Origin of the sequence: Enterobacter sp. RHBSTW-00975 (genome assembly GCF_013615235.1) — a bacterium.
Classification (GTDB): domain Bacteria; phylum Pseudomonadota; class Gammaproteobacteria; order Enterobacterales; family Enterobacteriaceae; genus Enterobacter; species Enterobacter ludwigii.
This window is the reverse complement of record NZ_CP055883.1, coordinates 804397-862067: the sequence shown is the minus strand read 5'-3', so window position 1 is coordinate 862067 and position 57671 is coordinate 804397. Positions and strand designations below refer to the sequence as shown.

Here is a 57671-nt window from a genome sequence, read left to right as displayed (position 1 = left end):
GACGGCAGATAAAAAGCCAGTCAAAAACGTCGATCTCTGGAAACGTCTTGATGCTGCGCTGGGCCAGCATGAGATTAAATGGGAATGGGTTAAAGGTCACGCAGGCCACCCCGAAAACGAACGTTGTGACGAACTGGCACGGGCAGCGGCATCCAACCCCGCTCATGAAGACACAGGCTATCAGCCCGAATCCTGATCAGGGTTTTCTGTACTGCCGCGTGGCGCCCACGGTCTGGCGAATGGGCGATTTCGATTTACTCTGCTTCATCGGATTAAGCGTAAGGGGGATGGTCCGCTTACGCGCGACAATAAACTGCATGCAGCCTAATGCCGGCAGATGGGTGCTCAGAACAACGCCCCCCTGCCGCGCCCAGGGAAGTACCTGAAAACCGCCCGAGCAGAGCACCTCAAAATTCAGCAGTGAAAGCCAGTCAAGCTGGCGCATCATCGTGAACATCCTGCTGTTATACGGCGGTGTCCGGCGAAGCACCGGAACCAGCTTGCGCAGCCCCATCAGACTCAGCGGATTGAACCCGCTGAGTATCAGCCAGCCATCATCAATCAGGACGCGATCGGCCTCGCGCAGCAGGCGATGAGGATCGCTGCACCAGGGCAACGTGTGTGCCAGCAGGCAGGCATCAACGGACTTTTCCGCAAACGGCAGATGCAAAGGATCCGCTTTCACCTGAACCGGTGATGCGCCAAGAGAGACATTAACCTGATGTGAGATAGCGCAGCTTTCGGTATTGATTTCCGCGCTGAGATTGCCAATCTTAAGCAAGTGAAAACCATACATTTTCGCGAGCCAGGGTTTAAGCTGCTGTTCCAGGTTCTCGCGATAGTATTCACCCCAGGGCAATTCGGCCCAACGTTCAGGTGCCGGGACAATCTGAGGTATCCTTGCCGGTTTCATCAACACACCCACCACGCTATAAGAGGTAATTTATGAATCTTATCAGTATTCCCGCCTTTCAGGACAATTACATCTGGGTTTTAGTCGATGACGAGCGTCGGTGCGTCATTGTCGATCCTGGAGAATCGGCTCCTGTATCAGACGCGATAAAAGAGAACGGCTGGCAACCAGAGGCCATCCTTCTGACCCATCATCATAACGATCACACCGGCGGCGTTGCTGACCTTCGTGCCCAATTCCCGCATCTGGTGGTTTACGGACCGGCAGAGACACAAGATAAGGGAACAACGCAGGTAGTCGAAGAAGGTGAAAATATCCTCATACGCGAGTGGGAGTTTTCTGTATTTGCTACACCAGGTCACACTTTGGGACATCTTTGTTTCTACAACAAACCTTATCTTTTTTGCGGCGACACGCTGTTCTCCGGAGGCTGTGGAAGGCTTTTTGAGGGCACCCCAGCCCAGATGTACCAGTCATTACAGAAGATTAGCGCATTACCTGACGATACCCTTATTTGTTGCGCACATGAGTATACATTAGGAAATATGAAGTTTGCGGCGAGCATCTTGCCAGAGGATCGGGCGATTCAAGATTATTATCACAAAGTGAAGGAGTTACGTGCAAAAAACCAAAAAACACTCCCCGTAACTCTGAAAAATGAGCGTAAAACTAATTTATTTTTACGAACAGATGATATTGATTTAATTTATAAAATTAACAAAGAAACAAATTTGTCACAACCAGAACAACGATTTGCATGGTTAAGGTCAAAGAAAGATAACTTCAGATAATTGCGGGTTGCCTTTTCAAAATTTCGCCGTTATCATCGCTCGTCTTTTAAGCAACTATTGACACACACATGAAGGCAAAAGCGATATTACTCGCCTCTGTCCTGCTTGTAGGTTGCCAGTCGCAGAACGGCAGCAACGTACAACAGCACGCACAGAGCCTTTCTGCAGCTGGTCAAGGGGAAGCAGGGAAGTTTACAAGTTCAGCGCGATGGATGGACGATGGGACGTCTTTCGCACAGGATGAAGACTTGTGGACCTCTATTGGCGACGAGCTAAAGATGGGAATTCCGGAAAACAACCGGATTCGCGAACAGAAGCAAAAGTATTTAAGAAATAAGAGCTATCTCCACGATGTAACTTTACGGGCAGAGCCGTATATGTACTGGATAGCCGGGCAAGTTAAGAAACGTAACATGCCGATGGAGCTGGTACTCCTACCCATAGTGGAGAGCGCTTTTGACCCACACGCGACGTCTGGCGCCAATGCCGCAGGCATTTGGCAGATCATTCCGAGCACCGGGCGAAACTATGGTTTGAAACAGACCCGCAACTATGATGCGCGTCGTGATGTTGTCGCTTCAACGACAGCCGCTCTCGACATGATGGAACGTCTTAATAAGATGTTCGACGGCGACTGGCTGTTAACGGTCGCAGCGTATAACAGTGGCGAAGGTCGTGTACTGAAGGCAATGAAAGCGAATAAAGCACGGGGTAAATCCACCGATTTTTGGTCGCTCTCACTGCCACAGGAAACGAAGATTTACGTACCGAAAATGCTGGCATTGAGCGATATTCTCAAGAACAGCAAGCGTTACGGTGTACAACTGCCAACACCAGACGAAAGTCGTGCACTAGCGCGCGTTCGCCTCAGCAATCCGGTTGATATTCAACAGGTTGCTGATATGACGGGTATGTCGGTAAGTAAACTGAAAACCTTTAATGCTGGCGTTAAAGGCTCAACGCTGGGGGCCAGTGGTCCGCAGTATGTAATGGTTCCGCAGAAACATGCTGAGCAGTTACGTGAGTCTTTAGCATCGGGTGAAATTGCCGCTGTTCAGTCAACACTGATCGCGGATGCATCATCCGTGAACAGCCGCAGCTATAAGGTTCGGTCAGGTGATACGCTTTCGGGCATTGCCTCACGTCTTGGCGTGACGGCAAACGACTTGCAGCAGTGGAATAATCTGCGCAGCTCAGGCCTGAAAGTGGGTCAGACTCTGACGGTGGGTGCAGGTAACAGTGCACAGCGTCTCGCCAGCAACAGCGATAGCATTACCTATCGTGTGCGTAAAGGTGATTCACTGTCCAGTATCGCAAAACGACACGGCGTAAATATCAAGGATGTGATGCGCTGGAACAATGATACTGACAATCTGAAACCAGGCGACCAGCTAACGTTGTTTGTGAAAAACAGCGCCACGCCAGACTCCTGATGACACGACCTAACGATAAAAAGGCACCGATTCCCCTCGGTGCCTTTTTTCTTTACGCTGCTTTTTGCGCTTCAGCCATGATGGTATCGCTGGTAAATGATCCATCATCCTGCAATTCAAAGTACGCCTTCACTTCCGCTGACGCACTATCCTGATACAACCGAATGGCCTGGCTTAACGCTTCCGGCGTGCGCATACGGGCAATCCACGAGCTGAACTCCAGCGGCAAGCGGTCCGTTATCAATGCACGTGTGATCAGCCCCGCTTCAGTAATCAGCGCTAACCACTCCCCGCTGGAGTAGTTTTGCACATGCGAGGTGTCGCGCAGCGCTTCAACCGTCTGCAGCCAGATATTACGCACCGGATGTCCCGGCGACATCACATCCATAATGATAAAGACCCCGCCCGGCTTCAGAACGCGTTTAACTTCACGTAATGCCTGGCCGACATCATGCCAGTGATGGGCAGAATAACGGCTGATAACGACTTCAAATGAGGTATCTTCAAAGGGTAAGGATTCGGCATAGCCCTGACGCGTCGTGATGTTGTTCAGCCCTTTGGCTTTTGCGGCCTCTGCAACCACCTCCAGCATCTGACTGGATAAATCATAGGCCGTGACCTGCGCCACCTGTTGTGCTGCCGTGAAGCTGGCATGCCCGGCACCACAGCCTAAGTCCAGGACGTGCGCGTGCGGCACTGCCGCCAGGCGTTCACCGAGACGGACCAGATCACGGCCAGACGCGTGCACGGCACTGCTCAGATAAGCATTTGCCTGGGAGCCAAACTGTTTTTCTACGTTGTCATGATGGGAGTGTGTTGTTGTCATCGTACTGTCCTTTTGTTGTTAAAAATAAAGGGCAGCACCCGAATGGCCTGCCCCACGGCAGACCTGACATACCATTATTTATCAGGTTTGCCGGGACTGAATTCAACGAGTAGAGGATTGTGATCGGAGGCACGCGTCACCAGAACAGAGGCGTCGTGAACGTTCAGACCACGATAGAAGACAAAATCGAGAGGACGGCCAAACGCTTTCTTGCGCTGGTCATCGCTAAAACGAACTTCACGCAGCGACATTTCGCGTGCAAAGCGATACAGCGCATTCATGCGCGGACGGCTCCAGGCATTAAAATCCCCGGCCATAATGATGGGCCCGCTGTGATGGGCGATCTGGTCACCGATCGGAAGTAACTGCTTACTATACACATCCACGCCCAGGCTGAAGTTGACCGCGTGGATATTCACAACCATCAGCATGCGCGTGTCCGGCAGCGGGTAGACCGTTACCAGCGCCGATTTCGCCAGACGCAGAATCGGCTCGCGCTCGCGCAGCGGGCAGCAATAGACCGGATGAGCCGAAGAGAGGGTCATCACGCCAGAAGGATGTTGCGGCAAGACAAACGCGGGAACCTGGTCAGCAGCAAGGTAGTGAGTCGTAGCAAACCTTACCAGCTCGGGGGTGGTTTGCGCCTCCTGCAACAGCACCAGATGGGCGTCTTTCCCAAAATTCTTGAGTACCGATAACCACTCAGCGCGCTGTTGTTTAAAGATGTTCCACACCAGCACCCGGATTTTTTCATCGCTGCTTAAGGGTGTCCCGGCAGGTAATGCCTGACTTATGCTCGCAAACGACCCCGGAGGCAAGATCCTCTCCGCGGGCATTCCGGCAACATAACGCATGGCATAGGTATTTTTTCGCACTTTTGGAAACGGCCTCTGTAACATGAACCAGCCCGGAAAACGGACTGGTTCTAATGTTATAGGGACTTTAGGTTACACTTTCAACGCAATTTCAGATAAACCGCTTTCCAGTTTTGTAAGCAAGCACTTACTGATGTTATCCCAGCACTACACGAGCGGGTTTATCAAGGCGCCCACTCAGGCTAATCAGCAGGAAAGCGACCAGAACAATCACCGCACCAATCCATGGCGTTTGGGTTAATCCGAAATGTTCAACGGTTTGCCCACCAATGATGGAACCCAGCGCAATCCCAATATTGAACGCGGCAATATTCAGGCCCGATGCGACATCTACCGCGTTGGGTGTATAAAGTTCGGCTTTTTGTACCACGTAAACCTGCAGGCCTGGCACGTTACCAAAGGCGAAGATCCCCATCACCAGTACCGTTATCAGTGCGGCGTATTGCATCGATGCCGTGAACTGGAAAATCATCAGCAGAACAACCAGTGCTGCGAAGATAAACTTCAGGGCCGGCACTGCACCATGTTTGTCCGCAAGCTTCCCTCCCCAGATATTACCGATGGCGACGGAGATACCATACCCCAGCAAAATCCAGCTCACTGCACTGGGTGAGAAGCCTGCCAGGTCCTGCATCATCGGAGCCAGGAAGGTGAAAGCCGTGAATACCCCCCCATAGCCGAGCGCTGTGACGGCGTAGATGATCAACAAACGCGGATGCGTGAGTACCTTCAGCTGATCGCTCAGGCTGGCACTCGCACGTCCTGCAATCGTCGACGGTACCAGCAGCAGGCTGGCAACCAGGGCAATCCCCCCCAGTAAAGAGACGGCAAGGAAGGTTTCGCGCCAGCCAAAGTGCTGTCCGATAAACGTTCCTAACGGTACACCGGTGACAAGGGCGACAGTCAGACCACCGAACATAATCGCGATGGCGGATGCTGCTTTCTCTTTTGGTACCAGGCTGGTTGCAATAGTTGAACCAATGGAGAAGAACACACCGTGAGCGAGACCGGTCAGCAGCCGGGCAATCACCAGCGTGGTGTAGTCCGGCGCCTGCCAGGCCAGAATATTGCCAGCGGTGAATAACACCATCAGCGCAACCAACAGCGGCTTACGCGGGAAACGTCCCGTCAACGCGGTCAGGACGGGGGCGCCGATGGCAACCCCGAGCGCATAGATAGAAACCAACAGGCCGGCAGAGGGCAGCGAGATTGAAAGCTGGTTAGCTATCGTAGGCACCAGTCCTACGATAACAAATTCGGTCGTGCCAATTGCAAAGGCACTGATCGTCAGGGCAAGTAGCGCCAGTGGCATAAATAACTCCATATCATCAGGATTAAGATGACAGGCAGTATGCGCCAGTGCTTAAATAACAAAAATGGTCAAAATATCAATAGAATTTTGCAGGTGGTGCAACAATGAAAGCAACGTCGGAAGAGCTGACAATTTTTGTCGCCGTCGTCGAAAGCGGCAGTTTTAGCCGTGCGGCCGAGCAGCTGGGGCAGGCTAATTCAGCCATCAGCCGCTCGGTGAAAAAAATGGAGATGAAGCTCGGCGTCAGTCTTCTCAACCGAACGACGCGTCAGCTGAGCCTGACGGAGGAAGGCGAGCGTTACTTCCGCCGTGTGCAGTCCGTCCTGCAGGAGATGGCGGCGGCAGAAACAGAGATTATGGAAACCCGTAGTACGCCACGCGGATTGCTGCGCATTGATGCGGCAACACCGGTTGTTCTTCATTTTCTGATGCCGCTGATCAAGCCTTTCCGCGAACGCTATCCGGAGATGACGCTCTCGTTAGTTTCCTCAGAGACGTTTATCAATCTCATCGAGCGGAAAGTGGATGTGGCGATCCGGGCCGGCACGCTGACCGACTCGAGCTTGCGGGCCCGCCCTCTTTTTGCCAGCTACCGCAAGATAGTCGCGTCACCGCAATACATCGCAGAGCATGGCAAACCAGAGACGGTTGAAGAGCTGAAGCAGCACCTGTGCCTGGGCTTCACGGAGCCCGTATCGCTGAACACCTGGCCTGTGGCCTGTCATGATGGTCAACTGCATGAAATCACCAGTGGGTTATCGTCCAACAGTGGAGAAACGCTGAAGCAGCTTTGCCTCGAAGGGAATGGGATCGCCTGTTTGTCGGACTATATGATTGATAAAGAAATTGCACGCGGTGAGCTTGTAGAGCTGATGGCAGATAAACGTCTGCCTGTGGAGATGCCTTTTAGTGCAGTTTATTACAGTGACAGAGCGGTAAGTACGCGCATACGCGCCTTTATCGATTTCCTGAGCGAACATATAAAAACAGCTCCCCGGGGAGCTGTGTGAGGGTTTCAGGCTACAGAGGAAAGGGTCAATATTAATCCCAGTCAGGTGCCAGACCTTCAGGGCTGACCAGACGATCGTTGCATTCCAGGGCAGCGATCGCTTTTTTGTCTTCGGCGTCCAGCTGGAGATCCCTCGCTAACAGGTTACTGGCCAGGTTTTCACGTCGGGTTGAAGAGGGGATCACGGCGTAACCTTCACCCATCGCCCATGCCAGAATCACCTGTGCAGCCGTTGCGCTATGTTTCTCTGCGATACGATTAATCACGTCATCTTTCAGTGCTTTACCGTAGGCCAGGGTCATATATGAGGTGATGTGGATGCCGTGCTGTTTTGCCCAGTCCACGACTTTGCGGTTTTGCAGGTAGGGAGAGAGTTCAATCTGATTGGTTGCAATGTTTTCAGCCCCCACGGCGGCAATGGCTTTTTCCATCAGCGGGATGGTGAAATTAGAAATACCTATTTCACGCGTTAAGCCCTGCTCTTTCGCTTCACGCAATGCCTGCATGAACTCCTCGACTGACACGGCATCGTTCGGTGATGGCCAGTGGATCAACGTCAGATCCACATAGTCGGTACGCAGTTTTTCCAGGCTCTCTTTCAGGCTGGGGATCAATTTGTCTTTGCTGAGGTTTTCAATCCAGATTTTGGTCGTGATGAAAAGCTCGCTGCGCGCTACGCCGCTCTCTTCGATAGCCTGACCAACGGCAGCTTCGTTATCATAAATCTGCGCCGTATCAATTGCGCGATAGCCAAGCTCAAGTGCAGTTTTAACAGATGCGATAACAACGTCGTCTTTCAGGCGGAAAGTGCCCAGACCCAGTGCAGGGATAGTCATGTAATCCTCGTTATTCATAATGATTGTTAACTGAGGAGGATTATCGCTGCTGCCGTTATGCAGAAAAAGAGCGTTTAACGCAGAGGATTTTTGCTGATTTGGCAATAATGATAAGACAGATATGAAAAAAGCCCTGAGCGTTAACTCAGGGCTTTTAATAAGTGGCGGAACGGACGGGACTCGAACCCGCGACCCCCTGCGTGACAGGCAGGTATTCTAACCGACTGAACTACCGCTCCACCGAAGACTGCTGTAACCACCGGATTTATGCACCGGCTTACTACGTAATTTGATGCCTGGCAGTTCCCTACTCTCGCATGGGGAGACCCCACACTACCATCGGCGCTACGGCGTTTCACTTCTGAGTTCGGCATGGGGTCAGGTGGGACCACCGCGCTAAAGCCGCCAGGCAAATTCTGTTATCTGTATCAGCTGAAAATCGTCTCTCACCGCCAAAACATCTTCGGCGTTGTAAGGTTAAGCCTCACGGTTCATTAGTATCGGTTAGCTCAACGCATCGCTGCGCTTACACACCCGACCTATCAACGTCGTAGTCTTCAACGTTCCTTCAGGAGACTTAAAGTCTCAGGGAGAACTCATCTCGGGGCAAGTTTCGTGCTTAGATGCTTTCAGCACTTATCTCTTCCGCATTTAGCTACCGGGCAGTGCCATTGGCATGACAACCCGAACACCAGTGATGCGTCCACTCCGGTCCTCTCGTACTAGGAGCAGCCCCCCTCAATTCTCCAGCGCCCACGGCAGATAGGGACCGAACTGTCTCACGACGTTCTAAACCCAGCTCGCGTACCACTTTAAATGGCGAACAGCCATACCCTTGGGACCTACTTCAGCCCCAGGATGTGATGAGCCGACATCGAGGTGCCAAACACCGCCGTCGATATGAACTCTTGGGCGGTATCAGCCTGTTATCCCCGGAGTACCTTTTATCCGTTGAGCGATGGCCCTTCCATTCAGAACCACCGGATCACTATGACCTGCTTTCGCACCTGCTCGAGCCGTCACTCTCGCAGTCAAGCTAGCTTATGCCATTGCACTAACCTCCTGATGTCCGACCAGGATTAGCTAACCTTCGTGCTCCTCCGTTACTCTTTGGGAGGAGACCGCCCCAGTCAAACTACCCACCAGACACTGTCCGCAACCCGGATTACGGGTCTACGTTAGAACACCAGCCATTAAAGGGTGGTATTTCAAGGTTGGCTCCACGCAGACTGGCGTCCACGCTTCAAAGCCTCCCACCTATCCTACACATCAAGGACCAGTGTTCAGTGTCAAGCTATAGTAAAGGTTCACGGGGTCTTTCCGTCTTGCCGCGGGTACACTGCATCTTCACAGCGAGTTCAATTTCACTGAGTCTCGGGTGGAGACAGCCTGGCCATCATTACGCCATTCGTGCAGGTCGGAACTTACCCGACAAGGAATTTCGCTACCTTAGGACCGTTATAGTTACGGCCGCCGTTTACCGGGGCTTCGATCAAGAGCTTCGCGTTACCGCTAACCCCATCAATTAACCTTCCGGCACCGGGCAGGCGTCACACCGTATACGTCCACTTTCGTGTTTGCACAGTGCTGTGTTTTTAATAAACAGTTGCAGCCAGCTGGTATCTTCGACTGATTTCAGCTCCACCCGCAGGGGCTTCACCTACATATCAGCGTGCCTTCTCCCGAAGTTACGGCACCATTTTGCCTAGTTCCTTCACCCGAGTTCTCTCAAGCGCCTTGGTATTCTCTACCTGACCACCTGTGTCGGTTTGGGGTACGATTTCGTGTTACCTGATGCTTAGAGGCTTTTCCTGGAAGCAGGGCATTTGTTACTTCAGCACCGTAGTGCCTCGTCATCACACCTCAGCGTTAATAAACGACCGGATTTACCTAATCGTTCCGCCTACATGCTTAAACCGGGACAACCGTCGCCCGGCTAACATAGCCTTCTCCGTCCCCCCTTCGCAGTAACACCAAGTACAGGAATATTAACCTGTTTCCCATCGACTACGCCTTTCGGCCTCGCCTTAGGGGTCGACTCACCCTGCCCCGATTAACGTTGGACAGGAACCCTTGGTCTTCCGGCGAGCGGGCTTTTCACCCGCTTTATCGTTACTTATGTCAGCATTCGCACTTCTGATACCTCCAGCACCCCTCACAGGACACCTTCAACGGCTTACAGAACGCTCCCCTACCCAACAACGCATAAGCGTCGCTGCCGCAGCTTCGGTGCATGGTTTAGCCCCGTTACATCTTCCGCGCAGGCCGACTCGACCAGTGAGCTATTACGCTTTCTTTAAATGATGGCTGCTTCTAAGCCAACATCCTGGCTGTCTGTGCCTTCCCACATCGTTTCCCACTTAACCATGACTTTGGGACCTTAGCTGGCGGTCTGGGTTGTTTCCCTCTTCACGACGGACGTTAGCACCCGCCGTGTGTCTCCCGTGATAACATTCTTCGGTATTCGTAGTTTGCATCGGGTTGGTAAGCCGGGATGGCCCCCTAGCCGAAACAGTGCTCTACCCCCGAAGATGAGTTCACGAGGCGCTACCTAAATAGCTTTCGGGGAGAACCAGCTATCTCCCGGTTTGATTGGCCTTTCACCCCCAGCCACAAGTCATCCGCTAATTTTTCAACATTAGTCGGTTCGGTCCTCCAGTTAGTGTTACCCAACCTTCAACCTGCCCATGGCTAGATCACCGGGTTTCGGGTCTATACCCTGCAACTTAACGCCCAGTTAAGACTCGGTTTCCCTTCGGCTCCCCTATACGGTTAACCTTGCTACAGAATATAAGTCGCTGACCCATTATACAAAAGGTACGCAGTCACCCCATAAAAGAGGCTCCCACTGCTTGTACGTACACGGTTTCAGGTTCTTTTTCACTCCCCTCGCCGGGGTTCTTTTCGCCTTTCCCTCACGGTACTGGTTCACTATCGGTCAGTCAGGAGTATTTAGCCTTGGAGGATGGTCCCCCCATATTCAGACAGGATACCACGTGTCCCGCCCTACTCTTCGAGTTCACAACCTGTGTGCTTTCGTGTACGGGACTGTCACCCTGTACCGTGCGACTTTCCAGACGCTTCCACTAACACACAAGCTGATTCAGACTCTGGGCTGCTCCCCGTTCGCTCGCCGCTACTGGGGGAATCTCGGTTGATTTCTTTTCCTCGGGGTACTTAGATGTTTCAGTTCCCCCGGTTCGCCTCGTTAACCTATGTATTCAGTTAACGATAGTGTGTCGGAACACACTGGGTTTCCCCATTCGGACATCGCCGGGTCAAAGGTTCATATCACCTCGCCGGCGCTTTTCGCAGATTAGCACGTCCTTCATCGCCTCTGACTGCCAGGGCATCCACCGTGTACGCTTAGTCGCTTAACCTCACAACCCGAAGATGTTTCTTTCGATTCATCACCGGTTTGCGAAAATTTGAGAGACTCGAACACACATTAACTGTGTGTCGTTTCAATTTTCAGCTTGATCCAGATTTTTAAAGAGCAAAACTTCGCAGTGCACCTTTTCAGGTTCACTCTGAAGTTTTCTTGTTTTCGCAGTAAAAGATGGTGGAGCTATGCGGGATCGAACCGCAGACCTCCTGCGTGCAAAGCAGGCGCTCTCCCAGCTGAGCTATAGCCCCATCGTATGACCAACCTCTTCAAATCTGCATGACAGATTTGGTAGGCCTGAGTGGACTTGAACCACCGACCTCACCCTTATCAGGGGTGCGCTCTAACCACCTGAGCTACAAGCCTGTAGAGGTTTTTTACTGCTGTTTTTCATCAGACAATCTGTGTGAGCACTACAAAGGCAGGTTCTTTAAGGTAAGGAGGTGATCCAACCGCAGGTTCCCCTACGGTTACCTTGTTACGACTTCACCCCAGTCATGAATCACAAAGTGGTAAGCGCCCTCCCGAAGGTTAAGCTACCTACTTCTTTTGCAACCCACTCCCATGGTGTGACGGGCGGTGTGTACAAGGCCCGGGAACGTATTCACCGTAGCATTCTGATCTACGATTACTAGCGATTCCGACTTCATGGAGTCGAGTTGCAGACTCCAATCCGGACTACGACGCACTTTATGAGGTCCGCTTGCTCTCGCGAGTTCGCTTCTCTTTGTATGCGCCATTGTAGCACGTGTGTAGCCCTACTCGTAAGGGCCATGATGACTTGACGTCATCCCCACCTTCCTCCAGTTTATCACTGGCAGTCTCCTTTGAGTTCCCGGCCGGACCGCTGGCAACAAAGGATAAGGGTTGCGCTCGTTGCGGGACTTAACCCAACATTTCACAACACGAGCTGACGACAGCCATGCAGCACCTGTCTCAGAGTTCCCGAAGGCACCAATCCATCTCTGGAAAGTTCTCTGGATGTCAAGAGTAGGTAAGGTTCTTCGCGTTGCATCGAATTAAACCACATGCTCCACCGCTTGTGCGGGCCCCCGTCAATTCATTTGAGTTTTAACCTTGCGGCCGTACTCCCCAGGCGGTCGACTTAACGCGTTAGCTCCGGAAGCCACGCCTCAAGGGCACAACCTCCAAGTCGACATCGTTTACGGCGTGGACTACCAGGGTATCTAATCCTGTTTGCTCCCCACGCTTTCGCACCTGAGCGTCAGTCTTTGTCCAGGGGGCCGCCTTCGCCACCGGTATTCCTCCAGATCTCTACGCATTTCACCGCTACACCTGGAATTCTACCCCCCTCTACAAGACTCTAGCCTGCCAGTTTCGAATGCAGTTCCCAGGTTGAGCCCGGGGATTTCACATCCGACTTGACAGACCGCCTGCGTGCGCTTTACGCCCAGTAATTCCGATTAACGCTTGCACCCTCCGTATTACCGCGGCTGCTGGCACGGAGTTAGCCGGTGCTTCTTCTGCGGGTAACGTCAATTGCTGCGGTTATTAACCGCAACACCTTCCTCCCCGCTGAAAGTACTTTACAACCCGAAGGCCTTCTTCATACACGCGGCATGGCTGCATCAGGCTTGCGCCCATTGTGCAATATTCCCCACTGCTGCCTCCCGTAGGAGTCTGGACCGTGTCTCAGTTCCAGTGTGGCTGGTCATCCTCTCAGACCAGCTAGGGATCGTCGCCTAGGTGAGCCGTTACCCCACCTACTAGCTAATCCCATCTGGGCACATCTGATGGCAAGAGGCCCGAAGGTCCCCCTCTTTGGTCTTGCGACGTTATGCGGTATTAGCTACCGTTTCCAGTAGTTATCCCCCTCCATCAGGCAGTTTCCCAGACATTACTCACCCGTCCGCCACTCGTCACCCGAGAGCAAGCTCTCTGTGCTACCGTTCGACTTGCATGTGTTAGGCCTGCCGCCAGCGTTCAATCTGAGCCATGATCAAACTCTTCAATTTAAGTTTGATGCTCGTGAATTAAACTTCGTAATGAATTACGTATGTTCACTCAGAGACTTGGTATTCATTTTTCGTCCGAGGACGTTAAGAATCCATGTCACTTTGAGTGCCCACACAGATTGTCTGATAAATTGTTAAAGAGCAGTTGCGACGCGGCTTGCAGCTCACCGTCGCGAGGTGGCGTATATTACGCTTTCCTCTTTCAGAGTCAACCCTGAAGTTCAGGATTTTTTCTCTTCAACCGACCGGGTTATCTGTGAAGTGATTCACATCCGCCGTGTCGATGGAGGCGCATTATAGGGTGCCGCCGAGGAATGACAAGCGGAAATATGCATTTTTATTTTGACCGCTCACCTTTTCACCAAAAAGGCTATTTTTGGTGCTTTTTAATCTCTTTTGGCAGATCTGCCAGGCTATTAATCACCCAATCCGCGGCACTCTCTGCTTCAGGCGTCACAGGTTTGCCGGTGCGCACAAGTATTTTAGTCCCCACACCTGCGGCGGTTGCTGCCTGCATATCTTCCAGTTTATCGCCCACCATATAAGAAGCAGCCATATCGATATGCAGGAATTCCTGCGCAGAGATAAACATTCCCGGATGCGGCTTGCGGCAATCACACGTCTGGCGAAACTCTTCTACAGTTCCCTGCGGGTGGTGCGGGCAATAGTAAATGCCATCAAGTTCGACACCGCGGTCAGCCAGCGACCAGTCCATCCATTCCGTCAGCGTCTCGAATTGCGCCTCGGTGAATTTTCCACGTGCGATGCCGGACTGGTTGGTCACGACCACCAGCGCATAGCCCATCTCTTTCAGCTGGCGCATAGCATCGATAACGCCCTCGATAAACTCGAACTCATCAATTTCGTGGACATAACCGTGATCCACATTAATAGTGCCATCACGATCGAGAAAAATTGCGGGTACTGATTTTGCCACCGGTTTGCTCCTGAAAAAGGCATGTACAGCTAGTATCTCATGAATCGCAGCGCAATAAAGTGCTCATCGTACAGAGTTGGATTGATTTAGACGTCTGGATGCCTTAACATCCGTTTTGTTTACGGTCATCACCCGTATCTGGCAGAAGAAAATGCCACGGCTAACTTACATACGATAAAAATAATCTAATGATTAAACTTTCCAATATCACCAAAGTGTTCCAGCAGGGGAACCGAACCATTCAGGCGCTGAACAATGTCAGCCTGCATGTTCCTGCTGGTCAAATTTATGGCGTCATTGGCGCATCGGGTGCAGGTAAAAGTACGCTGATCCGTTGTGTTAACCTGCTTGAGCGCCCAACCCAGGGTCGTGTAGAAGTAGGCGGGCAGGAACTGACCGCCCTTTCAGAGAAAGAACTGACGAAAGCACGCCGCCAGATTGGCATGATCTTCCAGCACTTTAACCTGCTGGCCTCCCGTACGGTGTTTGGCAACGTTGCCTTACCGCTGGAACTGGACAACACGCCAAAAGAAGAAGTTAAGCGTCGCGTAACCGAACTGCTGGATCTCGTCGGTCTGGGTGATAAACACGATAGCTACCCGGCAAACCTGTCCGGCGGACAAAAGCAGCGTGTGGCCATTGCCCGCGCGCTGGCAAGCAACCCGAAAGTGCTGCTGTGCGATGAAGCCACCAGCGCATTAGATCCCGCCACTACGCGTTCCATTCTGGAGCTGCTGAAGGACATCAACCGTCGCCTCGGCCTGACCATTCTCCTTATTACACATGAAATGGACGTGGTGAAACGCATCTGTGATTGCGTCGCGGTAATCAGCAACGGTGAGTTGATTGAGCAAGACACGGTCAGCGAAGTGTTTTCCCATCCGAAAACACCACTGGCACAACAGTTTATTCAGTCCACGCTGCACCTGGATATTCCGGAAGATTATCTGGAGCGTTTAAAAACAGAATCGACCGCTGACAGCGTCCCGATGCTGCGTATGGAGTTCACTGGCCAGTCCGTCGATGCACCGCTGCTGTCCGAAACCGCGCGCCGCTTTAATGTGAATAACAACATCATCAGCGCGCAAATGGATTACGCCGGTGGCGTGAAGTTCGGCATCATGCTGACGGAAATGCACGGCACACAAGCAGAAACCCAGGCGGCAATTGCCTGGCTGCAAGAACATCACGTAAAAGTAGAGGTACTGGGTTATGTCTGAGCCGATGATGTGGCTGCTGGTTCGCGGCGTTTGGGAAACGCTGGCAATGACCTTTGTATCAGGCTTCTTTGGTTTTGTGATTGGTCTGCCGGTCGGCGTGCTGCTGTATGTGACGCGCCCGGGACAAATCATTGAGAACGCGAAGCTGTATCGCACCCTGTCTGCACTGGTGAATATCTTCCGTTCTATCCCGTTCATTATTCTGCTGGTGTGGATGATTCCATTTACCCGTGTGATCGTGGGAACGTCTATCGGTTTGCAGGCAGCTATCGTTCCGCTGACCGTGGGAGCTGCGCCGTTTATCGCCCGTATGGTGGAAAACGCCCTGCTGGAAATCCCGACCGGTTTGATCGAGGCTTCCCGCGCGATGGGGGCAACGCCAATGCAGATCGTTCGTAAAGTCCTGCTGCCTGAAGCGCTGCCAGGGCTGGTTAACGCGGCAACCATTACGTTGATTACTCTGGTGGGTTATTCCGCGATGGGCGGTGCCGTTGGCGCCGGCGGTTTAGGCCAGATTGGCTACCAGTACGGCTATATTGGTTATAACGCTACCGTAATGAATACCGTTCTGGTATTGCTGGTTGTGCTGGTTTACTTAATCCAGTTCTCTGGCGATCGCATCGTCCGGACTGTTACTCACAAATAACGTTACACACAACACAAACTCGACGAGTTAAGGATATAACATGGCGTTTAAATTAAAGACCTTTGCAGCGGTAGGCGCGCTGATCGGCTCTCTGGCACTGGTGGGTTGCGGTCAGGACGAAAAAGATCCAAACCACATCAAAGTGGGCGTTATCGTGGGTGCAGAACAGCAGGTTGCTGAAGTCGCGCAGAAAGTCGCGAAAGAGAAGTATGGTCTGGACGTTGAGCTGGTGACCTTTAACGATTACGTTCTGCCGAACGAAGCGCTGAGCAAAGGCGATATCGACGCCAACGCCTTCCAGCATAAACCTTACCTGGATCAGCAGATCAAGGATCGCGGCTATAAACTGGTGGGTGTGGGTAACACCTTTGTTTACCCTATTGCCGGTTACTCCAAGAAAATTAAATCTCTGGACGAACTGCAGCCAGGCTCTCAGGTTGCCGTGCCTAACGACCCAACCAACCTTGGCCGTTCCCTGCTGCTGCTGCAGAAAGTGGGCCTGATTAAGCTGAAAGACGGTGTTGGCCTGCTGCCAACCGTTCTGGATGTCACCGAGAATCCGAAAAATCTGAAAATTGTTGAGCTGGAAGCCCCACAGCTGCCACGTTCTCTCGACGACGCGCAGATTGCCCTGGCCGTTATCAACACCACGTACGCCAGCCAGATTGGCCTGACGCCAGCGAAAGACGGTATCTTCGTTGAAGACAAAGACTCCCCGTACGTAAACCTGATCGTGACTCGCGAAGACAACAAAGATGCGGAAAACGTGAAGAAGTTCGTACAGGCTTATCAGTCTGACGAAGTTTACCAGGAAGCCAACAAAGTGTTTAACGGCGGCGCTGTTAAGGGCTGGTAATCTCACCTCAGTGTAATATCATCAAGACGGGCTTATGCCCGTCTTGTCATTTGTGCAGTCAACTGATTCAATATCTGACGTTTTGATTATCCATTGAGGAATTATTATGCGTGCTTTACCGATCTGTCTTTTAGCACTCATGCTGAGCGGCTGTTCTATGCTAAGCAGATCTCCTGTTGAACCTGTCCAAAGCACGGCAACCCCGCCAAAAGCAGAACCCGTAAAACCGAAAGCGCCTCGCCCTGCGCCGGTTCGCATTATTACCAAAGCTGACGAACTCGTGGGTAAACCTTTCCGTGAACTGGGTGAAGTAAGCGGCGAATCCTGTCAGGCTACCAATCAGGACTCTCCACCGAATATCCCAACAGCGCGTAAACGCATGCAGATCAACGCGGCAAAAATGAAAGCCAACGCGGTTCTGCTGCATAGCTGCGAAGTGACCAGTGGAACACCGGGTTGCTACCGTCAGGCGGTTTGCATCGGCTCGGCGCTGAACATTACGGCGAAATGAGTTCATTTCAGTTCGAACAGATAGGCGTTATTCGCTCTCCCTATAAAGAGAAGTTCGCCGTGCCACGCCAGCCAGGTCTGGTCACCAGCGGTGGCGAGCTTCACTTGATCGCGCCCTACAATCAGGCCGATGCCGTACGCGGGCTCGAAGCATTCAGCCACTTATGGATTGTGTTTGTGTTTCACCAGACGATGGAAGGTGGCTGGCGTCCGACCGTACGCCCTCCTCGCCTGGGAGGCAACGCCAGGATGGGCGTGTTTGCGACGCGCTCAACCTTCCGTCCAAACCCTGTCGGGATGTCGCTGGTCGAACTGAAAGGTATACGCTGTCAAAAGGATCAGGTCATACTGGAATTAGGCAGCCTTGACCTGGTTGATGGCACGCCGGTTATCGATATCAAGCCGTATCTCCCCTTTGCCGAAGCGTTACCCGACGCCCGCGCAAGCTATGCACAGGAAGCACCGCAGGCAGATATGCCTGTTCACTTCACGGCTGAGATAACCACGCAGCTTGAGCAGCTGGAAACACGCTATCCCCGCCTTCGTGACTTTATCACCGAAGTGCTGGCTCAGGACCCCCGTCCGGCCTATCGTAAAGAAGAGGACGCTGGGAAAACCTACGCCGTCTGGCTGCTGGATTTTAACGTTCGCTGGCGCGTGACCGGGGCAGGTTTTGAAGTGTTTGCCCTTGAACCCAGGTAATTTTGTCCTCCTCTCTTTTGGCATCTTTGCCACACTGGTAAACTAAACCACTTTTTTTGTCTCAGGCTGGTGTTTCAGCCTGTTCCAATCGTCGAAATGGAACCGTAACAACATGCGTACTAGCCAATATCTGCTCTCCACTCTGAAGGAGACGCCTGCCGACGCCGAAGTGATCAGCCATCAGCTGATGCTGCGCGCCGGGATGATCCGCAAGCTGGCCTCCGGGTTATATACCTGGCTGCCGACCGGCGTGCGCGTCCTGAAAAAAGTCGAAAACATCGTGCGTGAAGAGATGAACAACGCCGGTGCTATCGAGGTGTCCATGCCTGTGGTTCAGCCCGCTGACCTGTGGCAGGAGAGCGGCCGTTGGGAGCAATATGGCCCTGAGCTGCTGCGTTTCGTTGATCGTGGCGAGCGTCCATTCGTCCTCGGCCCAACGCATGAAGAAGTCATTACCGACCTGATTCGTAATGAGCTGAGCTCTTACAAACAGCTGCCGCTGAACTTCTTCCAGATCCAGACCAAGTTCCGTGATGAAGTTCGCCCACGTTTCGGCGTCATGCGCTCACGCGAATTCCTGATGAAAGATGCTTACTCTTTCCATACGTCTCAGGAATCGCTGCAAGAGACCTACGACAAAATGTACGAGGCTTACAGCAAAATCTTCTCCCGTATGGGGCTGGATTTCCGTGCTGTGCAGGCTGATACCGGTTCTATCGGCGGAAGCGCGTCTCATGAGTTCCAGGTTCTGGCTCAGAGCGGCGAAGACGATGTGATCTTCTCTGACTCTTCTGATTACGCCGCGAACATCGAGTTTGCAGAAGCGCTGGCCCCTAAAGCGCCACGTGCTGCTGCAACCGAAGAGATGACGCTGGTTGATACACCTCACGCAAAAACCATTGCCGAGCTGGTTGAGCAGTTCAACCTGCCCGTCGAAAAAACGGTAAAAACCCTGCTGGTGAAATCCACCGAAGGTAGCGCGTACCCGCTGGTTGCCCTGCTGGTGCGTGGCGATCACGAACTGAACGAAGTGAAAGCTGAGAAGCTGCCTCAGGTTGCCAGCCCGCTGACGTTCGCAACGGAAGCGGAAATCCGTGCCGTCGTGAACGCAGGTCCTGGCTCTCTGGGCCCGGTGAATATGCCGGTTCCGGTGGTTATTGACCGTACGGTAGCCGCAATGAGCGACTTCGCCGCTGGCGCTAACATCGACGGTAAACATTACTTCGGCATCAACTGGGATCGCGATGTCGCGACGCCGGAAGTCGCTGATATCCGTAACGTGGTGGCAGGCGATCCAAGCCCGGACGGCCAGGGCACCCTGATGATCAAACGCGGTATCGAAGTGGGCCACATCTTCCAGCTGGGGGATAAATATTCCCGCGCGCTGAATGCCGCCGTTCAGGGGGAAGATGGCCGCAACCAGATCCTGACCATGGGTTGCTACGGTATCGGTGTGACGCGTGTGGTTGCAGCCGCCATTGAGCAAAACTACGACGAACGTGGCATCGTCTGGCCAGACAATATCGCCCCGTTCCAGGTGGCTATTCTGCCAATGAACATGCACAAGTCTTACCGCGTGCAGGAGCTGGCCGAAAAACTTTACTCCGAGCTGCGCGCTCAGGGTATCGAAGTGCTGATGGATGACCGTAAAGAGCGTCCAGGCGTGATGTTTGCCGATATGGAACTGATCGGTATCCCGCACACCGTAGTCATCGGCGACCGTAACCTCGACAGCGACGACATTGAATACAAATACCGTCGCAGTGGTGAAAAGCAGATGATCAAGACTGGCGACATTCTTGATTACCTGGTGAAAGCCATCAAAGGTTAACGTTAAACAAAAAACCCCGCTCAGGCGGGGTTTTTTAATGGGCCGATATCGGCTTATTTGCTGTTACAGTCTTTGCCCGCAACAAACTTCGCGTCTTTATCTGCCACCAGCGTTTTCACCAGCTCTCCGCTGTCCGGGTTCGGCTCCAGCGTAAAGTGACCATCTACCGTCAGCAGGACTGGCTTGCTGTCATTGCCACGCGCAACAGCGTAATCACGCTCCAGCTGCGCATTGTTCGCCACGCTGATTTTCTTGCCGGTGGCGCAGTCGGTAAAGATCGCCGCATCCGCCATATAGAAATACATCCCACGCATTGGCATTGGCGTTGCAGGCAGGGCCGCTTTCACCGGGGCCAGCGTATAGTTGAACTGGGACTCAATCGGATTGCCTTCGCGGTCGAGCATCTCCATCCCTTCACCTTTGGCGCGGAAATAGGTTTTCTCACCGGTGGTATCCGTCAGTACCAGCTTCTCAGCCGTACGCGCCCATGTCCCGTAGCTCGCAAAGGAAGATGGTTCTTTCGCCCCCTGATAACGCTGGTTCATAACCCAGGTACCGTCTTTCTGCAGGAACAGTGACGTTTCAATGCCCTCGCAGTCGGCACACGGTAAAACGCCGCGCCAGCTCTGCTGCATTGGTTTTAACTCTTCATTCTGCGCAGGCTGCACGACCTGCGTTTCAGAACGGTTGTTACACCCGAAAAGCGCAAACAGCGTACTCACTGCCAGCGCTGACAATAATGCTTTTTTCACAATGAATTCCTTATGAAATTGTGTTCCTTTTCGTCACTCCGTAGGGCGACGAACTTTACCGCGTAGTGCTTTCACTGTGGATTTTTGGGCCTTCGACGATAGCCGACGCTCTTTCGATGCGCGGGTCGGTCGCGTTGCCCGACGGCTTTTTTGCACTGCCGTTAGTTCTTTAATCATCGACACCAGTCTGGCAATCGCCGCTTCGCGGTTCAACTCCTGGCTGCGGTACTCCTGCGCTTTAATCACAATCACGCCATCACTGGTGATCAGATGATGGCTGGCAGCGAGCAGGCTTTCTTTGTAATACTCTGGCAGGCTGGAGGCCCGAATGTCAAAGCGCAAATGGATAGCCGTTGAAGCCTTGTTAACGTGCTGTCCACCCGCCCCCTGAGCACGGATGGCGGTGATCTCCAGCTCATTGTCAGGGATGCTAACGTTTCGGGACAAGACAATCATGGCGCTGGCTGCCACGCCGTCAAATGAATTTCCAGATTATTCTGAGAATCAGAAAGCCAGATAGCGCCGTCCTGAATTGTGGCCTGCAGGACCATCGTCCGGCTGGCAAACTCGCTCAGCTTCGCCAGCTGCTCATCGTCCAGATACCAGACGGTAAGGTTGGCAAACTGCCCGCACTTGCTCTTGCTTTGCTGCCACCAGATTTCCGCAGCACGTTGATTATACGCGAATAACGCCACGTTAGCGGACTGCGTGCAGGCCTTTTTAATGCGGCGCTCATCCGGCAGACCGAGTTCAATCCATAAATCGATACCCAGATGATCGTTGTGCAGCCAGGCCTCTGGCTCGTCCTCAGCGCTTAAGCCACGGCTAAATTGCAGACGCTCGTCAGCATACTTTATCCACGCCAGCAGGCGCAGCATCATGCGCTCCTGGGTTTCAGAGGGGTGGCGTGCCAGAGTGAGTGACGCATCCAGGAACTGGTTGCGGTCAAGATCTGCCACATTGACCACAGCTTTATAAATTGTCGCTTTCAGCGCCATGAGAGAACTCCTTTCGAATCAGGCGCACATTGTAGCGAAAAAGGAATAAAAAGGCTGTTCCCGGGTGAACATTCACCGGCTATCAAGGCGCTGATATTGCTTAAATGAGTATGGTATAGTCACCTTGCTAAACCGAGTTTATCTTCGTAGGCTTAATGATATCTCACAGTAAGTCAGTGCGCTGGCGGGAGGGGATGTGAATAATTATTGTGAGTTAATTCGCAAACGGTATGCGGAAATCGCCAGCGGAGATCTGGGGTATGTCCCGGACGCGTTGGGCTGTGTATTGAAAGTGCTTAATGAAGTGGCCTCTGATGAGGGCCTTTCAGAATCGGTCAGGGAAAAAGCAGCGTATGCTGCGGCGAATTTACTGGTGAGCGATTATGTCAATGAATGAAACTTATCAACCCATCAATTGTGATGACTATGACAACCTCGAACTCGCCTGCCAGCATCATTTAATACTGACGCTGGAGCTAAAAGATGGCGAAGTGTTGAAGGCAAAAGCCAGCGACCTGGTTTCGCGAAAGAATGTGGAATATCTGATAGTGGAAGATGCCGGGGCGACGCGTGAGCTACGTCTGGACAAAATTGCCAGCTTCAGCCACCCGCAAATCGGCACCGTTGTGGTGAGCGAATCCTGATGACACTAACGGGCAGCCCGGCTGCCCGTTACGCTTTCCACTCAAACTGCACGCCCGTTTCTGCCCACCCCTCTTGCGTAATGAATACCCCCGCAGCAGCAATCAGCGTTTCACCGTAGAAAAGTAGCGGCGTGGTATCGCGTCGCCAGGGCGGCACATTGCTCTCCTGCCAGATTTTCTTCAGCTTCCGCCCTCCGTTGCGCCCGACAATATGCAGCAGACCGCCCGCCTTAAAGCGCACGGTGACCGGCTCCCCGGGTTCAGGCAGACGTACATGGCCGGTTGGCACCAAAGACACACGACCGGCATCACAGGGCAACAGCAGCGGTTCCGCAAGCGACGGCCAGTCGAGTACCCTGTCGGCGAGCGAGGGAGATGATTTAACCCACCAGAGCGCCCCTTTATAGCGTCTGACGTCGAAACCGTTCAGGTGCACACACGGCGTAGCATCTTCCCGCGCCAGGGCGACTTCATCCCAGAAACGAGCCAGCATTGCCCGCGACGGCATAGCGGCACCGTGAGAGGCCAGCCAGCGTCGTAACAATGCGGCCCGACGCGCCGGGCTCATCGCTTCCAGCGGTGCGATGGTAAGCGATCCCTGCGCGGAAATCAGTTCCGCCAGCTCTTCGCTCAGCAGCTCATCCAGCAGACTCTCCTGTTCAGCGCACAGCATGGCGCTGCGTGCTGCCGCTTCTGCAAAGTGCGGCCAGCGTTCGCTCAGAAGCGGTACGACACGCAGACGCAGGAAGTTACGGTCATAGCGGTCATCCTGGTTGCTTTCATCTTCAATCCAGCTCAGCTCGTGTTCCCGTGCCCACGTTTCCAGCGAGGCTCGCGTCTCGCCAAGCAGTGGGCGAAGGAGGTGCGATCCGGCGAAATCAGCCCGTTCTGGCATCGCGGATAATCCCGCCGGGCCGCTTCCTCGTTTGAGGGCCAGTAATAACGTCTCGCACTGGTCATCGAGATGCTGCGCCGTGACCAGCGCTTCGTCAGGCTGTAATTCAGCGGCAAAAGCGGCATAGCGTGCTTTACGCGCCTGCGCCTCAATGCCCAGCCCCTCATCCTGGAGATGTACACGTTCAACAGTCAGCGGGATCGCCCATGCCGCACACACCGCCTCGCAGTGTGCCACCCACGCATCCGCGTGCGGGCTTAACCCGTGATGAATGTGCATCGCCCGAAGCTGAATATCAGGCTCGTTGTCACGCCAGAGTTTGAGACGGTGGAGCAAAACGGTGGAATCCAGGCCACCGCTAAACCCCACCAGCAGCTGGCGGTACGGTGAAACGGCTTGAGCAATCGCGGGTAGGGTCATAGAAAATCACATATAAAAATGCCCGAACTGAGCGGGCATTATCACACAGGGTGGAAATTACTGCTGGTAAAGCTCCAGCGGAAGGCCATCCGGATCGTTGAAAAAGGTAAAACGCTTGTCGGTGAACGGGTCGATACGAATCGCTTCGCACTTCACGCCGTGGGTTTCCAGATGTTTTACGGCGCGATCAATGTCGTCGACGCTAAAGGCAAGGTGGCGCAGGCCGCAAGCTTCCGGGCGGGACGGACGTGCTGGCGGAAAAGGAAAAGAGAACAGCTCAATCACATATTGCCCGTTTAAAACGAGATCGCCTTTCCAGGAGTCACGCTCCTCACGATACGCCTCGCTTAACAACGTAAAGCCCAGAATATCGCAGTAGAAGGCCTTACTTTTTGCGTAATCGGTGGCAATGATCGCAATATGGTGAACCTGTTTTAAACCCAGCATAGCTTCTCCTTTTTATGATGCCTGAACGTTACAACCGACAACCCGGGCCTGGCAAGCTGTCGCCCTTATTTTAGGACTCGCACCCAGTAAACCCCTTGCTCATCGCGCTTCGCCCCGTGAATATCAGTCTCAAAGCCCGGATAGTGGCGCCCCACTGAGCAGAGCATCAGCAGAAAATCGAGCACCGCCCGACTCTCTTCGGTGATCATCTCCCCCGGCATCAACAACGGTACGCCCGGCGGATAAGGCAGGATCATGTTAGCCGACACGCGCCCGACCAGATTTTCCAGCTCAACGGTTTCAACCTCCCCTTTCACCTGACGTTGCCAGGCCTTGTGTGGGGTCAACTTCATCTCCGGCAGCACGTCAAACGCCTGCAGCATCAGGCGCGGCAGATCGTGCTGACGGATCAGCCGATGGATCCCCTGAGCCAGATCCTGAATGCGCATATTGCGGTAGAAGTCAGGATCTTCAGCATAAAGATCCGGCAGCATATTTTTCACCCGCAGGTTGAGATCGTAAGCGCGCTTAAACTCCATCAGTCCGCGCAATAAGCCCATCGCACGGGTTTTATCTATCCCAATACTGAACAGGAACAAGAGGTTATACGGGCCGGTTTTCTCCACCACTACGCCACGTTCATCAAGGAATTTTGCCACCAGAGCAGCAGGAATGCCTTCGTCACTCATCGTGCCTTGTTCGTCCATCCCCGGAGTCAGGATCGTTACCTTCACCGGGTCGAGGAACATATGGTCGGCGTCGGCATCGCGAAAACCGTGCCAGCTCTCGCCAGGTGAGACAGGCCAGCACTCGGCCTCATCAATCTCTTCGGGTTGCCAGATATCGAAGAACCAGCCGTCTGCTTCATCTTTAAGCCGCTGGACTTCTTTACGGAAATGCAGCGCCCGCTCCACAGACCGATTGATCAGACGCTTGCCCGGATTCCCGCGCAGCATTGCCGCCGCCGTTTCAATAGAGGCCACCAGCGGATAGCTTGGCGAGGTGGTGGTGTGCATCATAAAGGCTTCGTTAAACGTCTCTTCGTCGTACTCGCCTTTGATGTGAATAAGCGAGGCCTGAGAAAACGCGGCCAGCATTTTGTGCGTCGACTGCGTTTCGAAAAACACTTTGCCCGGCACGCGCTCACCGCTCATGCCGCTTTTTCCCGCGTAAATCGGGTGAAAGTTGGTGTATGGCACCCACGCGGAGTCAAAGTGGATCGACGGGACATCCAGCGTCTGCTTAATCCAGTTGGTGTTATAGAGCAGACCGTCATAGGTGGAGTTAGTGATGACCGCATGGATCGGCCAGCTTGCCCCCGGGATCGCCGCGACCTTATGTTCAATCGCGGCGTGGCTAAATTCACGACGCGGGATCCCGCCGAGGATCCCAAGCGCGTTTCGCGTCGGGGAGAGCCATAACGGCACGACATCGCTCATCATCAGCAGATGAGCCAGCGACTTGTGGCAGTTACGGTCAATCAGCAAGGTGCTACCGGCGGGTGCGGCGTACATTCCGACGATTTTGTTTGATGTCGAGGTGCCGTTGGTCACCATATAACTCTGCTCGGCCCCAAAAGTCCGGGCAATGTATTCTTCAGCTTCCAGGTGCGGTCCGGTGTGATCGAGCAGCGATCCGAGTTCAGTGACGGAAATCGACACGTCCGCTTTGAGCGTGTTGCCCCCGAAGAAATCATAGAACAAACAACCCACCGGGCTTTTTTGATAGGCCGTCCCTGCCATATGGCCTGGCGTGCAGAAGGTGTATTTGCCTTCTTTGACGTAAGTAAACAGCGCGCGGGTAAACGGTGGCGTGATGTTATCGAGATATTCACCGGTGTACTGTTGAATACGGGTCGCAATATCTTCCGCGACACCGAGTGAGTATTCAAAGAACCACAGCGCCATTCGCATATCATGAGCGCTCACGTCCATTGTCGAGTGGGTATTAATAAAAGCGTACAGCGGGAGATATTCGTTCAGCTTATTGATATCGCTGCACAACTCCATGTCGTACTCGTCCCAGTCGAAGATCACGCCACAGATGCGAGGGTTGTGCTCGATAAATTTCAGCAGGTCGGCGCTATTGTGCGGCCAAATCAGCTGGTACCCACGGGACTGAAGGGCGTGCTCCAGCTCCTTAATGGGCTCGTCTTTATAAAAGACGCCGTGCGGCCCCATAATGGCGATGATGTTCACGGTTTACCTCCTTGAAAAACATTAGCTAAGCATAGTTAAGGTAAACGGCAGGCATAAAAAAAGCCGCAACAATGTGCGGCTTTTAGGATAATTGTGAAGCTTACGCGTAACCGTAGGTCATCAGACGCTGGTAACGACGGTTGAGTAGATCTTCTGTGCTCAGGACATCCAGGTCCGCCAGGTCTGCCAGCAGCTGCGCTTTCAGGGAAGCCGCCATCACTTCCGGCTTACGATGCGCGCCACCCAGAGGTTCAGGGATCACGGAGTCGATCAGCTTCAGCTCTTTCAGACGTGGGGCAATGATGCCCATCGCTTCTGCAGCCAGAGGCGCTTTATCGGCGCTCTTCCACAGAATAGAGGCACAACCTTCCGGGGAGATAACGGAATAGGTGCTGTACTGCAGCATATTCACTTTATCGCCCACGCCAATCGCCAGCGCACCACCGGAACCCCCTTCACCGATAACGGTACAGATGACCGGCACCTTCAGGCGAGACATCTCGCGAAGGTTACGCGCGATGGCTTCTGACTGGCCACGCTCTTCCGCGCCCACGCCAGGATACGCACCCGGGGTGTCGATGAAGGTGATGATTGGCATCTTGAAACGCTCAGCCATCTCCATCAGACGCAGGGCTTTACGATAGCCTTCTGGTGCCGGCATACCAAAGTTACGACGAATTTTCTCTTTGGTTTCACGGCCTTTCTGATGACCAATGATCATCACCGGGCGCCCGTCCAGACGTGCGATGCCGCCGACGATAGCTTTGTCGTCAGCGTAAGCGCGATCGCCTGCCAGTTCGTCAAATTCGTCAAACGCCAGGCGGACATAATCCAGGGTGTACGGACGCTGTGGATGACGCGCCAGCTGGGCGATCTGCCATGCGCCGAGATCGGCAAAGATTTTGCGCGTCAGTTCTACGCTTTTCTCACGCAGACGATGCACTTCTTCATCGATGTTAATATCCAGTTTTTCATCCTGACGGCTTACCGCTGTCAGAGAATCGATTTTCGCTTCCAGCTCAGCAATCGGCTGTTCGAAATCAAGGAAATTCAGACTCATAGTATTCCTGTATTAGTCAAACTCCAGTTCCACCTGCTCCGAACCAATGAGGCCACGGAGATCGTTAAGTAAACGATCGCTCGGAGAGACACGCCACGTTGCACCAAAGCGCAACCGCGCACGTGCATCCGCCCTCTGATAGTAGAGATGTACTGGAATTGTCCCCGAGCGGTGGGGTTCCAGAGACTGACGGAGTCGGTTTAAAAGCTGGTCATCAATTTGCCTGTCCGTCAGCGAGATAGCAAGCCCGCGAGCATATTTTTCCCGGGCTTCGTCAATGTCCATCACTTCGCGGGCGGTCATTTTAAGCCCCCCACTGAAGTCATCAAAGCTGACCTGTCCGCTGACGATAAGTATGCGGTCTTTTTCCAGCAAATGCTGGTATTTATCCAGCGCGTCGGTGAACAACATCACCTCCAGACGCCCGGAACGGTCATCCAACGTACAGATGCCGATACGATTGCCGCGCTTGGTGACCATAACCCTTGCAGCAATCACGAGCCCCGCAGCCGTGGTGATTTTACCACGTTCTGTCGGATGCATGTCTTTCAGCCTGTAGCCTCCGACATAGCGCTCAATTTCTTTGATGTACTGGGTGATGGGGTGCCCCGTCAGGTATAAGCCTAACGTTTCACGCTCTCCATCCAGCACCACCTGTTCTGGCCACGGCTGGCAGCTGGCATAAGACTGCTCTATCTGCTCTGGCTCTTCCGCCAGTACGCCAAACATATCCGCCTGACCGATCGCTTCCGCTTTGGCGTGCTGATCCGCCGCTTTCAGCGCATCGCCGAGAGAGTTCATCAGCGCGGCACGATGCGGCCCCAGCCTGTCGAACGCGCCGGACATGATCAGTTTTTCGAGCACGCGGCGGTTCAGTTTTTTGGTGTCCGTACGGGCGCAAAGATCGAACAACTCGCGGAAATAACCGCCGTTGTTACGCGCTTCGAGGATTGCCTCAATCGGGCCTTCACCCACGCCTTTTATCGCGCCAATCCCGTAAACAATTTCCCCGTGCTCATTGACGTGGAAATGATAGAGACCGGAGTTGATATCCGGCGGCAGGATCTTAAGCCCCATGCGCCAGCACTCATCGACCAGGCCAACCACCTTCTCGGTGTTGTCCATATCGGCAGTCATAACCGCCGCCATAAATTCAGCAGGATAGTGCGCTTTCAGCCACAGCGTCTGGTAAGAGACCAAAGCATAGGCTGCAGAGTGGGATTTGTTAAATCCGTACCCGGCGAATTTCTCTACCAGGTCAAAGATTTTGATCGCCAGCTCGCCATCAATACCGTTTTTTCTTGCGCCTTCTTCGAAAGTGCCGCGCTGCTTGGCCATCTCTTCCGGCTTTTTCTTACCCATCGCACGACGCAGCATGTCCGCGCCGCCAAGGGTGTAGCCAGAGAGCACCTGGGCAATCTGCATAACCTGTTCCTGGTACAGGATAATGCCGTAGGTTGGCTCCAGAACGGGCTTCAGGCACTCGTGCTGCCACTGCACATCCGGATAGGAAATCTCTTCACGCCCGTGCTTACGGTCGATAAAGTTATCTACCATCCCTGACTGTAGCGGGCCCGGACGGAACAGGGCCACCAGTGCGATCATATCTTCGAAGCAGTCAGGCTGCAGGCGCTTAATCAAATCTTTCATGCCGCGGGATTCAAGCTGGAAGACGGCGGTGGTCTCCGAGCGCTGCAGCATGTCGAAACTTTTCTTATCATCAAGCGGGATGGCCGCGATATCCAGCGGCGGCTCGCCGTTCTTCTCGCGACGGGCGTTGATCATCTCCAGCGCCCAGTTGATGATGGTGAGCGTACGCAGACCGAGGAAGTCAAACTTCACCAGCCCGGCGTATTCGACGTCGTTCTTGTCAAACTGGGTGACCGGATGCTGGCCCGCTTCATCGCAGTATAGCGGCGCAAAATCGGTGATTTTGGTCGGCGCGATAACCACCCCACCCGCATGCTTACCGGCGTTACGCGTGACGCCTTCCAGCTTGCGGGCCATGTCGATCAGCGCTTTAACTTCTTCATCGGCTTCGTAGATTTCTGGCAGCTGTGGTTCAGCTTCAAACGCTTTTGCCAGCGTCATACCTGGGTCAGGTGGCACCAGTTTAGAGATACGATCGACAAAACCGTACGGATGCCCCAGTACACGGCCAACGTCGCGAATAACCGCTTTCGCTGCCATCGTACCGAAGGTAATAATCTGCGATACCGCGTCGCGGCCGTACATGTCCGCCACGTGTTCAATAACCTGGTCGCGTTTCTCCATGCAGAAGTCGACGTCAAAGTCGGGCATCGAGACACGTTCCGGGTTAAGGAAACGTTCGAACAGCAGGTCAAATTCCAGCGGGTCGAGGTCGGTAATTTTGAGTGCATAGGCCACCAGCGAGCCCGCACCGGAGCCACGCCCCGGTCCAACCGGTACGCCGTTATCCTTCGACCACTGGATAAACTCCATAACGATCAGGAAGTAGCCCGGGAAACCCATCTGGTTGATCACCTGGAGTTCAATATCCAGGCGCTCGTCATACTCCGGACGACGCTTTTTACGCTCTTCTTCATCCGGGAAGAGGAATTCCAGACGCTCTTCGAGGCCTTCTTTTGACTTCATGACCAGGAAGTCTTCCGTGGTCATGTCCCCGGTCGGGAACTGCGGCAGGAAGTATTCGCCAAGGCGCACGGTGACGTTACAGCGTTTGGCTATCTCAACGCTGTTCTCCAGCGCTTCCGGGATATCGGAGAAGAGTTCGCACATCTCTTCTTCATTGCGCATGTACTGCTGCGTCGAGTAGTTACGCGGACGTTTCGGATCGTCAAGCGTGAAGCCATCATGGATCGCGACGCGAATCTCATGCGCGTCAAAATCGCCAGGCTCAAGGAAACGCACGTCATTGGTTGCCACCACGGGCAGGCCGCGTTCTTCAGCCAGCGCAACCGCGGCGTGCAGGTAACTCTCTTCGTCCTGCCGACCGGTGCGGATCAGCTCAAGGTAGTAACGATCCGGGAAATGTTCTTCATAGAACGACACGCACTGATCCACCAGCGCACTGTTGCCACGCAGCAGACATTTGCCGACATCACCCATACGGCCGCCGGAGATCAGCAGCAGCCCGTCATTCAGCTCAGCCAGCCAGTCCCGGTCGATCCACGGCCCCAGTGCGCCATAGCCGCGCTGATAGGCTTTGGAGATAAGCAGAGTAAGGTTTTGATACCCCACATTATTCATCGCTAACACGGAGATTTGCGTCAATTCATCGCCGATAAGATCGCTTTGGACGTGAAAATCCGCGCCAATGATGGGTTTCATCCCCGCACCATGTGCCGCTCCGTAGAACTTCACCAGGCCACACAGGTTGGTAAAATCGGTGATCGCCAGCGCAGGCATGCCAAGCGAGGCCGCCTTTTTTACCAGCGGCCCGATCTTCGCCAGCCCATCGATCATGGAGTAGTCGCTATGCACCCGCAGGTGTACGAAACGTGGTTCAGCCATCTTCAGATTCCGCGTTACTTAATTGCTTGCGTATTGATTCAGGACACCAGTCCCAGCGCGCGTTTCACCGGGCCAAAGCTGCGTCGGTGATGTTCAGTTGCGCCATGTTCAGCCAGCCTTTCCAGATGAAAGGCCGTTGGATAACCCTTATGCTGGGCGAAGCCATACTGAGGGTAAGTGAGGTCCAGCGCGGCCATTTCGGCATCACGCGTCACTTTGGCAATGATAGAAGCCGCACTGATTTCTGCGACCCGGCTATCGCCTTTCACCACCGCCATTGACGGCATCGGCAACGCAGGGCAGCGGTTTCCGTCAATCAGGACATACTCCGGGGTAATTTTCAGACCCGCCACTGCACGCTGCATCGCCAGCATAGTGGCATGCAAAATATTGAGTTCGTCGATCTCATGCGGCTCTGCACGCCCCAGGCTCCAGGCCAGCGCCTTTTCCTGAATCTCACTAAACAGCGCCAGACGGCGCTTTTCAGACAATTTTTTAGAGTCGTTTAACCCGATAATCGGGCGAGCAGGATCGAGGATCACCGCAGCGGTCACCACTGCACCCACTAACGGGCCACGACCGACTTCGTCCACACCCGCCACGAGGTGGGTGTGAGGATAAATAAATTCCATCATTTTGCTAACTCCAGCACCGCTTCAGCCGCTTGTTCATCGGCATTACAGCGTATCTGCTGATGCAGTTCGCGGAACGTATCATGCATCTGGTGGCTGGTTTTGCCGTCGGCCAGTAGCGGTAACAACGCATCGGCCAGCGCCTGCGGCTCGCACTCATCCTGCAGAAGCTCTTTTACCAGCTCGCGCCCGGCAAGCAGGTTTGGCAGAGAGACATAGTCCGTTTTCACCAGACGTTTCGCCAGCCAGAAGGTGAACGGCTTCATGCGATAGCCAACCACCATCGGGCACTTCGCCAGCATACACTCCAGCGCAGCGGTGCCCGAGGCCAGCAGTGCGGCGTCGCTTGCGACCATCGCCTCACGGCCCTTCCCGTCCAGCAGATGAACATGGAGATCCGGAGCAACGTCCGCCTTGATGCGCTCAAACTGCTCGCGACGTTTTGCATTCACCAGCGGCACAACCACTTCGAGGTCAGGATAGGTCTTGCGAAGGATTTGCGCCGTTTTCAGGAAGTCCGCGCTGAGCATCTCGACTTCTGCACCACGGCTACCGGGCAGCAGTGCCAGACAGTGCGCATCATGAGGAATACCCAGCACATCGCGCGCCGCGTTTTTATCCGGATCCAGCGGCATTGCATCCGCCATGGTATGACCGATAAAACGGCACGGGACATTAAATTTGTCGTAAAACGCTTTTTCGAAAGGCAGAAAAGCCAGCACCAGGTTGGTTGACCGTCCGATTTTGAAAACGCGTTTCTGTCGCCACGCCCAGACGGACGGACTGACATAATGAATGGTTTTGATGCCCTTCTGCTTCAGATTCCCTTCGAGGGTAATGTTGAAATCCGGTGCATCGATACCGACAAACACATCGGGTTTGAGTTCGGTAAAGCGACGGGTGAGATCGGCACGAATGTGCAGCAGACGGCGCAGGCGACCCAGCACCTCAACGATGCCCATCACAGCCAGCTCTTCCATTTCATACCAGGCTTCACAGCCTTCGGCCTGCATCAACGGGCCAGCAACGCCTACAAAGCGCGCATTGGGTACCCGGGCCTTGAGCGCACGGATAAGACCTGCACCAAGAATATCGCCGGAGGTTTCTCCGGCGACCAGGGCTATCGTAAGCGGACGACTGTCGACCATTAACGAATCAGACCCCTTGTGGAACGGTCAAAGAACGTCATGAACTCGTTCACTTCAGGGTGCTTCTCCGCCAGCTCGGCAATTTCCGGCTTCGCCTCTTCCAGCGTTTTACCGCTACGGTACAACAGTTTGTACGCGTTGCGGATTGCAGTAATCGCTTCGCGACTAAAGCCACGACGCTTGAGGCCTTCGATGTTCACGCCAAACGGCGTGGCATGGTTACCCTGCGCAATGACGAACGGTGGGACATCCTGCGCCACACCGGAGCATCCGCCGACCATCACGTGTGCACCAATGATGCAGAACTGATGGACTGCGGTCATGCCGCCAATAATTGCGAAATCATCTACCGATACGTGTCCTGCCAGCGTTGCGTTGTTGGCAAGAATACAGCGGTTACCTACCGTACAGTCGTGCGCGATATGCGCATTAACCATAAACAGGTTGTCGCTGCCCACCTTCGTCAATCCACCACCCTGTACTGTTCCACGATGAATGGTGACGCTTTCGCGAATGCGGTTACGATCGCCGATTTCCAGACGGGTCGACTCACCAGCATATTTAAGATCCTGGTTTACTTCGCCGATGGAAGCGAACTGATAGATCTCGTTATTGCAGCCAATAGTCGTATGACCATTCACGACAACGTGAGATTTCAGTACTGTACCCTCACCAATTTCGACATGGGGTCCAACAATACAAAATGGGCCAATATGGACGTTAGCACCAATAATGGCACCGACTTCCACAATGGCGGTAGGATGAATAAAGGCGGATTTATCAATCACGTATCAAGACTCCCGGCTACGAGCACACATCATAGTCGCTTCGCAAACAACTTTGCCGTCAACCAGAGCTACGCCTTTGAAGCGAGTCAGGCCGCGACGCGTTTTTTCAAAAGTGACTTCCATGATCATCTGATCACCAGGCACGACAGGACGCTTGAAGCGCGCTTCATCGATACCCGCGAAGTAGTACAGCTCACCCGGCTCCAGTTTGCCCACGCTTTTAAACGCAAGAATACCGGTAGCCTGTGCCATCGCTTCCAGAATCAACACACCCGGGAAGATAGGTTTACCCGGGAAGTGTCCCTGGAAGAACGGCTCGTTCACGGAAACATTTTTCACTGCGCGCAGAAAACGACCTTCTTCAAAATCCAGCACACGGTCTACCAGCAAAAACGGGTAGCGGTGCGGCAGAAGTTCTAAAATCTCTTCAATATGCAGAGTATGAGTGTCAGTAGTCAAAATACTCTTCCTGTCAAAATGTACTGATAAAAATAATAACACGGCCTGCCGGTTTATAAGAAAGCCGACAGGCCGGGGAATATAGCATTAAACGGATGAACGCTTAGTCTTGTTGATCGATTTTGCGCTCAAGAGACTTGAGTCGCTTGCTCATATCATCAATATTCATCACCAGAGCAGCTGTTTTACGCCATACCTTGTTGGGTTGCAGCGGGATGCCAGAGGAATAGACGCCAGGTTCGGTGATAGGACGCATTACCATGCCCATTCCTGTCACGGTCACCTTGTCGCATATTTCCATATGGCCATTAATCACGCTCGCACCGCCGATCATGCAGTAACGGCCAATTTTCAGGCTGCCCGCCATGATAACGCCACCCGCAACCGCGGTATTGTCGCCAATCACAACGTTATGCGCAATCTGGCACTGATTATCGATGATAACACCATTGCCAATAATCGTATCGTCAAGTGCACCACGGTCAATGGTGGTACAAGCACCGATCTCAACACGATCGCCGATAATCACGCGACCAAGCTGTGGGATCTTAACCCAATTACCACGATCGTTAGCGTAGCCAAAGCCATCAGAACCAATCACTGTGCTGGACTGAATGAGGCAATTTTCGCCAATTTCTACTTCATGGTAAACAGACACGTTGGCCCATAAACGGGTCCCGGCGCCGATTTTCGTATTTTTCCCAACGAAGCAACCTGGGCCAATGACAACGTTATCGCCCAGCACCACGCCAGATTCGATAACGGCATTTGCGCCAACTGCCACGTTGTGACCAAGCTGAGCCGTCGGATCAATCGCTGCACTGGCAGCAATGTCCTGCGCCGGCTGCGGCGTGGAATCAAGAATTTGTGCCATGCGTGCATACGTCAGGTAGGGATTTTTCACTACCAACGCGCTTCCAGTGGCAAACGGAAGATCGTCCTGCGTCAGAACAACAGCTGACGCCTGGCATTGAGCCAGTTGCTCACGGTACTTAGGGCTTACCATGAAGGTAATAGTGCCGGCTTTAGCAGATTGCATGGACGCAACAGCGGTGATGACGAGATCGCCATCACCGTGTAATTCTGCATCCAACTGCTGAGCTAAATCAGCCAGTCGAATTGAAGGCATTACTTATTTAACCTGTTTCAGAACATCAGCGGTGATGTCTTTAACATCGCTGCTGTTGAAAGCAACGGCATTCGCATCAACAACCAGATCGATGCTCTGATCGGCAGCAACTGCTTTAACAGCAGTCTGAATGCGAGTCACCAGCTTGCCACGCTCTTCGTTAGAACGACGCTGACGATCCTGCTCGAAAGCCTGCGCTTTCTGGGAGAACGTCTGACGCTGAGCCATTACGTCTTTTTCCAGCTTGCTACGGTCGCTCGCTTTCATGGTAGAACCATCACGCTGCAGACGCTGCATTTTGGACTGAAGATCGTTTTCCATACCCTGCAGTTCGCTTGCACGGCCTTTGAATTCGTTTTCCAGCGTCGCAGAAACACCTGTTTTCTGTGCAACCTGCTGGAACAAATTACCCATGTTGACGATTGCAATTTTGTCTGCTGCCTGAGCAGAGGTTGCCATCGCTAAACCGAGACCTGCAGCTAATAACCACTTTTTCACAATTAACTCCTTACCATCCCATTGGCACCAGAAGGTACCGTTCTTTGCGTGGCAAGGCGATCGTGTTACCGATCGCCAGTTGTCAGCGCTACACTGCCAACGCATTCCATTGCAGCGGATTATTACCAGGTTTTACCAATGTTAAACTGGAATTGCTCCGCTTTGTCTCCATCGTATTTCTTAAACGGCTGGGCGTAAGAGAAGACCAACGGCCCCAGCGGTGACATCCATTGTAATGCGATACCTGCAGACATGCGAATATTGCTCGGATCGCTGTAGTCTGGTACGCCTGCCGCACGCATCTGGGCAGTATTCTCCCAGTTGGTATCCCATACAGTACCGGCATCCCAGAAGATGGATGTACGGACTGAGTTTGCGTATTTATCACTGATGAACGGCGTTGGTGTGATGAACTCCAGGCTGGCAACGGCCATGGCGTTACCGCCCACCGCATCATCAGAGCTACAGACTTCAGAAGACGACGATTTATTACAGTTATCGGTGTCGTTACCGCCGTAATAGACCGCTTTCGGACCAATGTTGTTGGACTGGAAGCCACGGACGGTGCTGGAACCACCGGCGTAGAAGTTCTCATAGAATGGCAGTTCTTTGCCACCTAAACCATCGCCATAGCCCCAACGGGTACGACCCAGGACTACCCACTTGTGGTCGTCATCAATTGGGAAGTAGGACGCGGTGTCCAGCGTTACCTTGTAGAACTCGTTATCAGAACCCGGAACGGTCACTTTACCGTTCAGGTTGACACGAGAACCTTCCGTCGGGAAGTAACCACGGTCGAGACGGTTATAGGTCCAGCCATAGTTGAAGGTGAAGTCATCAGCAGCAAAGCCGTTGTTGTCCCCATTTTTACTGGTTGACTGGCCAATAGAGTCCAGATAACGCCACATCGCCACCTGCGGTTGCATGTTGGACAGGTCGTTATGCACATAACCTAAACCAGCGCGCAGCGAGTTGTATTCGTTAACCGGGAAGCCGAGCGTGCCATCTACACCGTAGCTCTTGTTGGTGTAAGAAGACAGATCCGCGTCATCTGCTTTAAAGTCGTTATAGAAGATACGACCGCCCAGGCTCACACCATCTACGGTGAAGTATGGGTTGGTAACAGAGAACTCAGAGTAGGTCTGGTAGTCGTTTTTGGTACCGTTGATACCTACGGAGTAACCCGTACCCAGCCAGTTATCCTGCTGTACGCCGACCTGGAAGCTGACGCCACTTTCAGTACCGTAGCCCACACCGAAGTTAAAGCTACCGGTGTTACGCTCTTTGACTTTATAAACGACATCAACCTGATCCGGGCTGCCCGGAACACGCTGGGTATCGGTATCAACCGTTTCGAAATAGCCCAGACGGTTCAGACGCTCTTTACCCTGGTCAACAAGGTCGCTACCTAACCATGCGCCTTCCATCTGACGCATCTCGCGACGCAGGACAGAATCTTTAGAGGTGTCGTTACCTTCGAAGCGGATCTTACGCACGTAGAAACGGTTACCCGCATCAACGTTAACGTGAAGCTTCACAGTTTTATCCGCGTCGTTGATTTCAGGCTGAGTTTGTACACGCGGATAAGCATAACCATAGCGGCCGAGCAGCTTCTTAATGCTGTCTTCCATTTTGGTCACTTTAGACCCGCTATACAGCTCGCCCGGCTGAATTTTGGTCAGCGATTCGATCTCAGCAGAATGGCCTGCCAGGTTACCACTCACGTCAACACCAGAAAGCTTGTACTGATCGCCTTCTGTGATGTTAATCGTAATGTAGATGCCTTTCTTGTCTGGCGTCAGACTGACCTGAGTCGAGTCGATGTTGAAACGGGCATAACCGCGATCCAGATAGTAGCTGCGCAGGGTTTCAAGGTCGCCCGCCAGTTTCTGCTTCTGGTATTTACGATCGCCCACCACGTTCCACCATGGCACTTCGTCGCGCAGCTGGAACGTAGAGATCAGTTCATCGGTGCTGAACGCGTGGTTACCCACGATGTTGATCTGCTGGATCTTCGCAGAAACACCTTCCTGGAAGACCAGTTTCAGGTCAACACGGTTACGTGGCAACGGCGTCACAACCGCTTTCACGCTGGCACTGTATTTACCCACGCTGTAATAGAAGTCTTCCAGACCTTTTTCTATGTCTGAAAGGGTTGTGCGGTCCAGGGATTCCCCCACACGTACGCCAGATGCTTCAAGGTTCTGCTTGAGCATGTCATCTTTCACCGACTTGTTACCGGAGAAGGTGATACTGGCGATCGTCGGACGTTCTTTTACCTGAACCAGAAGCGTATCACCATCGCGCAGGACGCGGACATCCTCGAAGTTGCCAGTGGCAAACAGAGCACGGATGGTGTTACTGATGTCATCATCATTAACCGTATCGCCGGGGCGCACAGGCATACTGAGGAGGGCCGCACCAACGGCGACACGCTGAAGGCCTTCGAAATGAATGTCTTTCACTACGAACCCGTCAGCACCGTATACGGTGGCGCTGCTAAACAGCAGCGACGCTATGAGCAACTTTTTCATCGCCATCGTTATTATGCGTTCTTCCTAACTAACTCTCTTACAACCGAGAGAAATCATTGAAAAGTGCAAGCCCCATTAACAGCACCAGCAAAATCGAGCCAATGCGATAACTAAAGTCTTGAACTCGCTCGGATACCGGCCCGCCTTTTAGCTTTTCAATCGCCAAAAACAGCAGATGACCCCCGTCTAAAACGGGAAGCGGGAACAGGTTGATTATCCCAAGGTTCACGCTAATGAGCGCAAGAAACATGAGATAGTAAATCACCCCGAACTCCGCTGACATCCCAGCCCCCTGAGCTATTGAAATTGGCCCACTGAGGTTGTTCAGTTTCACATCACCGGTTATCAATTTCCCCAACATGTTTACCGTCAGCTTCATCAGTTGCCATGTTTTATCCGTGGCTTCAAGGATGGCGCTGAACGGCCCATACTGGCGTATTGTCTTGTACTCATCTGGCAGCGGGATGACTTTCGGCACAACGCCTGCAAACCCTTCTGCCTTTTTGCCGACCGACTTCGTATCCGGAGTCAGCGTCAGCGAAAGCGGACTGCCCTGCCTTTCAACTTCCAGCGCGAGCGACGTGCCCGGATTATCGCGCACCAGAGTAACAAAGGTCATCCACTCTGTTAATGGTTGACCATCGACTTTAACGATCCTGTCGCCCGCTTGCAAACCTGCTTTGCTGGCAGCCGAGTTTGCCTGTACTTCGGCTAATACCGGCTCAATCTGCGCACCGCGTGGACGAATGCCCAGCGCAGAGACGGGATCTTCTTTGTCTGGCTCGAAACGCCAGTGACGTAAATCGAGCACTTTGTCCTGCCGCTGGTCAGAACCAAACGGCGACACGCTGAATGTTGTCTGCCGATCGCCAATTTTGGCTACCAGCTGCAGACGCACGGCATCCCAATCAGGGGTTTCGATGCCATCAATCGCTTTAAGTTCCATCCCCGGCGTAATTTGCGCACTCGCCGCGATGGAATCAGGCGCAATTTCACCTACAACCGGACGCACGCCAGGCACGCCGATGATAAACACCAGCCAGTAGGCGAAAACAGCAAAGATGAAGTTGGCTACCGGCCCGGCAGCGATGATGGCGGCGCGTTGTCCAACGGTTTTGTTGTTGAATGCGCTGTGTCGTAGCTCAGGGGCGACAGGCTCAACGCGTTCGTCGAGCATCTTAACGTAGCCGCCAAGCGGGATAAGAGCGATGACAAATTCTGTGCCGTGGCGGTCAGTGCGCGTCCAGAGTGATTTACCAAAACCGATGGAAAACCGCTCTACCCGCACACCGCAACGGCGAGCAACCCAGAAATGGCCAAATTCATGCACGGTAATCAGTACACCCAGTGCAACAATGAACGCCGCCAGATTCCAGAGAATGCTCAGCATAAAACCTTCCGTTAAATCGTCCCGAATACCAGTAAAAGCAAGCACGCAAACACTGGAACAGCCGCTGTCAGGCTATCAATGCGATCCAGTATACCGCCATGTCCTGGAATCAGGTGTCCGCTGTCCTTAATCCCTGCTTCACGCTTAAACATACTTTCGGTTAAATCACCGAGTACCGAGGCCAGCGCAGCAAAAATAGAGCACACCAGCAGTATTGACGGTGCCACTTCAAGATTCGCCCAGACGCCATAGCCCCAGGAAATGATTGCTGCCGTAAACAGGCCGCCGATGAATCCTTGCCAGGTTTTGCCCGGAGACACTTTTGGCGCCAGTTTATGTTTGCCAAACAGTTTACCAAACATATAGGCCCCAGAGTCAGCCCCCCAGACGAGAATCATCACATAAAGCAGCCAGATCGCGCCGCTGTAGTGGTTTTCGTCATAGTGCCAGGCGCGCAGTGCGACCATACCCCAGAAAAAAGGAACAATTGTGAGCAGGCCAAAAATAAGACGCAACACTTTTGAATTACGCCAGAATGCCGCGGAACCTGGGTAAAAAAGCACCAACAGCAGCGCGGCAACCCACCAGCCCAGCGATATCCAAAGGGAACCGGCAACCAGCGGTTGATGAATATCATGGTGATATTCAGGCAAGGTAAACAGCATCAGGGCCAGGATAAAGCCACAGAGTACCGCCAGCCATACCCGCTGAGTGCGTGAGGTAAAGCCGCTAAACTGACCCCATTCCCACGCGGCGAGCATGCAGACCACCAGCGTCAAAATAGCGAATCCCACCGGGGGCAGTAAAAACAGCGCCGCAATGACAATGGGTATTAATACAAAAGCGGAAATCAGGCGATACTTCAGCAAAAGCTACCCCCATCAGGCTTTGTCGCCACCTGGCTCGGTGCCGCCGAAACGACGCTCTCGATTGGCAAAGGCATGCAGCGCACCTTCAAAGTCTTGTTCATCAAAATCGGGCCAAAGAACATCAGTAAAGTAAAGTTCGGCGTAGGCAATTTGCCACAGCAAAAAGTTACTGATGCGATGTTCTCCCCCTGTCCTAATTACCAAATCCACAGGTGCCAGTTCATTCATGCAGATTTGCTTACTCAGCGCCTCTTCATCAATTTGGTCGGGTCTCAACAGCCCTTCCTGAACCTGTTCGGCCAGATGCCGAACGCCCTGGATAATATCCCAGCGTCCACCGTAATTCGCCGCGATATTGAGCGTCAGACCGGTATTATTTTCAGTCAGCGCTTCTGCTTTACGAATCCGTTCCTGCAAACGTGAGTTAAAACGACTGGTTTCGCCGATAATACGCAGACGGACGTTGTGGCGGTGCAGGCTTTTTACTTCGCTATCGAGCGCCCACACAAACAATTCCATCAACGCGGTCACTTCCTGCGGCGGTCGATTCCAGTTTTCACTGCTAAAAGCATAGAGCGTTAACGCATCAATGCCGTTATTGGCGGCAAAAGAAACGGCGCGGCGAACAGATTTCGCCCCAGCTTTATGCCCAAAGGCTCGTATCTTCCCTTGTCTTTTCGCCCAGCGGCCGTTGCCATCCATAATGATTGCTACATGACGGCAGCCATGAGCTGGCAAGTTTTCGCTTATTGGTTGATTCGCAGACAACATAACGCGTTTTTGGTCCCTGAAAAGGATTTAACGGTACTCAGGAATACTGAAGCCTATACGTAAAAAAGCCGTGTCAAACCACGGCTTACCTGACCACGTAAAGTCAAATACCTGCGATCAGGTGGCGCAGACTATATCACTGAAGCCCAACGCTAACAAATAGCACAACCACTAGTGCTTGCTTTATCACCAGCTTGCGAGGCGTGTCACCTGCTTACGTGCAATAACGCGAGCCTGTGCATCCACCGCCAGCACCTCTTCCACGCTTTGTGGTTCGCGCAAATCCATCATTTCCAGTACCGATAAATTCAACGTCGCAATATCGGTAAATCGGATCTGCTGATTCAGAAATGCCTCAACGGTAATTTCATTAGCTGCATTAAGTGCCGTCGTCGCCGCCTGCCCTTGGTCAAAGGCTTTCATCGCAAGCTTCAGACACGGATAACGATCGTAGTCCGGTTCGCTAAAGGTCAGTGAACTCAGCTTGCAAAAATCGAGCGGTTTCGCCCCGGACTTCACCCGATTCGGCCACGCCATGGCATGCGCGATAGGCGTGCGCATGTCCGGTTCGCCCAGTTGCGCAAGGACGCTGCCATCCTGATAGCGCACCATCGAGTGAATCACCGATTGCGGGTGGATCAGCACTTCCATCTGTTTCGCCGACGCATTGAACAGCCAGCGCGCTTCAATGTATTCCAGACCTTTGTTCATCATGGTGGCGGAGTCAACGGAGATTTTACGCCCCATTGACCAGTTCGGATGACGGCACGCCTGCTCAGGCGTCATTGCGCTCAGTTCAGACAGTGGCTTTTCACGGAACGGGCCACCTGACCCGGTAAGCAAAATCGATACAACGCCATTCTGCTCCAGGTCAGCGTACCCCAGGTTCTGTTGAAAAGGTTGCGGTAAACTCTGAAAAATCGCGTTGTGCTCGCTATCGACCGGTAAAAGACGCGCCCCGCGCTGCTTCACCGCCTCCATAAAGAGACGTCCGCAGGTCACTAGCGACTCTTTGTTAGCCAGCAGGACCTCTTTACCGGCATCAATAGCGGCAAGCGTCGGTAGCAGCCCTGCAGCCCCGACGATTGCCGCCATGACCTGATCAACCTCATCCAGCGCAGCCATGTCGCAGGCCGCCTGCTGGCCGCTCAGGACCTCGGTACGACAGCCTTTCTCACGCAACTGCGCGGTGAGCAGGCGGGCGCTCTCTTCGTCATCCATAACCGCATAGCGAGGCGTAAACTCCAGGCACTGTTCGATCATACGCTGCACATTCTTACCGGCCACCAGCGCGGTCACGGTGTAATGTTCAGGATTATGGCGAACAACGTCGAGAGTGCTGCAACCGATAGAGCCGGTTGAGCCAAGGAGTGTTAAATGCTTCATGAGATGCCCGAAAAAAGTTAGACCAGATAAAAGCAAAACGCCGCCAGCAAGACCCGAAGTCCTTCTGAACGGCGTTTATCAGTGTACGACAGAAATCAGAACTGCATCAGTTCCGCTTCTTTATCTGCCAGCGCCGCATCAATTTTCTTGATCGCAGCATCCGTCATCTTCTGAATGTCGTCCTGAGAACGACGATCGTCATCTTCACTGATCTCTTTTTCTTTCAGCAGCGCTTTGAGTTTATCGTTCGCATCACGACGTACGTTACGCACGGATACGCGACCCTGCTCAGCTTCACCACGAACAACTTTGATCAGGTCTTTACGACGTTCTTCAGTCAGTGGAGGCAGTGGAACGCGAATGTCAGCGCCCGCAGAGCTTGGGTTCAGACCCAGGTCAGACGCCATGATCGCTTTCTCAACCGCTGGGCTCATAGAACGATCGAAGACGTTGATTTTCAGCGTACGGGTATCTTCAACGGTAACACTCGCAAGCTGACGCAGTGGCGTTGGCGTGCCGTAGTATTCTACGATGATGCCATCCAGCAGGCTTGGGGAAGCACGGCCAGTACGGATTTTGCTGATTTGGGTTTTGAACGCTTCTACGCATTTTTCCATGCGTACTTCAGCATCTTTTCTGATTTCGTTAATCACGTTACGAATCCTTGAAAACTTGTCTCAGGCAGACTATCCGCCAGCACAGCGCTACAGGTGTGCTAAGTATAGTCGCGTTTAATTCTGACAACGCCAAAGGCGCGCCCAGGTAAGATACCACTACAAAATAAAGCGGAATCTTACCTGTATTTATCGCCGACGGAAATTATTCCGTGATCAAAGTGCCTTCTTTTTCACCCATGACCACGCGACGCAGTGCGCCAGGTTTGTTCATGTTGAAGACACGGATCGGCAGTTTGTGGTCACGAGCCAGCGTAAAGGCGGCAAGATCCATCACTTTCAGCTCTTTTTCCAGCACTTCGCTGTAGCTCAGCTGATCGTACATGGTGGCAGACGGATCTTTTGCCGGGTCGGCAGTAAACACGCCATCCACTTTGGTCGCTTTCAGAACCACATCGGCTTCGATCTCGATACCGCGCAGGCAGGCAGCGGAATCGGTAGTAAAGAACGGGTTACCCGTACCGGCGGAGAGGATCACCACGCGGTTGTTGCGCAGCAGGCTAATCGCCTCTGCCCAGCTGTAGTTATCGCAGACGCCATTCAATGGGATTGCGGACATCAGGCGGGCGTTCACATAGGCGCGATGAAGCGCATCACGCATTGCCAGGCCATTCATCACGGTTGCCAGCATACCCATGTGGTCGCCCACAACGCGGTTCATCCCCGCTTTCGCCAGACCAGCACCACGGAAAAGGTTGCCACCGCCAATGACCACGCCAACCTGAATACCCAGTTCGACCAGTTCTTTGATTTCCTGTGCCATGCGGTCAAGGATGCTTGCGTCAATACCGAAGCCTTCCGATCCCTGCAGCGCTTCGCCACTCAGCTTAAGCAGAATGCGTTTGTACACGGGTTTTGCATTGGTAGCCATGTTTCTTTCCTGAGACTGTCAACGATTAAGATGGGGGTTAATTCTGGCGACATGATATGTCGCATATCAGCACAGGGATACTGGAGCCTGTCTGATTTCGTGTGACGGGTGACAAAAAGAAGCCGCCCTCAGGCGGCTCCTTTTCAATCATTAAGACTGCTTGGACATTGCAGCAACTTCTGCTGCGAAGTCAGTCTCAACTTTCTCGATGCCTTCGCCCACTTCGAAGCGGATGAAGCCAGTCACGTCAGCGTTGTGCTCTTTCAGCAGCTGAGCAACAGACTTGCTTGGATCCATAACGAATGGCTGGCCAGTCAGAGAAACTTCGCCGGTGAATTTCTTCATGCGGCCTTCAACCATTTTCTCTGCGATTTCTTTTGGCTTACCAGACTGCATCGCGATGTCCAGCTGAACCTGGTACTCTTTCTCTACCACTTCAGCAGACACGTCTTCTGGCTTAACGAATTCTGGTTTGCTTGCAGCGATGTGCATAGCCAGCTGTTTAACCAGCTCTTCATCAGCGCCTTTAGCCGCAACCAGAACACCGATACGTGCACCGTGCTGGTATGAACCCAGAACGTCGCCTTCCAGAGAAGCAACACGACGGATGTTGATGTTCTCACCGATTTTAGCAACCAGAGCAACACGTTCTTCTTCGAACTGTGCTTTCAGAACTTCAACGTCAGTGATTTTGCCCGCAACAGCTGCGTCCAGAACTTTGTTAGCAAATGCCTGGAAACCACCATCTTTAGCAACGAAGTCAGTCTGGCAGTTAACTTCCAGGATGATGCCGTAGTTGCCGTCGATCTTAGTGATGATCACGCCGTCAGCAGCAACGTTGCCTGCTTTTTTAGCTGCTTTGATCGCACCGGATTTACGCATGTTTTCGATTGCCAGCTCGATGTCGCCGTTCGCTTCAGTCAGCGCTTTTTTGCAATCCATCATGCCTGCGCCAGTACGCTCGCGCAGCTCTTTTACCAGGGATGCGGTAATTTCAGCCATTCTTAAATCCTCGGGAGATGTGAACTGCCCGGCCTGAGGCCAAACAGTGTAAATTGAAAAAAGGGGCCGATAATTGGCCCCTATTCATACACGGTACTAATAAGGGGTGAAACCTTATTATTCAGCTTCTACGAAGCTTTCTTCCGCCTGAGAAGCCAGATCCTGGGAACGGCCTTCACGAACGGTAGCAGCTACAGCGCTCAGGTACAGGCTAACAGCACGGATTGCGTCGTCGTTACCCGGGATAACGAAGTCAACACCGTCCGGATCGGAGTTGGTATCAACGATAGCGAATACCGGGATACCCAGGTTGTTAGCTTCTTTGATTGCGATGTGCTCGTGGTCTGCATCGATTACGAACAGCGCGTCTGGCAGGCCGCCCATATCTTTGATACCGCCCAGGCTGTTTTCCAGCTTGTCCAGTTCACGAGTGCGCATCAGCGCTTCTTTCTTAGTCAGCTTGTCGAAAGTACCGTCCTGAGACTGGGTTTCCAGATCTTTCAGGCGCTTGATGGACTGACGAACGGTTTTCCAGTTAGTCAGCATGCCGCCCAACCAGCGATGGTTCACGAAGAACTGATCGCAGCTGTTAGCAGCATCTTTCACAGCTTCGCTTGCAGCGCGCTTAGTACCAACGAACAGAATCTTACCTTTACGGGAAGAGATCTTGTTCAGCTCAGCCAGGGCTTCGTTGAACATTGGTACAGTTTTCTCAAGGTTGATGATGTGAACTTTGTTACGTGCGCCGAAGATGAAAGGCTTCATTTTCGGGTTCCAGTAACGGGTCTGGTGACCGAAGTGAACACCAGCCTTGAGCATGTCGCGCATGGAAACAGTTGCCATGTTTAAAACCTCTATATTAAAAGTTGGGGTTATGCCTCCACGTATCCCATATTACCGACCCCGAAGGGCACCCCGGAATATGTGCCGATACGTGTGTGTTGTTACACAAAGTGAGATTTGTCGCTTCCGTCCAGCCTGTGTATCTGAAATGGATCGGAAGTCCGGCGCGCTTTATACCACAAAACACGACCAGAAACCAACAGTTGTTGGCCGAGTGTGCTGTTAATGATTCTCAATTTGGCACGGGGTGCGCCTGACTGATACCATTAACGACACTTAGACTAGTATTGTCGAAAAAATCGACACTGATGGACAGATTACATGGCTATCTCTATTAAGACACCTGAAGAAATTGAAAAGATGCGCGTCGCCGGTCGTCTGGCCGCAGACGTGCTGGAAATGATCGAGCCGTACGTGAAGCCGGGCGTGAGCACGGGTGAACTGGACCGCATTTGTAACGACTATATCGTCAATGAGCAGCACGCGGTCTCCGCCTGCCTTGGCTACCATGGTTTCCCGAAATCCGTCTGCATTTCGATTAACGAAGTGGTTTGTCACGGTATTCCGGACAACGAAAAACTGCTCAAAGATGGCGACATCGTCAACATCGACGTGACGGTCATTAAAGATGACTACCACGGTGACACCTCTAAGATGTTCATCGTGGGCAAGCCGACGATTCTGGGCGAGCGTCTGTGCAAAGTGACGCAAGAAAGCCTCTACCTGGCGCTGAAAATGGTTAAACCCGGCATTCGCCTGCGCACCATCGGGGCCGCTATCCAGAAATTCGTTGAAGCGGAAGGTTTCTCCGTTGTGCGTGAATACTGCGGCCACGGCATTGGCCGTGTCTTCCACGAAGAGCCACAGGTTCTGCACTATGATGCGGATGACGGCGGCGTGGTACTGCAAAAAGGCATGACCTTCACCATCGAGCCGATGGTCAACGCCGGTGATTACCGCATCCGCACCATGAAAGATGGCTGGACGGTGAAAACCAAAGACAGAAGCTTGTCTGCACAGTACGAGCATACTATTGTGGTAACAGACAACGGCTGCGAAATTATGACGTTGCGCAAGGATGACACCATCCCGGCGATACTCACGCACGATGAATGATAAAAAAGCCGGCAGATGCCGGCTTTTTTAATGGCTATAGCTTTTTCTTATGGGTGGCGCACGATGAGTAATCTTTTACCCGAACAGTATGCTAACACAGCACTTCCCACCCTACCCGACCAGCCCGATAACCCGGGCGTCTGGCCCCAGCAGGATCTGACCTGCGCCGGTATCAAGGCGCATATGGATGTCTTCCAGCGCTGGCTCGGAAGCGCATTTGATGCCGGCATCTCCGCGGAGCAGCTCATTGAAGCACGCACCGAGTTTATCGACCAGCTCCTGCAGCGTCTGTGGATTGATTACGGGTTTGGGCAGATCAGTGACGTGGCACTGGTCGCCGTCGGGGGCTATGGCCGCGGTGAGCTTCATCCGCTTTCCGATATCGACTTACTGATTTTAAGCCGCAAAAAGCTGCCGGATGAACAGGCGCAGAAAATTGGCGAACTGCTGACGCTGCTGTGGGATGTGAAGCTTGAAGTGGGCCACAGCGTGCGCACGCTGGAAGAGTGCCTGCTCGAAGGATTATCTGACCTGACCGTCGCCACCAACCTGATTGAAACCCGCCTGTTGATTGGCGACGTCGCGCTGTTCCTGGAGCTGCAAAAACACATTTTCAGCGACGGCTTCTGGCCTTCAGAAAAATTCTTCGCCGCGAAGGTCGAGGAGCAGAATCAGCGTCACCAGCGCTACCACGGCACCAGCTATAACCTGGAGCCGGATATTAAAAGCAGTCCGGGCGGACTGCGCGACATTCACACGCTGCAGTGGGTGGCCCGCCGCCACTTTGGCGCCACCTCAATGGACGAGATGGTTGGCTTCGGCTTTTTAACCGAGGCTGAGCGAAACGAGCTGAATGAGTGTCTGCACCTGCTCTGGCGGATCCGTTTTGCCCTACATCTCGAGCTTAGCCGCTACGATAACCGTCTGCTGTTTGACCGTCAGCTCAGCGTGGCGCAGCGCCTCAACTACCGCGGTGAAGGTAACGAGCCGGTTGAGCACATGATGAAGGATTTCTTCCGCGTTACCCGTCGCGTCACTGAACTGAACCAGATGCTGCTGCAGCTGTTCGACGAAGCGATCCTGGCCCTGACGGCAGACGAAAAACCGCGGCCGATCGATGATGAATTCCAGCTGCGCGGCACGCTTATCGATCTGCGCGACGAAACGCTGTTTATCCGTGAGCCGGAAGCGATCCTGCGGATGTTCTACACCATGGTTCGCAACAGCACGATCACCGGGATCTACTCCACAACGCTGCGTCATCTGCGCCATGCGCGCCGTCATCTGACGCAGCCACTGTGCTATATCCCGGAAGCCCGATCCCTTTTTCTCAGTATGTTGCGCCATCCGGGTGCCGTCAGCCGAGGGCTTCTGCCGATGCATCGCCACAGCGTGCTGTGGGCCTATATGCCGCAGTGGTCACATATCGTCGGGCAGATGCAGTTCGATCTGTTCCACGCCTACACGGTGGATGAACACACGATCCGCGTCATGCTCAAGCTGGAGAGCTTTGCCAGAGAAGAGACACGCTCACGTCACCCACTGTGCGTCGAACTGTGGCCACGTCTTACCCACCCGGAACTGATCCTGATTGCCGCCCTGTTCCACGACATCGCCAAAGGTCGCGGCGGTGACCACTCGGTGCTCGGCGCACAGGACGTGCTGAAATTTGCCGAACTGCATGGACTGAACTCTCGCGAGACGCAGCTGGTTGCCTGGCTGGTACGCCACCACCTGCTGATGTCCGTCACCGCGCAGCGTCGTGACATTCAGGATCCGGAGGTCATCAAGCAGTTTGCAGAAGAGGTTCAGACGGAAAACCGCCTGCGCTATCTGGTCTGCCTGACGGTAGCCGATATTTGTGCCACCAACGAAACACTGTGGAACAGCTGGAAGCAAAGCCTGTTGCGCGAGTTATACTTTGCCACCGAAAAACAGCTGCGCCGCGGGATGCAAAACACCCCGGACATGCGCGAGCGTGTACGCCATCATCAGCTGCAGGCGCTGGCGCTGTTGCGGATGGATAACATTGATGAAGAGGCGCTGCATCAGATTTGGGCGCGCTGTCGTGCCAACTATTTTGTCCGCCACAGCCCAAACCAGCTTGCCTGGCATGCGCGACATCTGCTTCAGCATGATTTGTCGCAGCCGATGATCCTCCTCAGTCCGCAGGCCACGCGCGGCGGTACAGAGATCTTTATCTGGAGCCCGGATCGGCCTTATCTGTTTGCTGCGGTTTGTGCCGAACTGGACAGGCGTAACCTGAGCGTTCACGACGCGCAGATTTTCACCACCCGGGACGGCATGGCGATGGACACCTTTATTGTTCTGGAGCCAGACGGAAGCCCGCTGTCGTCGGACCGCCATGAAGGGATACGTTTTGGCCTGGAACAGGCGATCACCCAGCGCAGCTGGCAGCCACCGCAGCCGCGTCGTCAGCCGTCGAAATTACGCCACTTTACCGTCGATACCGAGGTCAATTTCCTGCCGACCCACACCGATCGTAAATCGTTCCTGGAGCTGATCGCGCTCGACCAGCCTGGGCTGCTCGCCCGCGTCGGCCAGGTTTTTGCCGATCTGGGAATTTCGCTTCACGGGGCCAGAATTACAACCATTGGCGAACGAGTAGAAGATTTATTTATAATCGCCACCGCCGACCGGCGTGCCCTTAATAATGACCTGCAACTTGAAGTGCAACAACGGTTGACAGCAGCCCTCAATCCAAACGATAAAGGGTGACGTGTTTTTTAGTGAAATGGAAAGAGTAAACAATGCAGCAGTTACAGAACGTTATTGAGTCCGCTTTTGAGCGTCGCGCCGAGATTACTCCGGCAAATGTGGATACCGTTACCCGTGAAGCGGTTAATCAGGTTATTTCTCTGCTGGATTCCGGCGCGCTACGTGTAGCAGAAAAAATCGACGGTCAGTGGGTAACTCATCAATGGCTGAAGAAAGCCGTGCTGCTCTCTTTCCGTATCAATGATAACCAGGTTATCGACGGAGCAGAAAGCCGCTACTTCGATAAAGTCCCCATGAAATTCGATGACTACGACGAAGCTCGCTTCCAGAAAGAAGGCTTCCGCGTAGTACCGCCAGCGGCCGTACGTCAGGGTGCGTTCATCGCGCGTAACACCGTGCTGATGCCCTCCTACGTTAACATCGGTGCTTACGTAGACGAAGGCTCCATGGTGGATACCTGGGCAACCGTCGGCTCCTGCGCGCAGATCGGTAAAAACGTTCACCTGTCCGGCGGCGTGGGTATCGGTGGTGTACTGGAGCCACTGCAGGCTAACCCAACCATCATCGAAGATAACTGCTTCATCGGTGCGCGCTCTGAAGTGGTGGAAGGCGTGATCGTTGAGGAAGGCTCCGTTATCTCGATGGGCGTTTACATCGGTCAGAGCACCCGTATTTACGATCGTGAGACCGGTGAAATTCACTACGGTCGCGTGCCGGCCGGTTCCGTTGTGGTCTCCGGCAACCTGCCGTCAAAAGATGGCAAGTACAGCCTGTACTGTGCGGTTATCGTGAAGAAAGTTGATGCGAAAACCCGCGGTAAGGTGGGCATCAATGAGTTGCTGCGCACCATCGATTAATCGGATATAACAAAAAGCGGGGGCCACCCCGCTTTTTTCATATCTCAGGGTGGCGAAAATAGATTTTTTCGTTAATTATTCAAAGGTTATGTTGAGATCAAGGGTACCGCTATGTACGATAATCTGAAAAGTCTGGGCATTACCAATCCTGATGAAATTGATCGTTACAGCCTTCGCCAGGAAGCTAATAACGACATTCTGAAAATCTATTTTCACAAGGACAAAGGAGAGTTTTTCGCCAAGAGCGTGAAGTTTAAATATCCACGCCAGCGTAAGACCGTCGTCGCTGACGGTGTAGGACAGGGATACAAAGAAGTTCAGGAAATCAGCCCTAATCTGCGCTATGTGATCGATGAACTCGATCAGATCTGTCAGCGCGACCGCACTGAAGTCGATCTCAAACGTAAGATCCTCGACGATCTGCGTCACCTTGAAAGCGTTGTCACCAACAAGATTAGCGAAATCGAAGCGGATCTTGAAAAGCTTACCCGGAAATAAACGCAAAACGGCAATCTTTGATTGCCGTTTTAGTGTTTGCGCCCTCTCCCGTGGAAAGGGATGGAGTAAGGGCATCAGGCCGTATTTCACTCATCTCTGCTCATCGAGCTGTAACGCCACATAAAGCAGCAGCCTGTCGTCAAAGCTCCCCAGATCCAGCCCTGTCAGCTCCGAAATCCGGTTCAGTCGATATTCCAGCGTATTACGATGTATAAACAGCGCTTTCGACGTTGCCAGCGGCTGTACGTTATGACGGAACCACGCCTGCAGCGTCCGACGCAGCAGACCGTTATTGTCCATCGCCTTCAGGCGCGCTAACGGACGTGCCAGCTCATTGGCCTGCCAGCCACCGCGCAGGCTGTCGAGCAGTACCGGGAGCATCAGATCCTGGTAGAAATAACTGCGGCTTTCCGGCATCCGCTGCTTACCCACCATCATGGTGGTGCGGGCAGTACGCCAGGAGCGGGCAATACTGCCCGGACCGGTGAAGTAATTGCCCAGCGCGACGCGAAAACGAAGCTGACCATTCTCCTTCATGCGGGCTATCAACTGCTCCACGCGACGACGATGATCTTCTGCATCCCAGCGCCCGAACGCGTTCAGCGCGGGCTTGAGCACCACCATTTCCGTCAGAGAGACAATCGCCACCAGGTTATCGCGTTCCGGTGTCGCCAGCGCATTTTGCAGCTGCTGCAGCTCAGCCATCGCACTGTCGACGCCAAGCTGGCCGCTGTCCACCTCAATTACCGCCACGACGCGCGGCTGATTCAGATCGATTCCCAGGCGCTGCGCCCATTCATTGAGTGCAGGGGTATGCTCATCCGCCTGAATCAGGTTCATCACCAGCTCTTCACGCAGACGACTGTCCTGGGCGAGCAGATGCATCAGGCGCGACTGCTCAAGCATCATCTCCGCCGTCATACAGACCAGTTCGCCATATTTTCGCAGCGACTCCGGCTCGCCGGTCAGGCCGATAACGCCGACAATTTCCCCCTCAAGACGCAGCGGTAAATTGATGCCCTGACGGACACCGTGCAGGTGTTTCGCCACCGCATCGTCGATGTCCACCACCCGCCCCTGGGAGAGCACCAGCAGCGCCCCTTCGTGCAATTCCCCAATACGCTCACGATCGCCACTGCCAATAATGCGCCCACGGGCATCCATTACGTTGATATTGGTATCAATGATGCGCATGGTGCGTGCCACAATATCCTGCGCCATTTTGGTATCGAGATGCCAGCCAGCCATGTAACCCTCCTGTGAGCAGAGCTCAAGCATAGGGAAGTTCAGCTACCGCTGCATTGTGCGAATGCACAAAGTGAAAGGGAGAAGTATGGAGTTGTGGAAAAGGTCACAGAAAGGTGAAAAGCCCCTGCTCAACTGAAACAGGGGCCTGAGAGGATTACTGCATCAGCAGGTAAATTGAGGTATCACCACGCTGAATATTCAACGCCAGCACGGAAGGTTTGCTGTCCAGAATTTTGCGCAGTTCAGCAATGTTTTTCACTGGCTGCTGGTTCGCACCCATGATCACATCGCCTTTTTTCAGGCCAATGCGCGCAGCCGGGCTGTTCGCTTTAACGTTGTTCACCACAACGCCTTTGTCCTGACCTTTATTGCTCATCTCGGCGCCTTCAATGCCGCTGAAGATGGTGCTGGAATCAACCTGATTCTGGCTGCTCTGCTGCAGTTCCAGGCTCACGTTAACCGGTTTACCGTCACGCAGCAGGCCGAGGGTGACTTTGCTGCCAATCGGCATGGAGCCCACTTCAGCACGCAGCGCGGCAAAGCTGCTGATCGGTTTCCCGTTCAGGGAGGTAATGACATCACCCGCTTTAATGCCCGCTTTCGCCGCGGAGGAGTTCGGCATCACCTGGCTGACAAATGCGCCGCGCTGGGCGTCAACTTTCATCGCCTTAGCCAGTTCGGAATTCAGTTCGGTACCCAGAATCCCCAGTTCACCGCGTTTCACCTGCCCATACTGCACCATCTGCGCGGTCAGGTTTTTCACCATGTTACTTGGGATAGCAAAGCCGATCCCGATATTGCCGCCGTCTGGTGCAAGGATCGCGGTGTTGATACCAATCAGCTCACCGTTCAGGTTCACCAGCGCACCGCCGGAGTTACCCCGGTTGATGGCGGCATCCGTCTGGATGAAGTTTTCATAGTTTTCGGCGTTGAGGCCGCTACGACCCAGCGCGGAAACAATCCCCGAGGTTACGGTTTCACCCAGACCGAACGGGTTACCGATAGCGACGGTATAATCACCGACACGCAGCGCATCGGAGTCGGCAATTTTAATCGCCGTCAGGTTTTTCGGATCCTGAATCTGGATCAACGCGATATCGGAGCGCGGGTCTTTCCCGACCACTTTGGCATCAAATTTACGCCCGTCGCTCAGCTGAACCTTAATGCTGTTGGCGTTATCAACAACGTGGTTGTTGGTCACGACGTAGCCTTTCGCCGCATCGATAATCACACCCGAGCCAAGCGCCATGAATTTCTGCTGCTGGCCACCCCCCTGGGTGTCATCCCCTGCACCACCGCCCTGACAGAACGGGGAGCTCTGGAATGGCGAACCGTCCTGGCAGAAAGGTGAGTTATCACCAAAAAACTGCTGGAAGTTACGCGGCATACGCGGCGTATTGACGGTTGTGCTGCCCTCAACGTTAATACTCACCACCGATGGCATCACTTTTTCGAGCATCGGTGCCAAACTTGGCATCTGCTGCGCGGTCGCTGCCGACGATGCGGTCTCAGCTGCAGTAGCAGTCAGAGGAGACAGCGCTAAACCTAAACTCAGAGCCAGTGCACTCATTGCTAATGTGGTTTTTTTCATGTGTCTTAATCTCGATTTACAGATAACGCAAAATTGCTGTGTAACTCAGATTCATTTTATACCGCTTAGTTCCGGCCATAAGTTTATGGAAAAGGTAAAAATTTATTGGCCGTCTTTACAAAACTCCGTGCTTATTCCACCGCCATGAGCTTGCGGTATTCATCCCAGGCATACAAATCTGTCATCCCGCTGATATAGTCCTGGATAAGACGGCAGCGATAATAATATTCCAGCACCGGCCACTGGGACGACTGACGATCCAGCTTGCCGATGGCTTCGACATAAGCCAGACGGTGGCGGGTTGAAAGTTTCTGATAAAGCCGGGATTCAATCGGTATTCGCCGCACGCGCTCTTTTTCCACCAGCTCGCTGAACTCGTCGACGGATAATTGCAGCAGAGGCCGATAGATTTCGAGTAACCCACTGATAACCCTGTATCCCTGCAGCTCAAGCTGTTCAACATCCGGATGGCTGAAAACATGACGCACGGCCACGTTTTTATAGAGCTCAAGAAGCTGGCTAAAGCTGCTGTCATCTTCCAGCAACGCATGGTTGAATTCGCCGCTATAAATTAACGGCAGGTTGTCTATAAAGCGCGAGGCGGCATAAGGCACCAGTTTATTTAATGTATTGACCCGTAAATACATAAAGAACTGATCTTCCGTGCTGCGGCTTAATGTATTTGAACGCGATTTATCCCAGGCATTTTCGACAACCTGAGCAAACAGCGAGCCTTTTTCATGCGTTCCCCAGGCCTCATAAAGATGCTGATAAAGTTCTTCGACGCTGAATATTCTTTTCTCAACGGCGTCTTCCAGGTCGGCAACACAATATGAAATGTCGTCGGCAGCTTCCATAATCCAGGTTAAGGGGAAGCGGCCGTTTGGTGTCAGAGAAAGTTCTTTACGCAGGCGCTCTATATAGGCTTCTTCAGAAAGATAATAGCCCGGCTTTTTCATCAAATAACTGTGCGACGCGGGCGTCTCGCCCATCCACCAGGCCGGTCGCGTATATTTCAGGATGCACCCCACCTGTGCCCAGGTCAGGTTCATACGCATCAGGGAGTGTACCAGCCGGATCCCCTGCGCATTGCCTTCGAAGTGACAGAGGTCGTGACGGACTTTACGCCGCAGGTCGTTCAGCGCGTCTTCACCTTCGCGCAGGCGTAAATCCCGCACCAGGCAGCGGTCATCGCTCAGAGGCTGGCTTACCGCATCAGCAGGATAAAGCCGCTGTTTAAACCAGTCATTTATGGCGGCTTCGCCAAAATGACCAAAGGGCGGGTTACCGATGTCATGCATCAGGCAGGCCATCTCAACGATGCTCTCAAACGGCCCGGTCAGCTCATTCAGCCCATAGGTTTCGAGAAGCTGCTGCTCTTTGAGACGGCTTAAGATCTCTTTGGCAATGTAGCGGCCAACCTGCTGAACTTCCATAGAATGCGTTAAGCGCGTGCGCACCGCAGCGTTACGTTCAAGCGGAAACACCTGGGTTTTTTGCTGTAAACGACGGATTGCCGGCGAGTTTATGATCCGCCCACGATCGCTTTCGAAGATACGCAGGATCTCATGCTCGCTCTTGTCGCCCTGCGGCGAACGGAAACGTCGGTGCCAGTTAATTTTGGTGCGAAAATCGATTGGTGACATGTGCTCCCCCGCGTGAGAATGCGTTTCCTCTTAACCGCATGATAGACTATGCATCTTAACAAGGCACATCGCGAGTAAATCTATGAAAATCGGCATTATTGGTGCAATGGAAGAAGAAGTTACGCTGCTGCGTGACAAAATTGAGAACCGTCAGACTCTCTCCCTCGGTGGCTGTGAGATCTATACCGGCCAGTTGAATGGCGTTGACGTCGCTCTGCTGAAATCAGGCATCGGTAAGGTTGCTGCTGCGCTGGGCGCGACCCTGCTGCTCGAACGCTGCAAGCCGGACGTTATCATTAACACCGGTTCTGCAGGCGGCCTGGCGTCGACGCTGAAAGTCGGTGATATCGTTGTTTCCGATGAAGCGCGTTACCACGATGCAGACGTTACCGCATTCGGCTACGAATACGGCCAGCTTCCGGGTTGCCCGGCCGGGTTTAAAGCCGATGACAAACTGATTGCGGCGGCTGAAAGCTGCATCGCTGAGCTGAACCTCAACGCGGTGCGCGGCCTGATCGTCAGCGGTGATGCGTTCATCAATGGCTCCGTCGGCCTGGCGAAAATTCGTCATAACTTCCCTCATGCCGTTGCCGTTGAGATGGAAGCGACCGCCATTGCTCACGTTTGCCATAACTTCAACGTTCCGTTCGTGGTGGTTCGCGCCATCTCCGACGTGGCTGACCAGCAGTCTCATATCAGCTTCGACGAGTTCCTGACCGTTGCGGCAAAACAGTCCACCGTGATGGTGGAGCGCCTGGTGCAGAAACTGGCTCGTGGGTAACCCATACATCAGGGCGCTGGTCGCCCTGCTTTTTCTCGCACCGGCATGGCTATTTGCCGCGCCGCGTGTGATTACGCTCTCTCCGGCAAACACCGAACTGGCCTTTGCCGCCGGGATCACGCCTGTCGGCGTGAGCAGCTTTTCGGATTACCCTCCGCAAGCGGCCCATATTGAACAGGTGGCGACCTGGCAAGGGATGAACATTGAGCGCATCGTGGCGCTTAAACCCGATCTCGTGCTCGCCTGGCGCGGCGGTAACGCCGAGCGGCAGGTCAACCAGCTCTCCTCGCTTGGGATCAAGGTGATGTGGATTGATGCGGTGAGCATTGAGCAGGTCGCTCAGGCATTGCGTTCTCTGGCCCCCTACAGCCCTACCCCAGCAAAAGCCGAGAATGCCGCGAAACAGATGCTCAGCGACTATGCCGCGCTGAAATCCCGCTACGATACCCCCGTCAAAAAACGCATCTTCCTGCAGTTTGGCAGCCAGCCGCTGTTCACCACCGGGAAAGGATCCATTCAGAATCAGGTGCTGGAAATCTGCGGCGGTGAAAACATCTTTGCAGCCAGCCGGGTGCCGTGGCCTCAGGTCAGCCGGGAACAGGTGCTCGCACGCCAACCCCAGGCCATCGTGGTGGTCGGAAATGCGAGCGAGATTCCTAAAATTGAACAATTCTGGCAACGTCAGCTAAAAATACCGGTGATCCCCCTCACCAGTGACTGGTTTGAACGCGCCAGCCCGCGTATTATCCTCGCCGCAAAACAGCTCTGTGCCGCGCTGGCAGAGAGTCACTAACAACATACCCCGCTCGAGGATTTAACGATGCTCGTTTATTGGCTGGATATTCTTGGCACAGCCGTTTTTGCTATCTCCGGCGTTTTACTCGCCGGAAAACTGCGCATGGATCCGTTTGGCGTGCTGGTGCTGGGCGTGGTCACCGCCGTGGGTGGTGGGACGATACGTGATATGGCCCTGGCGAATGGCCCGGTATTTTGGGTAAAAGATCCAACCGATCTGGTGGTGGCGATGGTCACCTGTCTGTTGACCATCGTGTTGGTTCGCCAGCCCCGCCGGTTACCGAAATGGATACTCCCGGTACTGGATGCCGTCGGTCTAGCCGTCTTTGTGGGCATCGGGGTCAATAAAGCCTTCAATGCGGGAACGGGCCCGATGGTGGCCATCTGCATGGGCGTGTTAACCGGGGTCGGCGGCGGGATTATTCGCGACATTCTGGCG

At 53.5% G+C, this 57671-nt stretch carries 51 protein-coding genes, 3 tRNA genes and 3 rRNA genes (2 of these 57 only partly in view); 19 read left to right on the top strand and 38 right to left on the bottom strand.

Annotation, left to right across the window (positions count from 1 at the left end; all coding sequences use genetic code 11):
• A protein-coding gene (gene rnhA, locus HV340_RS04080; protein ID WP_226778004.1) for a ribonuclease HI crosses the window boundary here: on the top strand, window positions 1-196 show its end. Its footprint begins 305 nt before the window's first position; only the last 196 of its 501 coding nucleotides appear in the window; its start codon lies off the left edge, out of view; its stop codon occupies window positions 194-196.
• On the opposite strand, the gene HV340_RS04075 is transcribed toward rnhA, so the two are convergent.
• Complete coding sequence (locus HV340_RS04075; protein WP_020882800.1) at window positions 197-913, bottom strand: class I SAM-dependent methyltransferase; 717 nt, start codon at window positions 911-913, stop codon at window positions 197-199. It abuts the gene before it with no gap.
• A 32-nt stretch (window positions 914-945) separates the two neighbouring features.
• Here HV340_RS04075 and gloB point away from each other — a divergent pair, with 32 nt between their 5' ends.
• On the top strand, window positions 946-1704 hold the full coding sequence (gloB, locus tag HV340_RS04070) for a hydroxyacylglutathione hydrolase (protein WP_181216297.1): 759 nt from the start codon (window positions 946-948) through the stop codon (window positions 1702-1704).
• 68 nt (window positions 1705-1772) lie between these two features.
• Window positions 1773-3137, top strand: a complete 1365-nt coding sequence (mltD, locus tag HV340_RS04065; protein WP_014168738.1) for a murein transglycosylase D — start codon at window positions 1773-1775, stop codon at window positions 3135-3137.
• Between the two features lie 52 nt (window positions 3138-3189).
• On the opposite strand, the gene HV340_RS04060 is transcribed toward mltD, so the two are convergent.
• The 3 genes from HV340_RS04060 to HV340_RS04050 all read right to left on the bottom strand — a co-directional run bounded on the left by HV340_RS04060 (window position 3190) and on the right by HV340_RS04050 (window position 6150).
• The gene (locus tag HV340_RS04060) at window positions 3190-3963 is read right to left on the bottom strand and encodes a class I SAM-dependent methyltransferase (protein ID WP_059306437.1); all 774 of its coding nucleotides are present in this window, start codon (window positions 3961-3963) and stop codon (window positions 3190-3192) included.
• Between the two features lie 74 nt (window positions 3964-4037).
• Window positions 4038-4838, bottom strand: a complete 801-nt coding sequence (locus HV340_RS04055; RefSeq protein ID WP_025205128.1) for an endonuclease/exonuclease/phosphatase family protein — start codon at window positions 4836-4838, stop codon at window positions 4038-4040.
• A 136-nt stretch (window positions 4839-4974) separates the two neighbouring features.
• Window positions 4975-6150: an MFS transporter gene (locus HV340_RS04050; protein WP_059306436.1), complete on the bottom strand. Its 1176-nt coding sequence runs from the start codon at window positions 6148-6150 to the stop codon at window positions 4975-4977.
• A 104-nt stretch (window positions 6151-6254) separates the two neighbouring features.
• Between HV340_RS04050 and yafC the strand changes: the two genes are divergently transcribed.
• Window positions 6255-7160, top strand: a complete 906-nt coding sequence (gene yafC, locus HV340_RS04045; RefSeq protein WP_181216296.1) for a DNA-binding transcriptional regulator YafC — start codon at window positions 6255-6257, stop codon at window positions 7158-7160.
• A gap of 31 nt (window positions 7161-7191) precedes the next feature.
• Here the strand turns inward: yafC and dkgB are convergent, their stop codons facing one another.
• The 8 genes from dkgB to gmhB form a co-directional block, all read right to left on the bottom strand.
• Complete coding sequence (gene dkgB / locus HV340_RS04040; protein ID WP_059306445.1) at window positions 7192-7995, bottom strand: 2,5-didehydrogluconate reductase DkgB; 804 nt, start codon at window positions 7993-7995, stop codon at window positions 7192-7194.
• A gap of 162 nt (window positions 7996-8157) precedes the next feature.
• Window positions 8158-8234, bottom strand: a tRNA-Asp gene (locus HV340_RS04035).
• Window positions 8235-8289: 55 nt separating this feature from the next.
• Window positions 8290-8405, bottom strand: a 5S ribosomal RNA gene (gene rrf / locus HV340_RS04030).
• Window positions 8406-8468: 63 nt separating this feature from the next.
• Window positions 8469-11375: ribosomal RNA gene (locus HV340_RS04025) — 23S ribosomal RNA — on the bottom strand.
• Window positions 11376-11555: 180 nt separating this feature from the next.
• Window positions 11556-11631: transfer RNA gene (locus HV340_RS04020), tRNA-Ala, on the bottom strand.
• Between the two features lie 38 nt (window positions 11632-11669).
• Window positions 11670-11746: transfer RNA gene (locus HV340_RS04015), tRNA-Ile, on the bottom strand.
• A gap of 70 nt (window positions 11747-11816) precedes the next feature.
• Window positions 11817-13356 (bottom strand): 16S ribosomal RNA (locus tag HV340_RS04010).
• The 16S, 23S and 5S rRNA genes sit together here with 3 tRNA genes alongside, the layout of an rRNA operon.
• A gap of 370 nt (window positions 13357-13726) precedes the next feature.
• Window positions 13727-14293 carry a D-glycero-beta-D-manno-heptose 1,7-bisphosphate 7-phosphatase gene (gmhB, locus tag HV340_RS04005; protein WP_059306864.1) on the bottom strand — a complete coding sequence of 189 codons (567 nt, stop codon included), beginning with the start codon at window positions 14291-14293 and terminating at the stop codon, window positions 13727-13729.
• A gap of 188 nt (window positions 14294-14481) precedes the next feature.
• On the opposite strand from gmhB, the gene metN reads away from it, so the two are divergent.
• The 6 genes from metN (at window position 14482) to proS (ending at window position 20058) form a co-directional block, all read left to right on the top strand.
• The gene (gene metN, locus HV340_RS04000; RefSeq protein WP_014168731.1) at window positions 14482-15513 is read left to right on the top strand and encodes a methionine ABC transporter ATP-binding protein MetN; all 1032 of its coding nucleotides are present in this window, start codon (window positions 14482-14484) and stop codon (window positions 15511-15513) included.
• Window positions 15506-16159: a methionine ABC transporter permease MetI gene (locus tag HV340_RS03995; RefSeq protein WP_014168730.1), complete on the top strand. Its 654-nt coding sequence runs from the start codon at window positions 15506-15508 to the stop codon at window positions 16157-16159. Before metN ends, HV340_RS03995 begins: the two co-directional genes overlap by 8 nt.
• Window positions 16160-16199: 40 nt before the next feature.
• A complete protein-coding gene (gene metQ, locus HV340_RS03990) occupies window positions 16200-17015 on the top strand; it encodes a methionine ABC transporter substrate-binding lipoprotein MetQ (RefSeq protein ID WP_014168729.1) in 816 nt (271 codons plus the stop codon).
• Window positions 17016-17121: 106 nt separating this feature from the next.
• The gene (rcsF, locus tag HV340_RS03985) at window positions 17122-17526 is read left to right on the top strand and encodes an Rcs stress response system protein RcsF (RefSeq protein WP_014168727.1); all 405 of its coding nucleotides are present in this window, start codon (window positions 17122-17124) and stop codon (window positions 17524-17526) included.
• Entirely contained in the window at window positions 17523-18227 is a 705-nt protein-coding gene (gene tsaA, locus HV340_RS03980) for a tRNA (N6-threonylcarbamoyladenosine(37)-N6)-methyltransferase TrmO (RefSeq protein WP_032679646.1), read from the top strand. Before rcsF ends, tsaA begins: the two co-directional genes overlap by 4 nt.
• Window positions 18228-18339: 112 nt before the next feature.
• Window positions 18340-20058, top strand: a complete 1719-nt coding sequence (gene proS / locus HV340_RS03975; RefSeq protein ID WP_014168725.1) for a proline--tRNA ligase — start codon at window positions 18340-18342, stop codon at window positions 20056-20058.
• 53 nt (window positions 20059-20111) lie between these two features.
• Here the strand turns inward: proS and nlpE are convergent, their stop codons facing one another.
• The 3 genes from nlpE to HV340_RS03960 are packed head-to-tail and all read right to left on the bottom strand — an operon-like array spanning window position 20112 to window position 21808.
• Window positions 20112-20810 carry an envelope stress response activation lipoprotein NlpE gene (gene nlpE / locus HV340_RS03970; RefSeq protein ID WP_014168724.1) on the bottom strand — a complete coding sequence of 233 codons (699 nt, stop codon included), beginning with the start codon at window positions 20808-20810 and terminating at the stop codon, window positions 20112-20114.
• Window positions 20811-20843: 33 nt separating this feature from the next.
• On the bottom strand, window positions 20844-21266 hold the full coding sequence (arfB, locus tag HV340_RS03965; RefSeq protein WP_020882624.1) for an alternative ribosome rescue aminoacyl-tRNA hydrolase ArfB: 423 nt from the start codon (window positions 21264-21266) through the stop codon (window positions 20844-20846).
• A complete protein-coding gene (locus HV340_RS03960) occupies window positions 21263-21808 on the bottom strand; it encodes a YaeQ family protein (RefSeq protein ID WP_014168722.1) in 546 nt (181 codons plus the stop codon). Before HV340_RS03960 ends, arfB begins: the two co-directional genes overlap by 4 nt.
• 196 nt (window positions 21809-22004) lie before the next feature.
• Here HV340_RS03960 and HV340_RS03955 point away from each other — a divergent pair, with 196 nt between their 5' ends.
• Both HV340_RS03955 and rof read left to right on the top strand, forming a co-directional pair.
• Window positions 22005-22205, top strand: a complete 201-nt coding sequence (locus HV340_RS03955; protein ID WP_014168721.1) for a YaeP family protein — start codon at window positions 22005-22007, stop codon at window positions 22203-22205.
• On the top strand, window positions 22192-22452 hold the full coding sequence (gene rof / locus HV340_RS03950) for a Rho-binding antiterminator (protein WP_014168720.1): 261 nt from the start codon (window positions 22192-22194) through the stop codon (window positions 22450-22452). The genes HV340_RS03955 and rof overlap by 14 nt, the downstream gene beginning before the upstream one ends.
• A gap of 28 nt (window positions 22453-22480) precedes the next feature.
• On the opposite strand, the gene tilS is transcribed toward rof, so the two are convergent.
• The 20 genes from tilS to rpsB all read right to left on the bottom strand — a co-directional run bounded on the left by tilS (window position 22481) and on the right by rpsB (window position 45961).
• Window positions 22481-23767, bottom strand: coding sequence for a tRNA lysidine(34) synthetase TilS (gene tilS / locus HV340_RS03945; protein ID WP_059306863.1), 1287 nt, complete (start codon window positions 23765-23767; stop codon window positions 22481-22483).
• Between the two features lie 57 nt (window positions 23768-23824).
• Window positions 23825-24214: a VOC family protein gene (locus tag HV340_RS03940; RefSeq protein WP_059306862.1), complete on the bottom strand. Its 390-nt coding sequence runs from the start codon at window positions 24212-24214 to the stop codon at window positions 23825-23827.
• 65 nt (window positions 24215-24279) lie between these two features.
• Window positions 24280-26412 carry a lysine decarboxylase LdcC gene (locus HV340_RS03935; protein ID WP_014168717.1) on the bottom strand — a complete coding sequence of 711 codons (2133 nt, stop codon included), beginning with the start codon at window positions 26410-26412 and terminating at the stop codon, window positions 24280-24282.
• 100 nt (window positions 26413-26512) lie between these two features.
• Complete coding sequence (accA, locus tag HV340_RS03930; protein ID WP_014168716.1) at window positions 26513-27472, bottom strand: acetyl-CoA carboxylase carboxyl transferase subunit alpha; 960 nt, start codon at window positions 27470-27472, stop codon at window positions 26513-26515.
• A gap of 12 nt (window positions 27473-27484) precedes the next feature.
• Entirely contained in the window at window positions 27485-30967 is a 3483-nt protein-coding gene (dnaE, locus tag HV340_RS03925) for a DNA polymerase III subunit alpha (protein WP_181216295.1), read from the bottom strand.
• A gap of 38 nt (window positions 30968-31005) precedes the next feature.
• Window positions 31006-31602: a ribonuclease HII gene (gene rnhB, locus HV340_RS03920; protein ID WP_014168714.1), complete on the bottom strand. Its 597-nt coding sequence runs from the start codon at window positions 31600-31602 to the stop codon at window positions 31006-31008.
• Window positions 31599-32747 carry a lipid-A-disaccharide synthase gene (lpxB, locus tag HV340_RS03915; RefSeq protein WP_032681631.1) on the bottom strand — a complete coding sequence of 383 codons (1149 nt, stop codon included), beginning with the start codon at window positions 32745-32747 and terminating at the stop codon, window positions 31599-31601. The genes rnhB and lpxB overlap by 4 nt, the downstream gene beginning before the upstream one ends.
• Entirely contained in the window at window positions 32747-33535 is a 789-nt protein-coding gene (gene lpxA / locus HV340_RS03910; RefSeq protein WP_020882620.1) for an acyl-ACP--UDP-N-acetylglucosamine O-acyltransferase, read from the bottom strand. The genes lpxB and lpxA overlap by 1 nt, the downstream gene beginning before the upstream one ends.
• Before the next feature lie 3 nt (window positions 33536-33538).
• The gene (fabZ, locus tag HV340_RS03905) at window positions 33539-33994 is read right to left on the bottom strand and encodes a 3-hydroxyacyl-ACP dehydratase FabZ (protein ID WP_010426706.1); all 456 of its coding nucleotides are present in this window, start codon (window positions 33992-33994) and stop codon (window positions 33539-33541) included.
• A 103-nt stretch (window positions 33995-34097) separates the two neighbouring features.
• Window positions 34098-35123: a UDP-3-O-(3-hydroxymyristoyl)glucosamine N-acyltransferase gene (gene lpxD / locus HV340_RS03900; protein WP_014168709.1), complete on the bottom strand. Its 1026-nt coding sequence runs from the start codon at window positions 35121-35123 to the stop codon at window positions 34098-34100.
• Window positions 35124-35126: 3 nt separating this feature from the next.
• A complete protein-coding gene (skp, locus tag HV340_RS03895) occupies window positions 35127-35621 on the bottom strand; it encodes a molecular chaperone Skp (protein ID WP_020882619.1) in 495 nt (164 codons plus the stop codon).
• Window positions 35622-35743: 122 nt separating this feature from the next.
• Window positions 35744-38161, bottom strand: a complete 2418-nt coding sequence (gene bamA / locus HV340_RS03890; RefSeq protein WP_014168707.1) for an outer membrane protein assembly factor BamA — start codon at window positions 38159-38161, stop codon at window positions 35744-35746.
• A 31-nt stretch (window positions 38162-38192) separates the two neighbouring features.
• Window positions 38193-39545, bottom strand: coding sequence for a sigma E protease regulator RseP (rseP, locus tag HV340_RS03885; protein ID WP_020882618.1), 1353 nt, complete (start codon window positions 39543-39545; stop codon window positions 38193-38195).
• Window positions 39546-39556: 11 nt separating this feature from the next.
• On the bottom strand, window positions 39557-40414 hold the full coding sequence (gene cdsA, locus HV340_RS03880; RefSeq protein WP_014168705.1) for a phosphatidate cytidylyltransferase: 858 nt from the start codon (window positions 40412-40414) through the stop codon (window positions 39557-39559).
• 12 nt (window positions 40415-40426) lie between these two features.
• The gene (ispU, locus tag HV340_RS03875; protein WP_014168704.1) at window positions 40427-41185 is read right to left on the bottom strand and encodes a (2E,6E)-farnesyl-diphosphate-specific ditrans,polycis-undecaprenyl-diphosphate synthase; all 759 of its coding nucleotides are present in this window, start codon (window positions 41183-41185) and stop codon (window positions 40427-40429) included.
• A gap of 186 nt (window positions 41186-41371) precedes the next feature.
• On the bottom strand, window positions 41372-42571 hold the full coding sequence (ispC, locus tag HV340_RS03870) for a 1-deoxy-D-xylulose-5-phosphate reductoisomerase (RefSeq protein ID WP_063925636.1): 1200 nt from the start codon (window positions 42569-42571) through the stop codon (window positions 41372-41374).
• Between the two features lie 95 nt (window positions 42572-42666).
• Window positions 42667-43224: a ribosome recycling factor gene (frr, locus tag HV340_RS03865; protein ID WP_014168702.1), complete on the bottom strand. Its 558-nt coding sequence runs from the start codon at window positions 43222-43224 to the stop codon at window positions 42667-42669.
• Window positions 43225-43390: 166 nt separating this feature from the next.
• Complete coding sequence (gene pyrH / locus HV340_RS03860; protein ID WP_003856194.1) at window positions 43391-44116, bottom strand: UMP kinase; 726 nt, start codon at window positions 44114-44116, stop codon at window positions 43391-43393.
• Between the two features lie 150 nt (window positions 44117-44266).
• Window positions 44267-45118, bottom strand: a complete 852-nt coding sequence (gene tsf / locus HV340_RS03855) for a translation elongation factor Ts (protein ID WP_008501911.1) — start codon at window positions 45116-45118, stop codon at window positions 44267-44269.
• A gap of 117 nt (window positions 45119-45235) precedes the next feature.
• Complete coding sequence (gene rpsB / locus HV340_RS03850; RefSeq protein ID WP_003856207.1) at window positions 45236-45961, bottom strand: 30S ribosomal protein S2; 726 nt, start codon at window positions 45959-45961, stop codon at window positions 45236-45238.
• Window positions 45962-46282: 321 nt separating this feature from the next.
• Between rpsB and map the strand changes: the two genes are divergently transcribed.
• The 4 genes from map to HV340_RS03830 all read left to right on the top strand — a co-directional run bounded on the left by map (window position 46283) and on the right by HV340_RS03830 (window position 51171).
• Window positions 46283-47077: a type I methionyl aminopeptidase gene (gene map / locus HV340_RS03845; RefSeq protein WP_014168699.1), complete on the top strand. Its 795-nt coding sequence runs from the start codon at window positions 46283-46285 to the stop codon at window positions 47075-47077.
• A 63-nt stretch (window positions 47078-47140) separates the two neighbouring features.
• Window positions 47141-49816 carry a bifunctional uridylyltransferase/uridylyl-removing protein GlnD gene (glnD, locus tag HV340_RS03840; protein WP_020882615.1) on the top strand — a complete coding sequence of 892 codons (2676 nt, stop codon included), beginning with the start codon at window positions 47141-47143 and terminating at the stop codon, window positions 49814-49816.
• Window positions 49817-49848: 32 nt separating this feature from the next.
• Entirely contained in the window at window positions 49849-50673 is an 825-nt protein-coding gene (gene dapD / locus HV340_RS03835) for a 2,3,4,5-tetrahydropyridine-2,6-dicarboxylate N-succinyltransferase (RefSeq protein ID WP_181216294.1), read from the top strand.
• A 111-nt stretch (window positions 50674-50784) separates the two neighbouring features.
• On the top strand, window positions 50785-51171 hold the full coding sequence (locus HV340_RS03830) for a DUF3461 family protein (RefSeq protein ID WP_014168696.1): 387 nt from the start codon (window positions 50785-50787) through the stop codon (window positions 51169-51171).
• Window positions 51172-51261: 90 nt separating this feature from the next.
• Here the strand turns inward: HV340_RS03830 and cdaR are convergent, their stop codons facing one another.
• The 3 genes from cdaR to dgt all read right to left on the bottom strand — a co-directional run bounded on the left by cdaR (window position 51262) and on the right by dgt (window position 55656).
• A complete protein-coding gene (cdaR, locus tag HV340_RS03825; RefSeq protein WP_020882613.1) occupies window positions 51262-52419 on the bottom strand; it encodes a DNA-binding transcriptional regulator CdaR in 1158 nt (385 codons plus the stop codon).
• 154 nt (window positions 52420-52573) lie between these two features.
• Window positions 52574-54010 carry a serine endoprotease DegP gene (gene degP / locus HV340_RS03820; protein WP_032679638.1) on the bottom strand — a complete coding sequence of 479 codons (1437 nt, stop codon included), beginning with the start codon at window positions 54008-54010 and terminating at the stop codon, window positions 52574-52576.
• Between the two features lie 131 nt (window positions 54011-54141).
• Window positions 54142-55656 carry a dGTPase gene (gene dgt / locus HV340_RS03815; protein ID WP_040018660.1) on the bottom strand — a complete coding sequence of 505 codons (1515 nt, stop codon included), beginning with the start codon at window positions 55654-55656 and terminating at the stop codon, window positions 54142-54144.
• Between the two features lie 82 nt (window positions 55657-55738).
• Between dgt and mtnN the strand changes: the two genes are divergently transcribed.
• The 3 genes in view from mtnN to HV340_RS03800 are tightly spaced (at most 27 nt apart) and all read left to right on the top strand, a layout consistent with a single transcriptional unit that may run on beyond the window.
• A complete protein-coding gene (mtnN, locus tag HV340_RS03810; protein ID WP_040018658.1) occupies window positions 55739-56437 on the top strand; it encodes a 5'-methylthioadenosine/S-adenosylhomocysteine nucleosidase in 699 nt (232 codons plus the stop codon).
• Window positions 56430-57230: a vitamin B12 ABC transporter substrate-binding protein BtuF gene (gene btuF / locus HV340_RS03805; RefSeq protein WP_025205196.1), complete on the top strand. Its 801-nt coding sequence runs from the start codon at window positions 56430-56432 to the stop codon at window positions 57228-57230. Before mtnN ends, btuF begins: the two co-directional genes overlap by 8 nt.
• Before the next feature lie 27 nt (window positions 57231-57257).
• Window positions 57258-57671: the 5' portion of a TRIC cation channel family protein gene (locus HV340_RS03800; protein WP_014168690.1), read on the top strand. The gene runs 210 nt beyond the window's last position; only the first 414 of its 624 coding nucleotides appear in the window; its start codon is at window positions 57258-57260; the stop codon falls past the right edge of the window.

Coding starts and splice junctions, on each gene's coding strand:
- HV340_RS04075 (WP_020882800.1), bottom strand. CDS start 913: ATGAAACCGGCAAGGATACCTCAGATTGTCCCGGCACCTGAACGTTGG.
- gloB (WP_181216297.1), top strand. CDS start 946: ATGAATCTTATCAGTATTCCCGCCTTTCAGGACAATTACATCTGGGTT.
- mltD (WP_014168738.1), top strand. CDS start 1,773: ATGAAGGCAAAAGCGATATTACTCGCCTCTGTCCTGCTTGTAGGTTGC.
- HV340_RS04060 (WP_059306437.1), bottom strand. CDS start 3,963: ATGACAACAACACACTCCCATCATGACAACGTAGAAAAACAGTTTGGC.
- HV340_RS04050 (WP_059306436.1), bottom strand. CDS start 6,150: ATGCCACTGGCGCTACTTGCCCTGACGATCAGTGCCTTTGCAATTGGC.
- yafC (WP_181216296.1), top strand. CDS start 6,255: ATGAAAGCAACGTCGGAAGAGCTGACAATTTTTGTCGCCGTCGTCGAA.
- dkgB (WP_059306445.1), bottom strand. CDS start 7,995: ATGACTATCCCTGCACTGGGTCTGGGCACTTTCCGCCTGAAAGACGAC.
- metN (WP_014168731.1), top strand. CDS start 14,482: ATGATTAAACTTTCCAATATCACCAAAGTGTTCCAGCAGGGGAACCGA.
- HV340_RS03995 (WP_014168730.1), top strand. CDS start 15,506: ATGTCTGAGCCGATGATGTGGCTGCTGGTTCGCGGCGTTTGGGAAACG.
- metQ (WP_014168729.1), top strand. CDS start 16,200: ATGGCGTTTAAATTAAAGACCTTTGCAGCGGTAGGCGCGCTGATCGGC.
- rcsF (WP_014168727.1), top strand. CDS start 17,122: ATGCGTGCTTTACCGATCTGTCTTTTAGCACTCATGCTGAGCGGCTGT.
- tsaA (WP_032679646.1), top strand. CDS start 17,523: ATGAGTTCATTTCAGTTCGAACAGATAGGCGTTATTCGCTCTCCCTAT.
- proS (WP_014168725.1), top strand. CDS start 18,340: ATGCGTACTAGCCAATATCTGCTCTCCACTCTGAAGGAGACGCCTGCC.
- arfB (WP_020882624.1), bottom strand. CDS start 21,266: ATGATTGTCTTGTCCCGAAACGTTAGCATCCCTGACAATGAGCTGGAG.
- HV340_RS03960 (WP_014168722.1), bottom strand. CDS start 21,808: ATGGCGCTGAAAGCGACAATTTATAAAGCTGTGGTCAATGTGGCAGAT.
- rof (WP_014168720.1), top strand. CDS start 22,192: ATGTCAATGAATGAAACTTATCAACCCATCAATTGTGATGACTATGAC.
- tilS (WP_059306863.1), bottom strand. CDS start 23,767: ATGACCCTACCCGCGATTGCTCAAGCCGTTTCACCGTACCGCCAGCTG.
- HV340_RS03940 (WP_059306862.1), bottom strand. CDS start 24,214: ATGCTGGGTTTAAAACAGGTTCACCATATTGCGATCATTGCCACCGAT.
- accA (WP_014168716.1), bottom strand. CDS start 27,472: ATGAGTCTGAATTTCCTTGATTTCGAACAGCCGATTGCTGAGCTGGAA.
- dnaE (WP_181216295.1), bottom strand. CDS start 30,967: ATGGCTGAACCACGTTTCGTACACCTGCGGGTGCATAGCGACTACTCC.
- rnhB (WP_014168714.1), bottom strand. CDS start 31,602: ATGATGGAATTTATTTATCCTCACACCCACCTCGTGGCGGGTGTGGAC.
- lpxB (WP_032681631.1), bottom strand. CDS start 32,747: ATGGTCGACAGTCGTCCGCTTACGATAGCCCTGGTCGCCGGAGAAACC.
- lpxD (WP_014168709.1), bottom strand. CDS start 35,123: ATGCCTTCAATTCGACTGGCTGATTTAGCTCAGCAGTTGGATGCAGAA.
- bamA (WP_014168707.1), bottom strand. CDS start 38,161: ATGGCGATGAAAAAGTTGCTCATAGCGTCGCTGCTGTTTAGCAGCGCC.
- rseP (WP_020882618.1), bottom strand. CDS start 39,545: ATGCTGAGCATTCTCTGGAATCTGGCGGCGTTCATTGTTGCACTGGGT.
- ispU (WP_014168704.1), bottom strand. CDS start 41,185: ATGTTGTCTGCGAATCAACCAATAAGCGAAAACTTGCCAGCTCATGGC.
- ispC (WP_063925636.1), bottom strand. CDS start 42,571: ATGAAGCATTTAACACTCCTTGGCTCAACCGGCTCTATCGGTTGCAGC.
- pyrH (WP_003856194.1), bottom strand. CDS start 44,116: ATGGCTACCAATGCAAAACCCGTGTACAAACGCATTCTGCTTAAGCTG.
- tsf (WP_008501911.1), bottom strand. CDS start 45,118: ATGGCTGAAATTACCGCATCCCTGGTAAAAGAGCTGCGCGAGCGTACT.
- rpsB (WP_003856207.1), bottom strand. CDS start 45,961: ATGGCAACTGTTTCCATGCGCGACATGCTCAAGGCTGGTGTTCACTTC.
- map (WP_014168699.1), top strand. CDS start 46,283: ATGGCTATCTCTATTAAGACACCTGAAGAAATTGAAAAGATGCGCGTC.
- glnD (WP_020882615.1), top strand. CDS start 47,141: ATGAGTAATCTTTTACCCGAACAGTATGCTAACACAGCACTTCCCACC.
- dapD (WP_181216294.1), top strand. CDS start 49,849: ATGCAGCAGTTACAGAACGTTATTGAGTCCGCTTTTGAGCGTCGCGCC.
- HV340_RS03830 (WP_014168696.1), top strand. CDS start 50,785: ATGTACGATAATCTGAAAAGTCTGGGCATTACCAATCCTGATGAAATT.
- cdaR (WP_020882613.1), bottom strand. CDS start 52,419: ATGGCTGGCTGGCATCTCGATACCAAAATGGCGCAGGATATTGTGGCA.
- degP (WP_032679638.1), bottom strand. CDS start 54,010: ATGAAAAAAACCACATTAGCAATGAGTGCACTGGCTCTGAGTTTAGGT.
- dgt (WP_040018660.1), bottom strand. CDS start 55,656: ATGTCACCAATCGATTTTCGCACCAAAATTAACTGGCACCGACGTTTC.
- mtnN (WP_040018658.1), top strand. CDS start 55,739: ATGAAAATCGGCATTATTGGTGCAATGGAAGAAGAAGTTACGCTGCTG.